At 70.7% G+C, this 55091-nt stretch carries 55 protein-coding genes and 1 tRNA gene (2 of these 56 only partly in view); 27 read left to right on the forward strand and 29 right to left on the reverse strand.

Annotated features, from left to right (window positions below; genetic code table 11):
• The 4 genes in view from OF850_RS07300 to OF850_RS07315 are tightly spaced (at most 22 nt apart) and all read left to right on the forward strand, a layout consistent with a single transcriptional unit that may run on beyond the window.
• Positions 1–258, forward strand: partial view of a polysaccharide deacetylase family protein gene (locus OF850_RS07300; RefSeq protein ID WP_301589318.1) — the 3' end only. It extends 633 nt beyond the left edge of the window; 258 of the gene's 891 nt are visible here — the last part of the coding sequence; the start codon falls outside the window, past its left edge; its stop codon occupies positions 256–258.
• A complete protein-coding gene (locus OF850_RS07305; protein ID WP_301589320.1) occupies positions 255–788 on the forward strand; it encodes a lipocalin family protein in 534 nt (177 codons plus the stop codon). Before OF850_RS07300 ends, OF850_RS07305 begins: the two co-directional genes overlap by 4 nt.
• Complete coding sequence (locus OF850_RS07310; RefSeq protein ID WP_301589321.1) at positions 785–1237, forward strand: acyl-CoA thioesterase; 453 nt, start codon at positions 785–787, stop codon at positions 1235–1237. The genes OF850_RS07305 and OF850_RS07310 overlap by 4 nt, the downstream gene beginning before the upstream one ends.
• A gap of 22 nt (positions 1238–1259) precedes the next feature.
• On the forward strand, positions 1260–2447 hold the full coding sequence (locus OF850_RS07315; RefSeq protein ID WP_301589322.1) for a potassium channel family protein: 1188 nt from the start codon (positions 1260–1262) through the stop codon (positions 2445–2447).
• Here OF850_RS07315 and OF850_RS07320 read toward each other — a convergent pair.
• The 10 genes from OF850_RS07320 to OF850_RS07365 all read right to left on the reverse strand — a co-directional run bounded on the left by OF850_RS07320 (position 2444) and on the right by OF850_RS07365 (position 15666).
• A complete protein-coding gene (locus OF850_RS07320; protein ID WP_301589323.1) occupies positions 2444–3418 on the reverse strand; it encodes an ABC transporter ATP-binding protein in 975 nt (324 codons plus the stop codon). The genes OF850_RS07315 and OF850_RS07320 overlap by 4 nt on opposite strands.
• Positions 3415–4404, reverse strand: coding sequence for an ABC transporter ATP-binding protein (locus tag OF850_RS07325; protein WP_456313842.1), 990 nt, complete (start codon positions 4402–4404; stop codon positions 3415–3417). The genes OF850_RS07320 and OF850_RS07325 overlap by 4 nt, the downstream gene beginning before the upstream one ends.
• Positions 4401–5273 (reverse strand): ABC transporter permease, encoded by an 873-nt coding sequence (locus OF850_RS07330; protein ID WP_301589324.1) that lies wholly within the window; start codon positions 5271–5273, stop codon positions 4401–4403. Before OF850_RS07330 ends, OF850_RS07325 begins: the two co-directional genes overlap by 4 nt.
• A 22-nt stretch (positions 5274–5295) precedes the next feature.
• Positions 5296–6255, reverse strand: a complete 960-nt coding sequence (locus OF850_RS23650) for an ABC transporter permease (protein ID WP_301589325.1) — start codon at positions 6253–6255, stop codon at positions 5296–5298.
• 19 nt (positions 6256–6274) lie between these two features.
• On the reverse strand, positions 6275–8071 hold the full coding sequence (locus tag OF850_RS07340) for a peptide ABC transporter substrate-binding protein (protein WP_301589326.1): 1797 nt from the start codon (positions 8069–8071) through the stop codon (positions 6275–6277).
• A gap of 76 nt (positions 8072–8147) precedes the next feature.
• A complete protein-coding gene (locus OF850_RS07345; RefSeq protein ID WP_301589327.1) occupies positions 8148–9338 on the reverse strand; it encodes a M20 aminoacylase family protein in 1191 nt (396 codons plus the stop codon).
• 61 nt (positions 9339–9399) lie between these two features.
• Positions 9400–10350, reverse strand: coding sequence for a crotonase/enoyl-CoA hydratase family protein (locus OF850_RS07350; protein WP_301589328.1), 951 nt, complete (start codon positions 10348–10350; stop codon positions 9400–9402).
• Between the two features lie 212 nt (positions 10351–10562).
• Positions 10563–13106 carry an ATP-binding protein gene (locus tag OF850_RS07355; RefSeq protein ID WP_301589329.1) on the reverse strand — a complete coding sequence of 848 codons (2544 nt, stop codon included), beginning with the start codon at positions 13104–13106 and terminating at the stop codon, positions 10563–10565.
• 13 nt (positions 13107–13119) lie between these two features.
• Positions 13120–15258: a GGDEF/EAL domain-containing response regulator gene (locus OF850_RS07360; RefSeq protein ID WP_301589330.1), complete on the reverse strand. Its 2139-nt coding sequence runs from the start codon at positions 15256–15258 to the stop codon at positions 13120–13122.
• 156 nt (positions 15259–15414) lie between these two features.
• On the reverse strand, positions 15415–15666 hold the full coding sequence (locus OF850_RS07365) for a hypothetical protein (RefSeq protein ID WP_301589331.1): 252 nt from the start codon (positions 15664–15666) through the stop codon (positions 15415–15417).
• 85 nt (positions 15667–15751) lie between these two features.
• Here OF850_RS07365 and OF850_RS07370 point away from each other — a divergent pair, with 85 nt between their 5' ends.
• The 5 genes from OF850_RS07370 to OF850_RS07390 all read left to right on the forward strand — a co-directional run bounded on the left by OF850_RS07370 (position 15752) and on the right by OF850_RS07390 (position 20993).
• Positions 15752–17449, forward strand: coding sequence for an acyl-CoA dehydrogenase family protein (locus tag OF850_RS07370; protein WP_301589332.1), 1698 nt, complete (start codon positions 15752–15754; stop codon positions 17447–17449).
• A 150-nt stretch (positions 17450–17599) separates the two neighbouring features.
• A complete protein-coding gene (locus OF850_RS07375) occupies positions 17600–18343 on the forward strand; it encodes an endonuclease/exonuclease/phosphatase family protein (RefSeq protein WP_301589333.1) in 744 nt (247 codons plus the stop codon).
• Position 18344: 1 nt separating this feature from the next.
• Complete coding sequence (locus OF850_RS07380) at positions 18345–19793, forward strand: phospholipase D family protein (RefSeq protein WP_301589334.1); 1449 nt, start codon at positions 18345–18347, stop codon at positions 19791–19793.
• Positions 19794–20047: 254 nt separating this feature from the next.
• Positions 20048–20332 (forward strand): hypothetical protein, encoded by a 285-nt coding sequence (locus OF850_RS07385; RefSeq protein WP_301589335.1) that lies wholly within the window; start codon positions 20048–20050, stop codon positions 20330–20332.
• Between the two features lie 52 nt (positions 20333–20384).
• A complete protein-coding gene (locus OF850_RS07390; RefSeq protein WP_301589336.1) occupies positions 20385–20993 on the forward strand; it encodes a cysteine hydrolase family protein in 609 nt (202 codons plus the stop codon).
• A gap of 6 nt (positions 20994–20999) precedes the next feature.
• Here OF850_RS07390 and OF850_RS07395 read toward each other — a convergent pair whose 3' ends face one another.
• Positions 21000–21986, reverse strand: coding sequence for a Bug family tripartite tricarboxylate transporter substrate binding protein (locus OF850_RS07395; RefSeq protein WP_301589337.1), 987 nt, complete (start codon positions 21984–21986; stop codon positions 21000–21002).
• 123 nt (positions 21987–22109) lie between these two features.
• Between OF850_RS07395 and OF850_RS07400 the strand changes: the two genes are divergently transcribed.
• The 3 genes from OF850_RS07400 to OF850_RS07410 are packed head-to-tail and all read left to right on the forward strand — an operon-like array spanning position 22110 to position 25237.
• Positions 22110–23321, forward strand: a complete 1212-nt coding sequence (locus tag OF850_RS07400) for a CaiB/BaiF CoA transferase family protein (RefSeq protein ID WP_301589338.1) — start codon at positions 22110–22112, stop codon at positions 23319–23321.
• 3 nt (positions 23322–23324) lie between these two features.
• A complete protein-coding gene (locus tag OF850_RS07405) occupies positions 23325–24491 on the forward strand; it encodes an acyl-CoA dehydrogenase family protein (RefSeq protein ID WP_301589339.1) in 1167 nt (388 codons plus the stop codon).
• 14 nt (positions 24492–24505) lie between these two features.
• Complete coding sequence (locus tag OF850_RS07410) at positions 24506–25237, forward strand: IclR family transcriptional regulator (protein WP_301589340.1); 732 nt, start codon at positions 24506–24508, stop codon at positions 25235–25237.
• Here the strand turns inward: OF850_RS07410 and OF850_RS07415 are convergent, their stop codons facing one another.
• Complete coding sequence (locus tag OF850_RS07415) at positions 25238–26092, reverse strand: HpcH/HpaI aldolase/citrate lyase family protein (RefSeq protein WP_301589341.1); 855 nt, start codon at positions 26090–26092, stop codon at positions 25238–25240. It abuts the gene before it with no gap.
• Positions 26092–26550, reverse strand: a complete 459-nt coding sequence (locus OF850_RS07420; protein WP_301589342.1) for a MaoC family dehydratase — start codon at positions 26548–26550, stop codon at positions 26092–26094. Before OF850_RS07420 ends, OF850_RS07415 begins: the two co-directional genes overlap by 1 nt.
• Positions 26551–26678: 128 nt before the next feature.
• Here OF850_RS07420 and OF850_RS07425 point away from each other — a divergent pair, with 128 nt between their 5' ends.
• The 4 genes from OF850_RS07425 to OF850_RS07440 all read left to right on the forward strand — a co-directional run bounded on the left by OF850_RS07425 (position 26679) and on the right by OF850_RS07440 (position 31215).
• The gene (locus tag OF850_RS07425) at positions 26679–28235 is read left to right on the forward strand and encodes a class I adenylate-forming enzyme family protein (protein ID WP_301589343.1); all 1557 of its coding nucleotides are present in this window, start codon (positions 26679–26681) and stop codon (positions 28233–28235) included.
• An 83-nt stretch (positions 28236–28318) separates the two neighbouring features.
• A complete protein-coding gene (locus OF850_RS07430) occupies positions 28319–29296 on the forward strand; it encodes a tripartite tricarboxylate transporter substrate binding protein (protein WP_301589344.1) in 978 nt (325 codons plus the stop codon).
• 10 nt (positions 29297–29306) lie between these two features.
• Positions 29307–30278: a tripartite tricarboxylate transporter substrate binding protein gene (locus OF850_RS07435; RefSeq protein ID WP_301589345.1), complete on the forward strand. Its 972-nt coding sequence runs from the start codon at positions 29307–29309 to the stop codon at positions 30276–30278.
• Between the two features lie 4 nt (positions 30279–30282).
• Positions 30283–31215, forward strand: coding sequence for an amidohydrolase family protein (locus tag OF850_RS07440; RefSeq protein WP_301589346.1), 933 nt, complete (start codon positions 30283–30285; stop codon positions 31213–31215).
• A 4-nt stretch (positions 31216–31219) separates the two neighbouring features.
• On the opposite strand, the gene OF850_RS07445 is transcribed toward OF850_RS07440, so the two are convergent.
• From OF850_RS07445 to OF850_RS07470, 6 genes are read right to left on the reverse strand one after another with little or no spacing between them, the layout of a single operon-like run.
• Positions 31220–32077, reverse strand: coding sequence for an isocitrate lyase/PEP mutase family protein (locus OF850_RS07445; RefSeq protein WP_301589347.1), 858 nt, complete (start codon positions 32075–32077; stop codon positions 31220–31222).
• Complete coding sequence (locus tag OF850_RS07450; protein ID WP_301589348.1) at positions 32074–32916, reverse strand: alpha/beta fold hydrolase; 843 nt, start codon at positions 32914–32916, stop codon at positions 32074–32076. Before OF850_RS07450 ends, OF850_RS07445 begins: the two co-directional genes overlap by 4 nt.
• Positions 32917–32950: 34 nt before the next feature.
• Entirely contained in the window at positions 32951–33913 is a 963-nt protein-coding gene (locus tag OF850_RS07455) for a Bug family tripartite tricarboxylate transporter substrate binding protein (protein WP_301589350.1), read from the reverse strand.
• A 13-nt stretch (positions 33914–33926) separates the two neighbouring features.
• Positions 33927–34883 (reverse strand): tripartite tricarboxylate transporter substrate binding protein, encoded by a 957-nt coding sequence (locus tag OF850_RS07460; protein ID WP_301589351.1) that lies wholly within the window; start codon positions 34881–34883, stop codon positions 33927–33929.
• A gap of 2 nt (positions 34884–34885) precedes the next feature.
• Positions 34886–36076, reverse strand: coding sequence for a CaiB/BaiF CoA transferase family protein (locus OF850_RS07465; protein ID WP_301589352.1), 1191 nt, complete (start codon positions 36074–36076; stop codon positions 34886–34888).
• Positions 36069–37040, reverse strand: coding sequence for an amidohydrolase family protein (locus OF850_RS07470; RefSeq protein ID WP_301589353.1), 972 nt, complete (start codon positions 37038–37040; stop codon positions 36069–36071). Before OF850_RS07470 ends, OF850_RS07465 begins: the two co-directional genes overlap by 8 nt.
• 139 nt (positions 37041–37179) lie before the next feature.
• Between OF850_RS07470 and OF850_RS07475 the strand changes: the two genes are divergently transcribed.
• The 4 genes from OF850_RS07475 (at position 37180) to OF850_RS07490 (ending at position 41659) form a co-directional block, all read left to right on the forward strand.
• On the forward strand, positions 37180–37857 hold the full coding sequence (locus OF850_RS07475) for an FCD domain-containing protein (protein ID WP_301589354.1): 678 nt from the start codon (positions 37180–37182) through the stop codon (positions 37855–37857).
• Between the two features lie 14 nt (positions 37858–37871).
• Positions 37872–38687 (forward strand): enoyl-CoA hydratase/isomerase family protein, encoded by an 816-nt coding sequence (locus tag OF850_RS07480; protein ID WP_301589355.1) that lies wholly within the window; start codon positions 37872–37874, stop codon positions 38685–38687.
• 564 nt (positions 38688–39251) lie between these two features.
• Positions 39252–40250 (forward strand): Bug family tripartite tricarboxylate transporter substrate binding protein, encoded by a 999-nt coding sequence (locus OF850_RS07485; RefSeq protein ID WP_301589356.1) that lies wholly within the window; start codon positions 39252–39254, stop codon positions 40248–40250.
• Positions 40251–40402: 152 nt separating this feature from the next.
• Positions 40403–41659: a hypothetical protein gene (locus tag OF850_RS07490; protein WP_301589357.1), complete on the forward strand. Its 1257-nt coding sequence runs from the start codon at positions 40403–40405 to the stop codon at positions 41657–41659.
• Between the two features lie 67 nt (positions 41660–41726).
• On the opposite strand, the gene OF850_RS07495 is transcribed toward OF850_RS07490, so the two are convergent.
• The 8 genes from OF850_RS07495 to OF850_RS07530 form a co-directional block, all read right to left on the reverse strand.
• Positions 41727–42314: a 3'-5' exonuclease gene (locus OF850_RS07495; RefSeq protein WP_301589442.1), complete on the reverse strand. Its 588-nt coding sequence runs from the start codon at positions 42312–42314 to the stop codon at positions 41727–41729.
• Between the two features lie 207 nt (positions 42315–42521).
• Positions 42522–42598 (reverse strand) — tRNA-Met (locus tag OF850_RS07500).
• Positions 42599–42612: 14 nt separating this feature from the next.
• Positions 42613–43701 carry a tRNA 2-thiouridine(34) synthase MnmA gene (mnmA, locus tag OF850_RS07505; RefSeq protein ID WP_301589358.1) on the reverse strand — a complete coding sequence of 363 codons (1089 nt, stop codon included), beginning with the start codon at positions 43699–43701 and terminating at the stop codon, positions 42613–42615.
• Entirely contained in the window at positions 43698–44393 is a 696-nt protein-coding gene (locus OF850_RS07510; protein WP_301589359.1) for a TenA family protein, read from the reverse strand. Before OF850_RS07510 ends, mnmA begins: the two co-directional genes overlap by 4 nt.
• Positions 44380–44709, reverse strand: a complete 330-nt coding sequence (locus tag OF850_RS07515) for a ferredoxin family 2Fe-2S iron-sulfur cluster binding protein (protein WP_301589361.1) — start codon at positions 44707–44709, stop codon at positions 44380–44382. The genes OF850_RS07510 and OF850_RS07515 overlap by 14 nt, the downstream gene beginning before the upstream one ends.
• Before the next feature lie 8 nt (positions 44710–44717).
• Positions 44718–45890, reverse strand: a complete 1173-nt coding sequence (locus tag OF850_RS07520) for a cysteine desulfurase family protein (protein WP_301589362.1) — start codon at positions 45888–45890, stop codon at positions 44718–44720.
• 8 nt (positions 45891–45898) lie between these two features.
• The gene (locus OF850_RS07525; RefSeq protein ID WP_301589363.1) at positions 45899–46978 is read right to left on the reverse strand and encodes a cysteine desulfurase family protein; all 1080 of its coding nucleotides are present in this window, start codon (positions 46976–46978) and stop codon (positions 45899–45901) included.
• A gap of 22 nt (positions 46979–47000) precedes the next feature.
• Positions 47001–47495, reverse strand: coding sequence for an Rrf2 family transcriptional regulator (locus OF850_RS07530; RefSeq protein ID WP_301589364.1), 495 nt, complete (start codon positions 47493–47495; stop codon positions 47001–47003).
• Positions 47496–47880: 385 nt separating this feature from the next.
• On the opposite strand from OF850_RS07530, the gene OF850_RS07535 reads away from it, so the two are divergent.
• From OF850_RS07535 to mmsB, 6 genes are all read left to right on the forward strand, one after another.
• Positions 47881–48549, forward strand: a complete 669-nt coding sequence (locus OF850_RS07535; protein WP_301589365.1) for an alpha/beta hydrolase — start codon at positions 47881–47883, stop codon at positions 48547–48549.
• A 107-nt stretch (positions 48550–48656) separates the two neighbouring features.
• Positions 48657–49607: a Bug family tripartite tricarboxylate transporter substrate binding protein gene (locus tag OF850_RS07540; protein WP_301589366.1), complete on the forward strand. Its 951-nt coding sequence runs from the start codon at positions 48657–48659 to the stop codon at positions 49605–49607.
• 38 nt (positions 49608–49645) lie between these two features.
• A complete protein-coding gene (locus OF850_RS07545; protein ID WP_301589367.1) occupies positions 49646–49876 on the forward strand; it encodes a DUF3072 domain-containing protein in 231 nt (76 codons plus the stop codon).
• 43 nt (positions 49877–49919) lie between these two features.
• Positions 49920–50234, forward strand: a complete 315-nt coding sequence (locus tag OF850_RS07550) for a hypothetical protein (RefSeq protein ID WP_301589369.1) — start codon at positions 49920–49922, stop codon at positions 50232–50234.
• A 53-nt stretch (positions 50235–50287) separates the two neighbouring features.
• Positions 50288–51796, forward strand: a complete 1509-nt coding sequence (locus OF850_RS07555; RefSeq protein ID WP_301589370.1) for an alkaline phosphatase D family protein — start codon at positions 50288–50290, stop codon at positions 51794–51796.
• 38 nt (positions 51797–51834) lie between these two features.
• Complete coding sequence (gene mmsB / locus OF850_RS07560) at positions 51835–52707, forward strand: 3-hydroxyisobutyrate dehydrogenase (protein WP_301589371.1); 873 nt, start codon at positions 51835–51837, stop codon at positions 52705–52707.
• Here mmsB and OF850_RS07565 read toward each other — a convergent pair whose 3' ends face one another.
• The gene (locus OF850_RS07565) at positions 52708–53256 is read right to left on the reverse strand and encodes a carboxymuconolactone decarboxylase family protein (RefSeq protein WP_301589372.1); all 549 of its coding nucleotides are present in this window, start codon (positions 53254–53256) and stop codon (positions 52708–52710) included.
• Positions 53257–53318: 62 nt separating this feature from the next.
• Between OF850_RS07565 and OF850_RS07570 the strand changes: the two genes are divergently transcribed.
• Entirely contained in the window at positions 53319–54866 is a 1548-nt protein-coding gene (locus tag OF850_RS07570; protein WP_301589373.1) for a sulfatase-like hydrolase/transferase, read from the forward strand.
• A gap of 7 nt (positions 54867–54873) precedes the next feature.
• On the opposite strand, the gene OF850_RS07575 is transcribed toward OF850_RS07570, so the two are convergent.
• A protein-coding gene (locus tag OF850_RS07575; RefSeq protein WP_301589375.1) for a flavin reductase crosses the window boundary here: on the reverse strand, positions 54874–55091 show its 3' portion. 277 nt of this gene lie beyond the right edge of the window; the window shows 218 of its 495 coding nt (coding positions 278–495); the start codon falls outside the window, past its right edge — the gene reads right to left on this strand; the stop codon is at positions 54874–54876.

Genomic DNA, 55091 nt, shown 5'->3' on the forward strand with positions numbered 1-55091 from the left:
CGAAAGGACGGGGCGCGGCACTTCGCGGAATTGGTCTCGCAGGATTTCCGGGAAAGGCTGCGCCAGGTGGCGGACGGCATCCCGCAGGTCATGGGCATCGCCCTGCACCCCTACATCATCGGCCAGCCCTACCGACTTCGGGCGCTGCGCCGCGTTCTGGCGGAGATCGCTTCCCGGCGGGACGAGGTGTGGATCACCACGGCGGGCGGCATCCATGACCACGTGACCACCCATTGGCCGGAGGACGCCATCCCGTGAAGACGCTCCCTCTCCTCGCCCTGCTGGCGCTCGCGGCTTGCGCCGTGCCGCAGCCCGACGCCTCCACGCCGCGCCCGGTCGCGGGGGTGGACCTCCCGCGCTACGCCGGCACCTGGCACGAGGCGGCGCGCTTCCCGCAGCGCTTCCAGGACAGCGCCAGCCTCCGCTGCGAGGAGACCACCGCCACCTACACGCCCCGCCCCGACGGCAAGCTGGAGGTGCTGAACGCATGCGTGAACGCCCTGGCCGAAGGCCGCCCCCGGCGTGAGGCGCGCGGGGTCGCCTATGCGGTGGAAGGGTCGAACAACGCCCGGCTGCGCGTTTCCTTCTTCGGCCCCTTCTACGGCGATTACTGGGTGATCGGGCTGGACCCGGATTACCGCTGGGCGGTGGTCGGCACGCCGGACCGCGACTCCCTCTGGTTCCTGTCGCGCGAGCCGCGCATGCCGCCTGCCGATTTCGCGGCGGCCCAGGCGGTCGCGCGGCGCGAGGGCTTCGACCTCTCGCGCCTCCAGGTCGCCGCGCGATGAGCGGAGCACGCCCCGCTCCGCTGCGCGACGGCGACTTCCCGGTGCTGGTGCCCATCACCACGCGCTGGGCGGACAACGATGCCTTCAGCCACATCAACAACGTCGCGTATTACAGCTTCTTCGACACGGCGGTGAACATGTGGCTGGTCGAGAACGGCATCCTCGACATCGCGAGCAGCCCGCTGGTCGGGCTGGTGGTGGAGACGGGGTGCCGCTACCGCCGCCCCCTCGCCTATCCGATGACCGTGCGGATCGGGCTGCGCGTCGCGCGGCTCGGCACCTCCTCCGTCCGCTACGACGTCGCGGCCTTCGACACGGCGGAGGAGGCGGCGGCGGAAGGGAACTTCACGCACGTCTACGTCGACCGCGCCTCCGGCCGCCCCGCGTCCATCCCGGAGGATTGGCGCGAGAAGTTCCGGCGGATCGCCGTGCCGGCAACCCCCTCCTGAACGGAAACGTTCCAGGACCCGGATGCCCCGACCGATGGAGGCGCTGGTGTCTTGGCTCAGCGCCCTCGCGGCGACCTTGGCTGGTTGCGTCCTGCTGCTCGCGGCGGCTTACGAAGTCTATGCCACCGTCCTCCATGCGAGGGCACGCGCCGGCCCCGTCGCCGAGGGGTTGAGCCGCACGGCGTGGCGCCTCGCGATGGCATACTCGTCACGTTTGCCGCGGGAAGGCCGGCATCGGGCCTTGAGCCGCGTCGGCCCGCTGATGCTGCCCCTGCTGCTGACGACCCTGGTCGGACTGCTCACGATCGGCTTCGGGCTGATCTACTGGCCCTGGATGCCGGGCGGGTTCCGCGTGGACGAGGGCGCGGAGGAGGCGCCCGCCTTTCTCCAGGCCGTGTACTTCAGCGGCATCACCCTGACGACGCTCGGCTATGGCGACATCGTGCCCCGCGCCACGCCGATGCGGCTCGTCGCGCTGCTGCAGGCGGTCACCGGCTTCGTCGCCATCCCGCTCACCGTCGCCTATTTCCTGAACGTGAACGGCGTGCTGGAGCGTCGGCGCGCCGCGGCCCGCGCCCTGTTCCAGGAGGCGGCGCGAGGTCCGGATGCGGCCGCGGCCCTGCTCGCACGGCACCACCTGGAGGGGCGCTTCGTCGGCCTGGACGAGGTGCTGCGCAAGGCCGCGTACAACCTCCAGGCGGTGCTGGAAAGCCATGTCGAGCATCCGGTCACGCGCTATTTCCACCCGCCCGAGGTGCATGACGGGCTGCCGCGCATGCTGTTCCTGGCCCTCGAGACCGACGCGGTGCTGCGCGCCTTCCCCGACCCGGAGCACTATCCCGAGGCATGCGGCCATCCGGCCCTGACAGCGCTGGAGGATACAGCCTCCCAGGCCATCCGGGAGTTGTCCGCCACGCTGCATGTGCCCCGCACAGAAGCTGCGGAATGGACACCGCGCGACCGGAGACGCCTCGCCCAACGCATTGCACGGACCCGCGCGCGGCTGGCCGAAGCAGGCATCGCCGAGCGTCCGGACCTGGAGGAAGCCACGCGCGTCTATCTGGACCGCCGCGCGCAGTGGGAGGGCCCACTGCGCGAGGTGGCCGGGCGCCTGGGTTACGACTGGGACGAGTTGACCGGAGACAATGATCCAGGCGCCGCCGCGGAGGCAGACAGCCTCGTGGACGAGGAAACGCCCGCCTCCACCTAGCTGCGCAGGTGGCAGGCGGCCCAGTGTCCGGGCCGCTTTTCCTCCAGCGGCGGCACCACGGTGCGGCAGGTGGTGGCATTGGCGATGGGGCAGCGCGTGTGGAAGACGCAGCCCGACGGCGGGTTGAGCGGGCTGGGCACGTCGCCCTTCAGCCGGATCCGCTGCCGCCGCACCTTGGGGTCCGGGATGGGCACGGCGGATAGCAGCGCCTCCGTATAGGGGTGGATCGGCGAGGCATAAAGCTCGCGCGAGGAGGCGATCTCCACGATGCGGCCGAGATACATCACAGCCACGCGGTCGCTGATGTGCTCCACCACCGACAGATCATGCGCGATGAACAGGAAGGTGAGGCCGAACTTCTCCTGCAGATCCTCCAGCAGATTCACAACCTGGGCCTGGATCGACACGTCGAGCGCGGAAACCGGCTCGTCGCAGATCACCAGCTTGGGCGAGACGGCCAGGGCGCGGGCGATGCCGATGCGCTGGCGTTGCCCCCCGGAGAATTCGTGCGGGAAGCGGCGCATCTGGTCGGCGTTGAGCCCGACCGTTTCCAGAAGCTCGACGACGCGGTCCTCGCGTTCGCGCGCGGTCTTCGCCAGGCCGTGGATGATCAGCGCCTCGGCGATGATATCGCGCACCGTCATGCGCGGGTTGAGCGAGGCGAAGGGGTCCTGGAAGATGATCTGCATGTCGCGCCGCAGCGCGGTCATCTGCGCGTGGTCGAGCGCCGTGACCTCCTGGCCGTCGAACCAGACTTGGCCAGAGGTGGGCTCGATCAGCCGGAGGATCAGCCGCCCGGTGGTGGACTTGCCGCAGCCGGACTCGCCGACCAGGCCCAGCGTCTCGCCGGGCGCGAGGTCGAAGGACACGCCGCTGACCGCATGCACCTCCCCCACCGTGCGTCGCAGGATGCCACCCTTCACCGCGAAGCGCTTCACCAGATTGTCCACGCGCAGGAGGGGCTGGGTCACAGGAACTCCTCCGCACGGATGCAGCGGGCCGTGTGCCCTGGCTGGATCTCGCGCAGGGCCGGTTCCCCGGCGGTGCATTCGGGGATGGCGTGGCGGCAGCGCGCGGCGAAGCGGCAGCCCGTGGGCGGGTTCAGGAGGCTCGGCACCGTGCCGGGGATCGCCTCCAGCCGCCGGTGCTCCGTCGCCGCCAGGTCGAGGCGCGGGATGGAGCGGATCAGGCCCTGGGTGTAGGGGTGCAGCGGACGCTCGAACAGCGCCTCCACCGGCGCCTCCTCCACCACCACCCCGGCATACATCACGACCACGCGCTGCGCGGTTTCCGCCACCACCCCCATGGCGTGGGTAATGAGCAGCACCGCCATCCCCAGCCTTTCCTTCATTTCGTTCAGCAGGTCGAGGATCTGCGCCTGGATGGTGACGTCGAGCGCGGTGGTCGGCTCGTCCGCGATCAGGAGCTTCGGGTTGCAGGACAAGGCCATGGCGATCATCACGCGCTGCCGCATCCCGCCCGAGAACTGGTGCGGGTAGTCATGGACGCGGCGCGACGGGTTCGGGATCTGCACGAGGCCCAGCATCTCCGCCGCACGGTCCAGCGCCGCCTTGCGGGAGACGCCCTCGTGCTGGCGCACCGTCTCGGCGATCTGCTGGCCGACCGTGTAGACCGGGTTCAAGGAGGTCATCGGCTCCTGGAACACGAAGCCGATCTCCTTGGAGCGGATGGCGCGCATCTGCTCCGGGTCCATGGGGACGATGTCCCGTCCCTGCCAAAGGATGCGCCCTTCCGCGATGCGGCCCGGCGGCATGGCGATCAGCTTCAGCACCGTCATCGCCGTGACGGTCTTGCCGCAGCCGGACTCGCCCACCACCGAGACGGTCTCGCCGCGATCCACGCCGATGCTCACCCCGTCCACGGCGCGGACCGTGCCGTCATCGGTCTGAAAATGGACCTTGAGCCCCTCGATCTCCAGCAGGCGCGGCAACGTCACTTCACACGCCTCGGGTCGAGCGCGTCGCGCAGCCCGTCGCCGACGAAGTTGATGGACAGCACGGTGAGGAAGATAGCGAGACCCGGGAAGATCGCCCAATGTGGCGCGAAGTCGAGATTGTCCTTCGCGTCGAACAGGATGCGTCCCCAGGTCGGGATGTCGGGCGGGAAGCCGAGGCCGAGGAAGGACAGGGTGGACTCCGCAATGATCGCGGCCGCAACGTCGATCGTCGCCGCCACGATCACCGGCCCGAGCGCGTTGGGCAGGATGTGCCGGAGCACGAGGCGCGGGCGCGAGGCTCCCAGCGCGCGCGCCGCTTCCACGAATTCCTTTTCCCGCAGCGAGAAGAATTGCGCGCGCACGAGGCGCGCCACCGGCATCCATCGGAACCCGCCGATCACCGTGACGATCAGGATGAACACCCCCATCTCCGGCCCCACGATTCCCGTCAGCGCGTCGCGGAACAGGTAGATGATGAGCAGCAGCAGCGGCAGTTCGGGCAGGGAAAGGAACAGGTCAGTCAGCCACATCAGCGCGGCATCGAGCCGACCGCCCGCCATGCCCGCCACCGCGCCGACAAAGGTGCCGACGACAACCGCCACCGCCATCGCCGCGAAGCCGACGGCGAGCGAGATGCGCCCGCCATAAAGCACCCGCGCCAGGATGTCCTGGCCCAGATCGTCCGTGCCCAGCGGATGCTCCCAGGACGGCCCCTGGAGCCGCGCCGTGAAATCGATCTCGTCGATCGGCACGGCCCAGATGAGCGGACCGATCAGTACGGCGAGGATGAGCAGTGCCAGGATCACCGCGCTGACTACGGCGAGCCGGTGCTTGCGGAAGCGGCGCCACGCCTCCTGCCATGGCGTCACCCGCTTGCGCGGCGCGGCGGGGCTAGCGGTAGCTGATGCGGGGATCGAGCCAGCCATAGAGAATGTCCGCGAGGAGGTTGAAGAAGATGACAAGGCCGGCGAAGACGAAGGTGACGGCCATGATCACCGGCGTGTCGTTGGCCAGGATGGCGCTGATCAGCAGCGAGCCGACGCCGGGCACGCGGAAGATCTGCTCCGTCACGATGGCGCCGCCGAAGACGATGGGCATCTGCAGTGCCACCAGCGTCACCACCGGGATGAGCGCGTTGCGGACCACGTGGCGCAGGGTGACGCGGCTTTCGGGCAGGCCCTTGGCGCGCGCGGTCGTGACGTGGTCCAGCCGGATCACGTCCAGCACGGCGGAGCGGACGAAGCGTGTCCAGGCCGCACCCTGGAAGAGGCCCAGCACCATCACCGGCATGATGGATTGGCGAAGCTGCTCCCACCACCATCGCCAGCCGGTTTCGGACAGCTCCGTCCGGTACACGAAGGGCAGCCAGTCCAGGTAGATGGAGAAGAGGAGGATGAAGAGCAGCCCGGTGAAAAAGGTGGGCAGCGAGAAGCCGACGAAGGCCAGGGTGTTGGCGATCTGGTCGAAGACTGAATAGGGCCGCGTGGCCGCATAGACGCCCACCGGCAAGGCGATGGCGAGCGCGACGACCTGCGAGGCGCCGATCACCACCAGCGTGACGGGCAGGCGCTGAAGGATCAGCTGGTCAACATTGATGCGCGACACGAAGGAATAGCCCCATTCGCCGCGCAACATGGCGAAGAGCCAGCTGAAGTAGCGCTGCCAGATGGGGTCATCGATCCCGAGGCTGGCGCGCAGATTGGCGCGCACCTCGGGCGGGATCGCCGGGTTGGTCGCCAACTCCTCGAACGGGTCGCCCGGCGCAAGGGCGAGCACGGTGAACAGGACCACGCTGATCCCGAGCAGGCTCGGGATCGCGATCAGCAGGCGCCGGATGAGATACTGGGTCACGCGCGACGAAACGCCTTCATCAGGTCTCGCGGTACCAGTCGCCGAGCAGCCACGTTGTGTTGTCCCAGGCGCTGAGCACGTGGCGCAGGTTGTTCAGGCTCGCGCTGGTCAAGGGACGGCTGATCAGCGGGATGACGTGGTTGCTGCCGACGATCAGGTCGTTCATGCGGATGAACAGCGCCGCGCGCTTCACCGGGTCCAGCTCCGCCTCAGACTGGCGGAAGGCAGCGTCGTACTCATCGTTGCGCCAGCGGACGATGTTGCGGCCCTGCCAGGAATTCTCCCGCGTCGCCACCTCCCAGGAGGTGTACTGATTCATGAAGAGCTGCGGGTCCGCCTGCGGCATCGTCGTCGTGTACATCTGCATGTCGGCGTAGAACTTCGTGTAGGTGTCCGGATTGGCCACGTCCGAAGAGAAGAAGACCGACCCCGTCACCGATTTCAGCTCCAGGTCGATGCCGGCGCGCTGCGCCGCCTGCTTGATGATGGCCTGGGTGCGCTGGCGCGGCGCGTTGACCGAGGTCTGGAACACGAAGCGCAGCCGCACGCCGTTCTTGGCACGGATGCCGTCGCGCGCCCTCGCCCAGCCAGCCTGGTCGAGGATCTCGTTGGCCTTCTGGATGCTGAACTCCGACCGCGTGTTGGGCGAGCGGAACCGGGGCGGGTTGTTCAGGAAGTTGGAGGTCGCCGGTCCGCCACGGCCATAGATAAATTGCTGGATGGAGTTCTTGTCCACCAGCATCGCCATGGCCTGCCGGACCGCGGGGTCGGAGAAGGCAGGGTGCGTCGTCTTGATGGAGGAACGCTCTCCGTCCACCTCCTCGTGCGGGTTGGTGACGTTGAGTTGGATGAACTCGATGTTGCCGCCTTCGACGATGTTCACGCGGCCCCGGTTGGCGGCTTCGAGCCGCTTCAGGATCTCGTCCTCCACCTGGAGGTTCCAGGCATAGTCGAAATCGCCGGTCTGCAGCACAGCCCGCGCCGCCGACACGGCGTCGCCGCCGCCCTTGATCTCGAAACTGTCGAAATACGGGCGGTTGTCCCGGTGGTAGTTGGGGTTCAGCTCGCCGCGCAGCGTGTCGCCCGGGGCGAAGCTGACGAAACGGTAGGGCCCCGTGCCCACGGGGCGCAGGTTGGTGGGCGCGTCGCGGGAATTGGCGCCGGCATAGTCGCGGAACAGGTGGCGGGGAATGATCGTCCCGCGCGAGGCGACGAAGGCATCCGCCCAGAAGGGCGTGGGCTTCTCGAACTCCACCCGCACCGTGTGGTCATCCAGCTTCACGACGTTGATGTCGCGATAGGAGCCGGAGCTGACGGTCGCGACGGCCGGGTTGCGGTTGTACTCCCAGTTGAACACCACGTCGTCGGCGCTGAAATCCTGCCCGTCGTGCCACTTCACGCCGCGCTTGAGCTTCCAGGTGACGGAGCGCCCGTCCTCGGCGAGGCCGCCATTCTCCACCGAGGGAATCTCAGCCGCGAGGATGGGGTGCAGCGTGCCATCTGAGGCCCATCCGGCCAGCGGCTCATAGAAGGTGCGGCTGGCATCCTGGTTGGTCGTGCCGACGGCGAAATGCGGGTTCAGCAGCGTGGAAGCCTGCCAGTACAGCAGTTTCAGCTGGCCGCCGCCGCCGCGCCGCGCCGGCCGGTACTCCGGTACGCCCTGCGCCGCGGCCGGGGCCGCGCCAGCGATCGCCAGGAGTTGCGTCGCCATCGGCGCCGTGAGGCCGAAGGCGGCAAGGCGCCGCACGAAGCCACGCCGCGACAGGCTGCCGCGCTTCACGCGGCCGATCATCTGCCGGAGGTCGTCTTCCGTCATCCCCAATCTCCCGTAGCCTCGTTGTCACGAAGGCTACATGAAGCCGCCGTCATACCGCACGAATTTTTTCAGGCTCCTACGCTCCGCCAAGCTCCTGCTGCACCACGCTCGCCCACCAGGCGACGCCGAGCGGGATGATCTCGTCGTTGAAGTCGAAATGCGGCGTGTGAAGGTTGGGCGAGGTGCCGTCCGGCCCGCTGCCGCCGCCGATGAACATGAAGGCGCCGGGCCGCGCTTCCAGCATCAGCGCGAAATCCTCCGCGCCCGTCACCGGGGCGTGGGTGCCCACCCCTTCCGCACCCACCAGCGCCCTTGCCGCGGCGCGCGCGACGTCGGTCTGCTCCTCGTGGTTCACCGTGGCGGGGACGCCGCGGATGTAGCGCGCGTCGGCCGTGCAGCCATGCGCGGTGGCAAGGCCGTTCGCAAGTTCGCCGATCCGCCGCTCCAGCAGGTCGCGCACCCCGGGCGTGTAGGACCGCGCCGTGCCTGTGACGACAAGTTCCGCGGGCATGACGTTGGGCGAGATGGGCGAGCCGCCCTGGATCGAACCGACGCTCAACACCGCCGCCTCCACCGCCGGAACATTGCGGCCGATGATCGTCTGCAGCGCCAGCACGAAATGCGCCTGCACCACCGTGACATCGGTCGCGAGATGCGGCGTCGAGCCGCCATGCCCGCCGGTGCCACGGAAGGTGACCTCGAAACGGTCCGCCGCCGCGAGGGCCGGGCCCGACCGGATGGCGAAGCGCCCCGCCGGCATGGTGGGCTTGTTGTGCAGCCCATAGACCGCGTCGCAGGGGAAGCGCTCGAACAACCCATCCGCCAGCATCGCGCGTGCGCCTCCGCGCCCTTCCTCGGCGGGCTGGAAGATCAGGTGCACCGTCCCCGCGAAGTCCCGGTTCTCTGCCAGCCAACGTGCTGCGCCGAGCAGCATGGTGGTGTGCCCGTCATGGCCGCAGGCATGCATCACACCGGTGTTCTGCGAGGCATGGGGCAGCCCCGTCTGCTCCGTGATCTGCAGCGCGTCCATGTCCGCCCGCAGCCCGATCACGCGCTGCCCCGGCCGCGTGCCCCGGATGGTGCCGACCACCCCCAGCTTGCCGACGCCTTCCGTCACCTCGATGCCGAGGGCCCGCAGCTCGCGCGCCACCAGTTCGGCGGTCCGCTGCTCCTCCATGCCCAGCTCGGGATGGGCGTGGATGTCGCGGCGGATGGCCGTCAGCTCCGACTGCCAACGCTTCGCGCCCTCGATCGCGGGGTGGTTCACGGGTCGTCTCCTCTTGTCGCGCGGGAAGCATGGCCCCTCGCGCGCATCAGCGCGAGTGGCATCAGGCGATGGCATGGACGGGGGCGGGGGCGGGCTGGCTGACGGCGTTGAGGCGCTTCTCCTGGGCCTGGGTCAGGCGGACCATCTTGCGCAGGTCCATCTCGGTGACGCCCATCGCCGTCTCGGCCCAGATGTCGACCACGTCCTTCAGCTCTTCCAGCGTCACCGGGTTCACGCGGCGGCGCACCCGCATCATGGCCTGCTGCGCGTTGTGCTTGCGGCTGTGCTGGTCGATGTAGCGGCGCACCGCCGCCTCGCCCTCGCCATCCTCCGCGAGCACGTCCACCACGCCCATCGCGTGCAGCTCTTCGGCCGTGTAGAGCTTGCCGGACATGATCATCTTCTCCGCCTCGACCGGGCCGATGCGGCGCGACAGGAAGGAATAGGCGCCCATGCCGGGGAAGAGGTTGAACAGGATCTCGGGCAGGCCGAACTTGGCGCTGCGCTCGGCGATGATCACGTCGAAGGCCAGCGCGCACTCGAAGCCGCCACCCAGCGCGTCGCCCTGCACCATGGCGATGGTGACGACGGGGGAGCGGAATGCCTCGGCATTGCCGTGGATCGCCTCGACGCAGAGATGGCCGTAGCGGCGCAGCGAGGCGAGGTCGCGGCCACGAATCCGGTCCGCGAAATGGCCGAGGTCGCCGCCCAGGTTGAAGATGCCCGGCAGGCTGCTGCCCATGACATAGTAGCGAAGCGAGGAAGCAAGCCCGGCCTCGCGCTCCGCACGCAGCGTGTCACGCAGCATGGCCTGCTGCGCGAGGATATCGCGGAGCAACTCACGAGTGAAGGACGGCTTCGGGCCGGGGTTCATGTAGGCCCAGAAGCTCGCCGTGTCGGCTTCCAGTCGGGTCTCGAGCGTCTCGAAACGCAGCGAGGAAAGGGAAACGGGGGCCGGGGTGGAACCCTGAGCGACTTCGAGGAGGGCGGGGGTCGAGGAAACAAAGGTCATGACGTGCTCCGTGTCGAGAAGGCGTCGGACCAGGGGCGGCCCGATCAGCCTTGCCGTTAATAGAACACGAAAAGCGTTCCTCGCATGGGCAACTTTGCGCAAGTGTCTGCGCACGGAGGACTTGCCGCCGCTTTGCCTTATTTTCTATGAGTTGCACGATTTCTGGAAAGGTTGCAGCGAACGGAAAGAGAATCTTTTTGCGCTGCAGAACCTTAATGCATGCCTTTGCCTGTTTCTTCACGCCCCGAGGGCCGCAACAACAGCGGGCGCACGCGCATCAACTCGCCCGCGACGCGTTCAACCAGCCTTTCTCCTTGCTCCCGCAATTCCTGCGGGCTGATGTCCTTGGCCGTGCGGCATAGCTCGCACAGCGCGATGGCGCCCACATTGGCCGCGGCACTGTGCATCGCATGGGCCCGTGCCCGATACTGCGACGCATCCGCCTCGAGCGCGGCCAGCCGCAATTCCTCCAGGATCTCGTCGGCGTCGTGGAGGAAGTCCTCGACCACGCTCTGCACGAATTCCGGGCCGCCCAGCGCCTCCAGATTGTCCAGTGCGCGCTGATCCACCAGCATCTGGTTGCTGGAGCGGAAGCGCGGGTGGCTGACGATGGGCTCCACCGCTGGCTGCGGCGTCGCGCTCGGCAAGGCAAGGCGCTCCACCACCGCCAGAAGCGCATCGGGGGTGAGCGGCTTCACGAGGCGCTCCATGAAACCCGCCTCCTGGCAGCGGCGCAGCGCCTCGTCCGTGGCGTCGGCGGTGAGCGCGGCCCAGGGCACCTGGCGGCGCCCCATGGCCTGCATCCGGTACAGCCGCGCCGCCTCGATGCCGTCCATGTCCGGCATGTTGAGGTCCATGAGGACGAGGTCGAACTCGTCCTCCTCCAGCGCGTCCAGGGCCATCTCGCCGCCCTCCACCAGCGTTGCGCGGTGGCCGCCGCTTTCCAGGATCTTGCCTGCGACGCGGAGGTTGGTGCGGTTGTCGTCAGCCACCAGCACGCGCAGCCCCCGCCGGGGCGCGGGGGCTGCGCCCACAGGCACGGGACCCTGCGGGGCGGCGGCCTGCGATGCCGGCACATGCGGGAGGATGACGGGCGCGGGCACATGATCCGCCTCGGAAATCCCGCACACCTCCAGCGCCCCAGCGACGGCGGAGGCGGAGGCAGGCGGCGGGACGATCGAGAAGAACCCGCGCCGCATCGATTCGGCCGGAAGTCCGCCCTCGCCCGCCGCATCGCCCAACAGCACCACGCGCCACACGCCGAGCGGATTGAGGACGGCGAGGGCCGCGGCCAGCGCCTCCGCGGTCATGCCCAGGCTGGCCGCGTCCACGAGCAGGATGCGCGGCCGGCCGGATGGGAGGGCCTCCAGCAGCGTCACCGCCGAGGAAAGCCCCGCCGTCGGATGCAGGGTGACATCCTCGAGGCGGGGCTCGCCTGCCGTCCAGGGCGTGGGGTCGGCGGCGAGCAGCACGGCCTCCCCGGCGAGGACGGGCCGCGCTTCGGAGTCGTTCTCGGGGTGGCTGGCCGGGAACTCGCACCAGAAGGTGCTCCCTTGCCCTTGGGTGCTGCGCACGCCGATGCGCCCGCCCAGCATCTCCACCATGCGGCGGCAGATGGCGAGGCCGAGGCCCGTGCCGCCGAAGCGGTTGATGATGCTGCTGTCGGCCTGGGTGAAGGCCTCGAAGATGCGGCCCTGCGCCTCGGGGGCGATGCCGATGCCGGTATCCGTCACCTCGAAGCGCAGCAGGGAGCGCTCACCGGGCAGCGCGTCCACCGCCAGGGTGACGCCGCCGCGATCAGTGAATTTCAGCGCATTGCTGCCGAGGTTCAGCAGGATGTCGCGCGTCAGGTTGCGGTCGGCCTCCACGATGCGGGGGGTGCGCGCCGTGACATGGAGCGCGAGGCCAAGCCCCTTGTCCTGCGCCGCCCCGGCCAGCATGCGTCGCACCTCGTCCAACAGGGCGGCGACCTCGAACGCCTCGCGGCGCACGGTCATCTGCCCCGCCTCGATGCGGGAGAAGTCGAGGATGCCGTCGATGAGGCCGAGCAGGTGGCGCCCCGCATCGCTCACCGTCCGCGCCATTTCCCGCTCCTCGCCGGGCAGCGCGGAGGAGCGCTCGAGCAGCCCGCCCGTGCCGATGATGGCGTTCAACGGCGTGCGGAGCTCGTGGCTCACGCTGGCGAGGAACATGGTCTTCGCCTGGTTCGCCCCTTCCGCCTGGGCCTTGGCGTCCGACAGCTTGCGGATCAGCGTCGCAGAATAGGCCGGGATCGCGACGAGGCCGAGCAGGAATCCGGCGGAAAGGTGGATCTGGGCGTTCCAGAACGGCGTCGCCGCCACGGCAGCCGTGAAGCCGACCAGCGCGATCGCCTGGGCGCAGAGCAGCCACCCCACCCCGAAGCGGAAGCCGTTGCCCAGGATCACCCAGAGGTAGATGGGCGCGAGCACGGAGGTGACCTCGCCCCCCGCGTATAGCTCGTAGGAAAGGAAGCCGATGTCGAGCAAAAGCGCCGTCGCCCGGCGCGGGTTGTTGGTGGCGGGCCGCGCCAGGATGTGGACGAACAGCGCCAGCGCCACCACCCAATAGGCGGCGACCACCTCCACCGCGTGGCGCGGTGCGTCCTCCAGCAGCAGGTAGACGGTGATCAGGAGCGCGAAGGCGAGCCGGTTGAAGCTCATCTCGTGCTCGGTGTCCGGCCGGCCGCGCAGGGCGCGTAGCCGGGCACGGAGGCCGCGCGGCGCCTCGGCGGTCACCGGTCGGGTTTCCTCAGGCGGGCAACCGGCATGCTCGCGCCTCTGCCGCGCCGGGGTCCAGGCGGTCCGCCGGGACGGGACGCCCGATGAAGAAGCCCTGAACCTCGTCGCAGCCCAGCGTCCGCAGCGCTTCGAGCTGCGCCGGGTTTTCCACGCCCTCGGCGACGACCTCCATGCCCAGCTCATGCCCCAGGCTGATCACGGAGCCGACGATCGCGGCGTCCGAGCGGTCGCCGGGAAACAGGGCGATGAAGGATTGGTCGATCTTCAGCCGGTGGACCGGGAGGCGCCGGGCATAAAGCAGCGAGGAGTAGCCGATGCCGAAATCGTCGATGGCGAGGCGCACGCCCAGGGTGCGCAGCTCGCCCAGCGTCTTCAGCACCGCCGCTTCGTCCTCGAACCGGTCGCGCTCGGTCAGCTCGATCTCCAGCAGGTCGGGCGCGAGCCCGGCACCGGCCAGGGATTGCTCGACCAGCTCGAGCACCCCGCCGCCGCGGAACAGCGAAGGCGAGAGGTTGACCCCCACGCGGATGGGACCGCCCGCCCGGCGCGACCATTCGGCGCCCTGGCGGCAGGCCGCGTCCAGCACCCAGCGGGTGATCGGCGCCATCAGCCCGGTTTCCTCGGCGGTGGCGAGGAAGGAGCCTGGGTTCAGCAGGCCCCGCTCCGGGTGCTGCCAGCGCAGCAGCGCCTCTGCCCCGGTCATGCGCCCGGTGCGCAGGTGGCATTGCGGCTGCCAATGCAGCTCGAATTCCCCGCGCGCGAGGGCGAGGCGCAGATCGCCCTCGACCTGCAGCGCCTCGCGCGCCGCGCGGTCCATGGGGGGCTCGAAGAAGCGGAAGCCGCTCCGTCCTTCGGCCTTGGCGCGGTACATGGCGAGGTCGGCGTTGCGCAGCAGCCCATCCGCCCGGTCGCCATCATCCGGAAACAGGGTGATGCCGATGGAAGCCGAGGTGGAAACGGTGCGCCCGGGCAGGGCAAAGGGCTCCTCCAGCGCCGCCAGCAGCCGCCGCGCAAGGCCTTCCGCCTCGCGGGGGGTGCGCATGCCGGGGCGGAGCAGCGCGAACTCGTCGCCGCCGAGGCGGCAGATCATCGCCTCGTCGCCCACCGCCTCGGACAGGCGCATCGCGACCTCGGTGAGGAGCCGGTCGCCGGCCTGATGGCCCAGCACGTCGTTGACGCCCTTGAACCGGTCGAGGTCGAGAAAGAGCAGGGCGAAGTGGTGCTCGGGGCGGGCGCAGCTTTCCTCCAGCCGCTCCGCCAGGACGCTGCGGTTGGCGAGGCCGGTCAGCGGGTCGTGGCGCGACAGGAAAAGCAGCCGCTCCTCCGCCCGCTTCCGCTCCGTGATATCGACCGAGGTGGTCAGGACGGCCGTCACATGGTCCTCCGCATCCAGCAGAGGAGACTTGGTGGTGAGCAGGGTGCGGCGCGACCCGGTCGCGTCCAGCACGTCCTCCTCGAAGGACGGGACGGGGCGGCCCGTGGCGAAGACGCGCGCATCGGCAGCGAGGCTCTGCGCCGCACGCGCCTCGCCCACCATCCGCGCGAGGCAGTGCCCCACAAGTTCGGGGGCGGTGGCGTTGGCCTGCGTGGCCTGCCGCGCATTGACGAGGACGAGGCGCCCGGTCCGGTCGGTGGCGCTGATCAGCGCCGGGACGGTGTCGATCACCTGCCCGAGGGATTTCCGGCTTTCGCGGATCAGGGCGAGACGGGACCGCTCGGAGGACTCCAATTCCCGCGCCAGGTCCTGGGCTTCGTCGCGCAGGCGGACCTGATGGCGGCGCAGCGCGAGGAGGTTGCGGATCCGGCTCCGAAACTCGAAATGGTCGACCGGGGTGATCAGGAAGTCGGTGGCGCCGGAATCGAGGGCGCGCAGCCGCGGCTCCGGGTCGTCATAGGCAGTGACCACCACGACGGGCACGTCGGCGCCATTGGGCTTCGCCCGGATGCGGGCCGCCACCTCCGCCCCGTCCATCTGCGGCATGCGGTAGTCGGTGATGACGAGATCGGGCCGGTTCTCGTCCATCCATTCCAGCATCTCGACCGGATTGGAGAAGGGCATGACCTCGGCGCCCGCCTCGACCGAGGCGGCAAGCCGGGCGAGGATCCGGCGGTTGGTGCCTCGGTCGTCGAGGATAACAATCAGGGACATGGTCGAGCGACGGCTCTCCAGCGAGACGGATCCGGGAATGGCAGACCACCTTTGGTGCGCTCGTGCCCCAAGTCAAATGCTGTTTCTACGGATATGGGGGTGTTCGCGCCACATGGGCGGACGGAGTCCTGGAAATGAGACTCGGCGCCCTTCTTCTCAATATTGACGAGGCTCGCGCGGTTCGTTCCAGGAGGGGCGCTCGCGCCACACCCCGGCGGCGGGGGTGTCGGCCGGCGGGGAGATCCCCAGCCGCTCCCCGGTCCGCGCCCCGGCGGAATAGGCCGCGTCGTTGAGCCGGCTCGCAGCGTCCGTCACCGAGAGCGGCCTGCCGCGGAAGGACATGCTGCCCGGATCGGCGCACCCGCCGAGCAAGGGCAGGAGGACGGCAAGGGCAAGGGTCGGGCGCATGGCTGGACAATGCCGGGCGGGCGCGGCGGTTGAGGGGAAAGGCCGGCTGGCGCAGGATACGGTCCTTGCCAGGGAGGATGTCCCGATGAACGTCGCCGCGCGGTCCGGGGAGATCCGGGCCATTCCCTCCGGCCCCTCGGCCGTGCCCGATGCCGCGGGCACCAATCTGTGGAGCGCCGACCCGGCCCTCGCCCGCCTGCTGCCCCTCTACCTACCCGCCGACCTGCTGGCGGTGCTGCGCCCGCAGCTGGAGCGGCTGGGCGCCCTGGCCGGCGGGCGGCTGGACGCCCTGGCCGGGGTGGCCGACCGCAACCCGCCGGAGCTGCGCCACCGCACGCGGCGCGGCGAGGACAGCCAATCCGTCGAGTACCACCCGGCCTACCGGGAAATGGAGGCCCTGGCCTTCGGCGAGCTGGGCCTCGCGGCGATGAGCCACCGCGCGGGGGTGTTCGGCTGGCCCGCCCCCCTGCCCCCAGCCGCGAAATACGCCTTCACCTTCCTGTTCGCCCAGGCCGAGTTCGGCCTGCTCTGCCCGGTCAGCATGACGGACAGCCTGACCCGCACCCTGCGGAAATTCGGCGACCCGGCCCTGGTGGAGCGCTACCTGCCCGTCCTCGCCTCGCAGGACATGGACGCGCTGCACCAGGGGGCGATGTTCATGACCGAGCAGGGCGCGGGCTCGGACATCGCCGCCACCGCCGTCACGGCCGAGCCGCAGGCGGATGGGAGCTGGGCGCTGCACGGCGACAAGTGGTTCTGCTCCAACCCCGACGCGGCGCTGGCGATGGTGCTGGCGCGCCGGGTGGACGGGGGGCCAGGGATGCGCGGCGTCTCGCTCTTCCTCCTGCCCCGGACGCTGCCGGACGGCACGCCCAACCGGCACCGCATCGTCCGGCTGAAGGACAAGCTCGGCACGCGCTCCATGGCCTCGGGCGAGGTGACGCTGAACGGCGCCACCGCTTGGCTGGTCGGCGAGAAGGAGGCGGGGTTCCGGCAGATGGCCGATATGGTCAATTCCTCGCGCCTGTCCAACGGCGTGCGCGCGGCCGGGATGATGCGCCGCGCGGTGACGGAGGCGCTGTTCGTCGCGCGGCACCGTGTCGCCTTCGGCCGCCGCCTCATCGAGATGCCGCTGATGCGGCGCCAGCTCGCCAAGATGCTCATGCGGGCGGAACAGGCCCGCGCCATGGTGTTCCAGACCGCCGAGGCGCTGCGCCGCTCCGATGCCGGGGAGGACGGCGCCTATGCGCTGCTGCGCATCCTCACCCCGCTGGTGAAATTCCGCGCCTGCCGCGACGCCCGCCAGGTCACGGGCGACGCGATGGAGGTGCGCGGCGGCTGCGGCTACATCGAGGAATGGCCGGAGGCGCGGCTGCTGCGCGACGCCCATCTCGGCTCGATCTGGGAGGGCACCAGCAACATCGTCGCGCTGGACGTGCTGCGCGCCGCCGCGCGGGAGAACTCGCTGCCGGCTCTGGAGGCGCATATCCGCGGATTGCTGGGCAACGGCGCCGCCCTGCCCGAGGCGCTGCCGGCGCTGGACCGCGCCCTGGCCCTGGCGGCGCGGGCCGGGGAGGACCCGGCCCTGGCACGTCAGGCGGCCTCGGCGCTCTACCACCTCGCCTCCGCTGCCGCGATGGCATGGGAGGCCGAGCGCACCGGGGACGCGCACCGCAACGCCCTGGCGCGCATGGTGCTGCGCCACCGCGTCCTGCCCCGCGACCCTCTGGGGGTGGAGGACCTGGATGCTGCCTGCCTCGGGGCGATGCTGGAAGCGGCCTGACGGACCAGGCAGGGAAACCTTGCCGTGTCTTGGCGGCTTGGGGAAAGGCGGGGATGCGCGGCAAGCGTCCCGTTCCCATCTTTCCGTTCCGCGTTGCTTCGTTTGAAAGCCGAGGACCCCGAGCCGCATGACACCGACCTGCGTTCGCCGATGAGCCTGCTGACCATCGCCTCCTACAACGTCCACAAATGCGTGGGCACGGATCGCCGGTTCAACCCGGGGCGCGTCACCGAGGTGATCGCGGAACTGGGCGCCGACCTCCTTGCGCTGCAGGAGGTGGACCGCCGCTTCGGACGCCGCATCGGCCTCCTGGACATGATGGAACTCGAGCGGCGGACCGGGCTGCGCCACATCCCGCTTTCCATGATTCCGCAAGGACAGGGTTGGCACGGCAACGCCCTGCTGTTCCGCGAGGGCGAGGTGACGAGCATCCGCCGCCTGTCCCTGCCGGGCGGCGAGCCGCGCGGGGCCGCTGCGGTCGACCTGCGCCTGCGCGGGGTGCGGCTGCGCGTGGTGGCGACGCATTTCGGCCTGCTGAAGCAGCATCGCCTCCAGCAATGCGGGGCGATCCTCGAATTGCTGGCGCAGGAGGATCTGCCGACCCTCATCCTGGGCGACCTGAACGAGTGGCGGGTCGGGCGGCGCTCCTCGCTGCTGCCGCTGCACCAGAGCTTCCAGTGCAGCCAGTTCAGCCCTGCGACCTTTCCCAGCCGCCTGCCCCTGCTGCCGCTGGACCGCATCCTCGGATGGCCGCGCGGGCTGGTGCGCGAGCTGGAGGCGCATGACAGCGCCCTTGCCCGGGTCGCCTCGGACCACCTGCCCCTGAAGGCGCAGCTGGATCTCGAAGCCGCGGCCGCGCATGGCGGCACCGGACTCGTCCCGCGGGCGGCCTGACATGGCGCGTCCGGCCCCCCTTCCCGATACCTGCACGGCGGAGCCGGTGCCGGGCCGCACCCATGTCTCGGTGCTGCGGACCGGTCTGATGGCCTTCGCCGCCCGGGTGAAGGCGGCGCGCGGCGCCGAGAAGCGGCTGGACCTCCTCTACTACATCTGGCGCAACGACCTCACCGGGCGCCTCCTGGCGCGCGAGGTGTTGCGCGTCGCCGAGCGCGGCGTGCGTGTCCGCATGCTGCTCGACGACATGTACGCCATCGGGCGGGAGCGCCACCTGGCCGCGCTGGACGCGCACCCGATGATCGAGGTGCGGCTGTTCAACGCGACGCGCTGGCGCCGCCTCGGCGTGCTGGGCCTCCTGCTGGAGATGCTGCTGGGCGGGTGGCACCTGAACCGGCGCATGCACAACAAGGCGTGGCTGGTGGATGGCTGCGTCGCCATCTGCGGCGGGCGCAACATCGGCGACGAGTATTTCGACGCGGGCGGGCAGTTCAACTTCAGCGACCTCGACCTCGCCATGGCGGGACCGGCCGCCGCGCAGGCCCAGCACGTGTTCGAGCGCTACTGGAACCACGAGCTTGCTCGCAAGGTGACTTCGGTGACGCAGGCACCGTTCCGCCTGCGCGGCGGGCTGCGCGGTCTCGCCGCACGGCTGGACGCCGCCTGCGCCCTGCCCGCCGCCAAGCCCTATTACGACGAGCTGGCCGCGGACCCGGAGGTCGCGCGCGTCCTGTCCGACGCGGAGGAACGCGTGGGCGCGCTGGTCGGCGGCAATGCGATCCAGGTCGTGGCCGACCCGCCGGAAAAGGCGCTGGGCCGGGCGGGCGAGGAGGAATGCGTTTCCCACGGAATCCTTGACCTGCTGCGCGGCGCACGGAAGGAGGCGCTGCTGATCTCCCCCTATTTCGTCCCGGGCGAGGAAGGGGCGCTGGTGCTGGAAGGCCTGGCGCGTCAGGGCGTGCGCATCTCCGTCATCACCAACTCCCTCGCCGCGACGGACGTAGTGGCGGTGCATGGCGGCTATTCCCGCTACCGCGCCCGCCTGCTGCGCGCGGGCATCGCGCTGCACGAGCTGAAGGCCTCCGGCGCGGCGGGGGTGAGCGTCTTCGGATCGCGCGGGGCGAGCCTGCACACCAAGGCCGTGCTGGTGGATGGGGAACGGGCCTTTGTCGGCTCCTTCAACCTCGATCCGCGCTCCATCGCCCTCAACACCGAGATGGGCGTGATGATCCGCCATCCCGACGTGGCGCGGGAACTCCACGCGGAGCATGGGCGCTTGGCGGGACCAGCCTGGAGCTGGACCGTGACGCTGGACGAGGCCGAGCACCTCGTCTGGTCCTCCGAGCAGGACGATGCGCCGGTGCATCTGCGCAAGGAACCGGGCGCTTCCCTGCGGCGCCGCTTCCTTGCCGGGCTGGTGCGCCTGCTTCCGGTGGAATCGCAGCTGTAGCGCCCGCTGCGCGCCCTTTCGTGATGGGTGCGGAAAGGCGTCCCGCGCCTGCCGATTGGAGGCAACCTGCCTCCCGCCGGGGAATTGCTCCTGCATCAGTGGAAGGAGCACGATCATGCTGAAAGGTGGCCTGCTTTGGCTTATCGGCATTCCCTTGCCGATCATCCTCATCCTTTGGCTCGTGGGCGTGTTCTGACAGCAGCGCCGCCGCGTCCCGGCGCGGGCGGCACTGCCAGAACACGGAAGGAATCCACATGCCCGAGAAGCATCCGAACACCAAGCGTTGGGGCGGACCGGGCGCGAGCCACGAGGACGCGTCCAAGCCCATGCCCGAGCCGGGCCCGGCCCATCCGGAAGGGGCAGTGAGCACCAACCCGCGCGTCAGCCAGCGCTCCGGCGGCGGCGGCGAGCGGGACGAGAAGCACACGCATGTGGATGCGATGCGCTCCTCGAAGTCGCACGCGACCGACAGCCCCAGCCCGACCACGACGCGCGAGTGGCGCGAGAATACGCCGCGCAAGTCCAACGAGTCCGAATGAGACTTGGGGCGGCCCCGGTTCGCCGGGGCCGCCCCGCCCGCTGGGAGGAGACGTGAGCAAGGACGGATTGCGGCACGGCGCGCTGGGCGCAAGCTGCGCGCATCTCTGCGTGGACATGCAGAACCTTTTCACCGGCGGCACGGACTGGGACACGCCCTGGATGAAGCGCGTCCTGCCCGTGGTGGAGCGCATCACCGCCGCCTTCCCCGAGCGCACGGTGTTCACCCGCTTCATCCCCGCCTCGCGCCCCGAGGAGGGTGAGGGAACCTGGGCGCGGTACTGGGAACGCTGGGCCTCCATGACGCTGGGTCAACTGTCCGAAGAGGCGACCGAGCTGCTTCCTTCCCTCGCCCGCTTCGTCCCGCCGGCCGAGGTGGTGGACAAGCGCTTCTACTCCCCCTGGTACGAGACGGACCTTCATGCCCGGCTGAAGCGGCGCGGCGTGGATACGTTGATCATCACCGGGGCGGAAACGGATGTCTGCGTCCTGGCCGCCGTGCTGGGGGCGGTGGATCGCGGCTACCGCATCATCGTGCCGACGGACGCGCTCTGCTCCTCCTCCGACCTCACCCATGACGCGCTGCTGACCCTGTACCGCGAGCGCTATGGCCAGCAGGTCGAGACGGCGCTGTCCGAGGAGGTGGTGGCGGCGTGGCGCTAGGGTCGCTCAGTCCACGCTGATGTTGGCGGCGCGGACCAGCGCCGCGTGGCGCTCGATCTCGCTGGCCAGGAAGCGCTCCAGGTTCTCAGGCGGGCCGCCCGCCGCGCCGTCCGCGATCTCCAGCCCCTGCCCGAGGAGCCACTCGCGGCCCGGGCCGGCCAGGATCTCGTTCGCCGCCGCGTTGACGACCTGGATCACCGGGCGCGGCGTACCCTTGGGCGCCAGCCAGCCGAACCAGGTGCCCATCACCACGGCGGGATAGCCCTGCTCGGCCGCCGTCGGCACGTCGGGCAGCACGGCGCTGCGCGTCTCCGACAGTACGGCCAGCACCCGGATCTCGCCGGAGCGGCTGAGCGGGACCGAGCCGGGTGCGCCGAGGAACATGGCGCTGAGCCGCCCGCCGATCACGTCCGCCACCGCCGCCGCCGGGGAGGTGTAGGGAACATGGGTCAACTGCGTGCCCGTCGCCGATGCGAGCATGGCCCCGGCGAGGTGCATGGAGCTGCCGCTGCCAGTGGAGCCGTAGCTGGCCTCGCCCGGCTTGGCGCGCGCCAAGGCCACGAACTCCGCGAGGTTTCGCACCGGCGAGTTGCGCCCCACCACCAACGCATTGGGGATGGCGCCGAAGCGAGCGATGGGGTCGAAATCGCGCTGCGAATGGAAGGACAGGTCGCGGTACAGGGCGAGGTTGGTGGCCAGCGGCCCCGCCCAGGAGAACAGCAGCGTGTGCCCGTCGGCCGGGGCGCGGGCCGCCGCCGCCATGCCGACGTTGCCCGAAGCGCCGGGCCGGTTCTCGATCACGAAGGGCTGGCCGAAGCGACGGGCGAATTCCTGGCCGCAGAACCGCGCGATCGGGTCCGAGGAGCCGCCGCCCGCCGCGGGGACGATGATCCGCACGGCTTGGCGCGGCCATGCGGGCTGCGCCAGCGCCGGCGCCGCCAAACCGCTCGCCACTGCTGCGAGCAGGCCTCGCCGATCCATCCGATAGGTCATGGCTCGTTTCCTCCCCCAGCCCTGCCGGCCGCGTTTGCGGCGTCGATCTTTCCCATATATGACTTGTTTGTCCACACCGATGAACAAGGGCGGATGCCGACGCGCCGCCAGGGGAGTCTGCCGATGGCTGGTCCGCTCGCGGGCATCCGCGTCCTCGACCTCACGACCACGCTGATGGGACCCTACGCCACCCAAACCCTGGCCGAGATGGGCGCGGAGGTGGTGAAGGTGGAGCCGCCAGAGGGCGACATCGTCCGGCGGATCGGACCGGCGCGGAACCCGGGCATGGGGCCGATCTTCCTCAACACCAATCGCGGCAAGCGCAGCCTCGTCCTCGACCTGAAGAACCCCGAGGGACGCGAGGCGGCGCTGCGCCTCGCCGCGCGTTCGGACGTGCTGGTCTACAGCCTGCGGCCGCATTCGATGGAGCGCCTCGGCCTCGGCTACGAGACCGTCGCGCAGGTGAATCCGCGCCTGGTCTATGCGGGGGTCTATGGCTACGCGCAGGACGGCCCCTACGCTGCCCGCCCCGCCTATGACGACCTGCTGCAGGGCGCGACGGGCGTCGCAGCGCTGAACGCGCGCATCGGCGACGGGACGCCGCGCTACGTGCCGCTCGGCCTCGTGGATCGCATCGTCGGGCTTGCGGCCTCGGGCGCCATCAGCGCCGCGCTGCTGCACCGCGAGCACACGGGAATGGGCCAGCGCGTGGACGTGCCGATGTTCGAAACGATGCTGCCCTTCGTGCTGGGCGACCACATGGGCGGGCTGGCCTTCGACCCGCCGCTCGATGCCGGCGGCTATGCGCGCATGCTTTCCCCAGGCCGCCGCCCCTACCGCACGCGCGACGGCTGGATCTGCGCCGTGGTCTACACCGACAAGCACTGGCGCAGCTTCTGCGCCGGGCTCGGCATGGCGGACCTCGTCTCCATCGACAAGCGCTTCGCTGACCACGGCGCGCGCATCGCCCACATTAACGAGATCCTCGCCATGGTGTCGGAGATCATGGCGCAGCGCGACACGGCGGAGTGGATGGAGTTCTTCGAGAAGGCCGACATCCCCGCCATGCCGGTGAACGACCTCGCGGACCTGCTCGACGACCCGCACCTGCGCGAGACCGGCTTCTTCGAGATGGAGGAACACCCGACCGAAGGCAGGCTGCGCCGCGCGGGGATCGGCCCGCGCTGGTCCGCCAGCCCCGCTGGGGAGCGGCGTCCCGCGCCGGTCCTCGGCGCCGACGGGGCGGAAGTGCTGCGGGAGGCGGGGTATGAGGAGTCGGAGATCAGGCGCCTCGCGGAACTGGGCGCGACGCGCCTGCCCGGGACAGGGGAGTAAGGGATGGATTTCGAACTTTCAGCCGACCAGCGCGCGATCCGCGACGCCGTCGCGGCCATCTGCGACCGCTTCGACGATTCCTACTGGCTGGAGAAGGACCGCCACGGCGGCTTCCCGCATGATTTCCACGCCGCCATCGCGGAGGCGGGCTTCCTCGGCATTTGCATTCCCGAGTCCCATGGCGGCTCCGGCCTCGGCATCACCGAGGCGGCGATCATGATGGAGGCCATCGCTTCGTCCGGCGGTGGCATGTCCGCCGCGACGGCGGTGCACATCAACATCTTTGGGCTGAACCCCGTGGTGGTGTTCGGCAGCGAGGCGCAGAAGAAGCGCTTCCTGCCGCCGCTCGCCGCGGGCCAGGAGAAGGCCTGCTTCGGCGTAACGGAGCCGACCACTGGCCTCGACACCACGCGGCTCAAGACGCGCGCCGTCCGCAAGGGCGACCGCTACGTGGTGGACGGGCAGAAGGTCTGGATCAGCACGGCGCAGGTGGCGGACCGCATCCTGCTCCTCGCCCGCACGACGCCGATCGAGGAAACGCGCTCCCCGGCCGATGGGCTCTCGCTCTTCTACACCACGCTGGACCGCAGCCGCGCCAGCGTGCGCGAGATCGAGAAGATGGGCCGCAAGGCCGTGGATTCGAACGAGATCTTCTTCGAAAACTACGAGATCCCGGCCGAGGACCTGATCGGCGAGGAAGGCAAGGGTTTCCGCTACATCCTGCACGGGCTGAACCCGGAGCGTGTGCTGCTGGCCGCCGAGGCGGTCGGGCTGGGCCGCGCCGCACTGAACAAGGCCGCCGCCTATGCGAAGGAACGCGTGGTGTTCGGCCGGCCCATCGGCAAGAACCAGTCCGTGCAGCATCCGCTGGCGCAGGACTGGATGGCGCTGGAGGCGGCCTGGATGATGACGCTCAACGCCGGCTGGCGCTATGACCAGGGGCTGGAATGCGGCGCGCAGGCGAACGCGGCCAAGTACCTGTCCGGCGAGGCCGGCATCAAGGCGTGCCAGAACGCCATCATGACGCATGGCGGCTTCGGCTATGCGCGCGAGTACCACGTGGAGCGCTACCTGCGCGAAGCCATGATCCCCTGGATCGCCCCGGTCAGCCCCAACATGATCTGCTCCTACATCGCCGAGCGGGTGCTCGGCCTGCCCAAGAGCTACTAGGGCGGCGCCCGCGCATGATCGTCCGGCAGGCGGCGCATGTCCTGGAGTTGCTGGAGTATTTCGCCAACCGTCGCCGCCCCGCGACCCTGTCCGAGGTCGCGCAGGACCTGGGCTGGCCGCGCTCCAGCACCTTCAACCTGCTCGGCACGCTGGCGGAGCGCGGCTACCTGTACGAGCCGCGCGCTCGGGAGGGGTTTTACCCCACACCGCGCCTCTTCCTCCTGGCGCGGGAGATCAGCGAGGCGGAGCCGCTGCCGGAGGCGGTGACGACCCTGCTGCGCGACCTCGTGGAGGAAACCGGGGAAACGGCGGGCATCGCCGCCGCCTCGGGCACGGAGGTGGTGTTCATCGAGGTCTGTGAGTCCCCACGCCCCATCCGGTATTTCGCGCGGGTGGGGCTGCGCATGCCCATCCACATCACCTCCTGCGGCCGCGCCATCCTATCGCAGATGGGCGCGGCGGAGCGGGCCACCATCCTCCGCAAGGTCGGCTTCGAGCGGCATGGCCCCGCGACGCCGATGAGCGTGGCGGAGGTGGAGGCGGAGATCCGCCGCTCCGTCGAGCGGGGCTGGTTCCAGAACCTCGCCGAGTTCAGCCAGGATCTATGCGGCGTGTCCCTTCCGCTGCCGCTGGGTGGGCGGCAGCTGGCGCTGGTGGTGGCGGGGCCGTTGAACCGGATGCAGGAGCGCATCCCCGCCTTGGCGGCGCGGATGCGGCGTGGGCTGGACCTGGCGCTGGCCGCCTGATCAGCCTCCGGCCGCGGCAAGCAGCCGTTCCGCCAGCCGCAGATGCGGGCGGTCCAGCATCTTGCCATCCATGCGCAGCGCCCCTGCTCCCGGTGCAGCGAAGGCCGCGACGACGCGCCGCGCCCAGTCGAGTTCCGCCGCATCGGGGGTGAAGGCCGCGTTCACCACCGGGACGTGCTTCGGGTGGATGACCGCCTTGGCGCCGAACCCGTCGCGCCGCGCCTCGCGCGCATCCGCCTCCAGCCCCGCGAGGTCTTCGATGTCGGCGTGGATCGTGTCGATCGCCACCACCCCGGCCGCGGCGGCACCGGCGAGGCAAAGGTTGCGCGCCATGCGGAACGGGTCGGTCCAGCGCCCCTCTGCCCGCGAGGCGAGGGCACCGATCGAGGCGGACAGGTCCTCCGCCCCCCACATCATCCCCCAGAGACGCGGCCCCACCCCCGCATAGGAGCCGAGGTTGAAGAGCGAGCCCGCCGTTTCCGTAGCAATGGCGATGATGCGTGTCGCCCCCGCCTCGATGCCATGCGCCGCCTCGAAGGCGTCGAGCCAGAAGGAGAGCTGCCGCAGCTGCTTTGCATCGGCGCATTTCGGCAGGGCGATGCCGTCCGGCCGCCCGGGCACCGTGGCGGCGAGGTCGCCGAGCGTGAGGCCGGTGTCCAGCGCGTTGACGCGCACCCAGCGGCGTTGGGCACCGCGCGGAGCCGCCAGCATCGCGGCCGTTTCGCGCCGCGCTTTCTCCTTGCGGTCGACGGCGACGGCATCCTCCAGGTCGAGGATCAGCGCGTCCGCCTCGCCTGCCGACGCCTTCTCGAACTTGCGCGGGCTGTCGCCCGGGACGAAGAGGAAGGAGCGCATCAAGCCGTGCCCGCGCGGCGGCGCATCAGTCCGGTGCGGCGGCAGGTCGCCACCACCTCGCCGCGCTGGTTGGATGCCTCGTGCTCGAACTCGACGAGGCCGGCATCGGGGCGGGAGCGGCTTTCGCGCTTGCTGACGACGCGGGTGCGGGCGCGCAGCGTGTCGCCGTGAAAGACCGGCTTGGGGAAGCGCACCTCCGACATGCCGAGATTGCCGATGGTGGTGCCGAGCGTGGTGTCCTGCACGCTCATCCCAATCATGATCGCCAGCGTGGCGAGGCTGTTGAAGAGCGGCTTGCCCCACTCGGTGCCCGCCGCGAAATGCGCGTCGATGTGCAGGGGCTGCGGATTCATGGTCATCAGGCTGAACATCATGTTGTCCGCCTCGGTGACGGTGCGGGACAATTCGTGCTCGAACACCGCGCCCACCTCGAAATCCTCGAAATGCAGCCCTGCCATTGGCGGCTCCTCCCAGTGACGCGGCGTGCATGGTGGCCGCTGTTCATGTGCATGGATGAGTTTTACAAGCACTTGAAACCTACGAATGCTGGCGCGGCCCGGCAAGCGGCCGGCGGGAGGGATGGGCGATGAACCTGGCGAGGCTGCTCGATCGCGCGGGGCGCGTGGCCGGCGGACGCGTGGCGGTCTGGCGCGGCACGAGTCCGGTCGCCACCCATGCCGAACTGGCGGCGCAGGCGGCCTCGCTGGCGGGCGGCCTTCGCACGCGGCTCGGCCTCGCCCCCGGAGAGCGCGTGGCGCTGCTGATGACCAACGGGCCGGAGACACTGACGGCGCTCTTCGCCTGCTGGCAGGCGGGGCTGGTCGCCGTGCCGGTCAACGCCAAGCTGCATCCGCGCGAGGTGGCCTTCATCCTGGAGAATTCGGGTGCGCGCCTCCTCGTCACGACGCATGACCTGGCCGGCACGGCGCAGGACGCGGCGTGCGGCTGCGCGCCACAGCCCGAGGTGGTCGAGGCGGGCAGCCCCGCATGGCGCGCCCTGCTGGGTGCCACGCCGGTCCCGCCGCACCCTTCGAAGGCGTCCGATCCGGCCTGGATCTTCTACACCAGTGGCACGACGGGGCGGCCCAAGGGCGCCGTGCTCAGCCACCGCAACCTCCTTGCCATGATCCAGGGCTATTTCACCGAGGTGGATTCGATCGCACCCGGCGACGCGGTGCTGCACGCGGCGCCCATGTCGCATGGATCGGGGCTTTATGCCCTGCCGCATGTCGCGGCCATGGCGGGGCAGATCCTGCCCGAAAGCGGCGGCTTCGACCCGGATGAGATCCTGCGCCTGCTGGCGCACCACCGCGGCGTGACGATCTTCGCCGCCCCCACCATGGTCGGGCGGCTGGTGCGCTGGCCGGGCAAGGCGGGGGCCGACCTGTCGGGGCTCAAGACGATCGTCTACGGAGGCGGCCCCATGTACCTCGCGGATTGCCAGGCGGCGCTGCGGGTGCTCGGCCCGCGCCTCGTGCAGATCTACGGCCAGGGCGAGAGCCCGATGACCATTTCCGTCCTGCCGCGCCATTGCCACGCGGATACGGGGCATCCGCGCCACCTCGAACGCCTCGCCTCCGTCGGCTTCGCCCAGGCCGGGATCGACCTGCGCGTCGCAGGGCCGGATGGAAGCCCCCTTCCTGTCGGCGAGACGGGCGAGGTGATCCTGCGCGGCCCCACGGTCATGGAAGGCTACTGGCGCAACCCCGAGGCCACCGCCGCGTCCCTGCGCGACGGCTGGCTTTGGACCGGCGACATGGGCAGCCTGGACGAGGACGGGTTCCTGACGCTGAAGGACCGCTCCAAGGACCTCATCATCAGCGGGGGCAGCAACATCTACCCGCGCGAGGTGGAGGAGGTGCTGCTGCTCCATCCCGAGGTCGCGGAAGTGTCGGTGGTGGGCCGTGCCCACCCCGATTGGGGCGAGGAGGTGGTGGCCTTCGTGGTTCCCGCCGCGGGCGCGTCTCCTCCGCATGAGGCGCTGGATGCGCTTTGCCTTGAGCGCATCGCCCGCTTCAAGCGCCCGAAGGAGTATCTCGTGGTGCCCGCCCTGCCGAAGAACAACTACGGCAAGGTGCTGAAGACGGAGCTGCGCCGGTGGCTGGAAGCGGAAGCACGGGACAACAACAGCAAGCCGGCGTAAATTGTTGACAATCCCCCAGCGGAGGATGACGCTTCCCACCATAGCTGGACCCACACCGAAAGCTGGGCCGCGGAGGACGTCAGATGGACAGGAACCAGCTGGGCCGCCGCGCCCTGCTCACCGCCGCCAGCGCAGCTCTCTCCGGTTCCGCACACGCGCAAGGCCAGGATTTCCCGCAGCGTCCGGTCCGCCTCGTCGTGCCCTCGCCGGCCGGCGGCCCGACCGACGCGATTGCCCGGCTGGTCGCGCCCGCCCTGGCCGAGGGTTGGGTTCACCCAGCGGTCGTTGACAATCGGGTCGGCGGCACCGGGGTCGTCGGTTCCCAGGCGGTGGCGCGCGCGGCGCCGGATGGCCACACCCTCCTCGTGAACGCCAGCATGCACGCCATCATCCCGAGCGTGATGCCGAACCTGCCGTTTCGCGTGGTGGAGGATTTCACGGCCGTGGCCCTGCTCGCGACCGGGCCCTACGTGCTGGTGGCGCATCCGTCCTTTCGGGCGTGTACCCTTCCCGAACTCATCGCACTCGCGAAATCCCGACCCGGGCAGATCGACTACGCCTCACCCGGCAACGGCACCGGGAATCACCTTGCGTCCGAGTTGTTCAAGGCGCGCGCCGGGATCGACCTCGTCCACGTGCCCTATGCGGGGGCGGCGCCGGCGACGACGGATGTGGTCGGCGGCACGGTGCCGCTGATGCTGAACAACATGATCTCCGCCATCCCGCATATCGAGGCGGGACGCCTGCGCGCCCTCGCCGTGACGGGACCGGGCCGTTCCCCCGCCCTGCCCGACACCCCCACCTTCGCCGAGACCCTCCCTGGCTTCGAGGCGATCACCTGGTACGGCATGTTCGGGCCCGCGGGCCTTCCGCCACCCCTCTTGGCCGAGTTGAACCGCCGCGCCAACGCCGCCGGCCAGGGCGAGGCGGTCAAGGCGCGACTGGCCGCGCTGGGCGTCGAGCCCGTGGCCGAGACGCCCGAGGCGTTTCGCCGCTTCGTGGAGGCGGAGGTGCTGAAATGGGCCGAGGTGGCGCGTCTGTCCAACGCGCGGCTCGACTGAGGCCATGGCCATGTTTCCCGCCCCGACCCGCCGCGCCCTGCTGGCCGCCGCCACGCTGACCACCGGCCCCGTCGCCGCACAGGAGCGCTGGCCCACGCGCCCGGTCCGCCTCGTGGTGCCCTTTGCGCCGGGCGGCCCGGCCGATCTCTGCGCCCGGCTGCTAGCGGACCGCCTGACCTCCGCCTGGGGACAGTCGGTGGTGGTGGAGAACCGTGCCGGCGCGGGTGGCAACATCGGCGCGGACCTCGTCGCCCGCGCCGCGCCGGATGGGCACACGCTGCTGGTGCCAGCTTCCTCCATCGTGGTGGCGCCCTTCCTGGTGCCGAACCTCGCCTTCGATCCGCTCCGCGACTTCGCGACGGTGACCGTGGCGCTGGAATACCCGATGGTCGTGCAGGCCCATCCCAGCCTGCCGGCGCGCGACATGCGCGAATTGGTGGAGCACGCGCGCCGCAACCCCGGCAGGGTGACCTTCAGCACGGCCGGCGTCGGCAATACGAGCCACCTCGCGCCCGCGCTGTTCGGGCACATCGCGGGGGTGGAGCTGACGCATGTCCCCTTCGGCGGCGCCGCGCCATCCCAGGCCGCGGTGATCGGCGGCCAGGTCTCGATGAGCTTCAACAACCCGCTGCAATCCGTCGCCGCCATCCGCGCCGGCCAGGTGCGCGGCCTGGGCGTCACCGGCCGCACGCGCTGGCGCGACCTGCCCGAGGTGCCGACCATCGCCGAGCAGGGCTTCCCGGATTACGAGGCCATCGGCTGGGTCGGCCTCCTCGCCCCCGCCCGGACGCCCGAGCCGGTGCTGGCACAGCTTGAGCGCGACATGGTCGCGGTGCTCCAGGAGGGCGAGGTGCAGGCGCGGCTGCGCACCGCCGGCTTCGACCCCAAGGCCGAAGGGCGCGCGTCCTTCCGCGCGCTGATGGAGGCCGACACGCGGCTCTGGGGCGGGTTCATCCGCCAGGCGAATATCCGGCAGGACTGACCCCTTGAACGAAGCAGATCTCGACGCCTTCCTGCGGGACCTCCCCATCGTGGACCCGCACCAGCATTTCTGGGACCTGAAGGCGCATGGGCCACGCTATCCGCATTGGGCGGTGAAGCCCGCGCCGTTCCGCTACGGCAGCACCGCGCCGCTTTTCGGCCGCGACTACCTGCCCGCCGATTACCGGCGTGACACCGCAGGGCACAACGTCGTCGCCACCGTGCACGTGCAGGCTGGCTGGGCGGGCGACCCGCTGGGCGAGGCGCGCTGGCTTGCCACGCTGCGGAAGGCGGAAGGCCTGCCTAGCGTCGCGCTCGGTGGGGCCGTGCTTCACGCGCCGGATGCGGAAGCGGTGCTGGATGGCTTGGCCGCCTTCCCCTTCCTGCGCGGCATCCGCACCAAGCCCACGGCGGACGAGGCGCGGCCGGGCCAGCCACGCGACCTGCCCGGCTCCATGGACGATCCGGCTTGGCGGCGCGGCTTCGCGGCGCTGGGACGGCGCGGGATGATCTGCGAGGTGCAGGTGCCCTGGTGGGACCTGCCCGCCATGGCCGACGCGGCACGCGACCATCCGGCCGTGCCCTTCGTCCTCAACCACACCGGCCTGCCCGCGGATCGCTCGCCCGAAGGCCTGGCCGGGTGGTGCCGCGCCCTGGCGCTGCTGGAGCCCTTCCCGCAGGTGCGGTTGAAGCTGTCGGGGCTGGGCCTACCGCCGGGTCTCTGGCCCGGCGAGGAGAATGCGCGGATCGTGCGCGAGGCCATCGCCGTCATCGGCTGGCGACGCTGCATGTTCGCCAGCAACTTCCCGGTGGACTCGCTGGTCGCCTCCTTCGACGCCATCTACACCGGCTTCAAGCAGGCGGTGCGTGATATGCCGCGCGAGGCGATCCGCGCGCTGTTCCACGACAACGCGCGGGAATTCTACCGCATCCCCTGAGGGATCACCGCTCGACGGTGCGGCGCTCCACCTCCAGCAGCCGCTCCAGCCCCACGCTGTGCTTCAGCGCCTTGTTCTCCGCCGCGATGGCGCCGCCCACCAGCGGGTCCGGCGCGCCCTCGCGCAGCGCCGCGTAGCAGTCCCGCAGGGCGCGGTGCATGGCGAGGAGCGGCGTCTGCGCATCCACCACGAGGCGGATGCGCAGCGCCTCCAGATCCGCCGTGCCGAGGCCGGCTTCGGCAAGGCCGCCCGCCGGCGGCATGTACATCAGCGGCAGGTCGAAGCGCTCCGCCACGGCCCGCAACTCCTCCGGCTCGCGCGTGAGCAGGAAAAGCAGGTCGGCCCCAGCCTCCGCCATCAGCTCCGCCCGACGCAGCGCATCGTCGAGGCCGTGCATGCGCGCCGCGTTGGTGCGGGCGATGACGAGGAAGTCGGGGCTCCGGCGCACCGCCACCGCCTCGCGCACCTTCGCCGCCATCTCCTCCGGCGCGATGACGTGCTCGATGCCGATGTGGTGATGCGCCCGCTTGGGCAGGATCTGGTCCTCGATTTCGATGGCCTGGAAACCGGCGCGCTCGGCCAGGGCGATGCTGCGATGCAGGTGCATCGGGTCGCCCCAGCCGCAGGCGCCGTCGAGGATCAGCGGCAGTCGCGACGCCGAGCCGATCTCGAGCCCGGCCTGGCACATCTCGGTCAGGGAAAGGTTCGCCTCGGTGAAGGTGTTGCAGTAGCCCGAGGCGCCGCCGCCCAGGTAGATGGCGCGGAACCCCGCCTCCTCCGCCATGCGCGCCATCAGCCCGTTCAGCACCAGCGGCGCGAAGACGGGCGGCCCCTCCCGCAGCATCGCGCGCAGCGTCGTCATGCGTCGAGGCTCCAGCGGCCGCGCTCCACCGTCGAGAAGAAATCCTGCACGGCGCGGTTGAAAGCCGCCGGTTCCTCCAGGTTGATCGCGTGGCCGGTTCGCGGATGCATCCACAGGCCGCAATGGGGGATGACGCGCTTGAGGAACACGTTCGGCTCGATGCAGGGCCAGTCCTCGTCGCCCACGGCCAGCAGTGTGGGCACCTTCATGCGCCGCAGCTCCTCCTCCCAGGCATAGACCGGGTCGCGCATTCCCTGGTAGCGCGCCTGGGTGTGCGCCGAGCCGACAGGCGAGTGCTCGCGCAGGTGCCCGACGAATTCCTCCCAGCCGCGCGGGTTCTTCTTCTTCAGCTGGACCCGGGTGGGGCTATGGCCGGATTCCAGCGCCAGCTCCCCCCAGCCCTCGGTGCGGATGCGTTCCGCCCGTTCCGCCTGGGCGACGCGCCACGCTTCCAGCTCCTTGAGGTCGGAGCCGGTTCCCACGCCCGCCACCACCAGCGCCGTCGCCATCTCGGGATGGCGGATACCGAAGAGCAGCGTGGCGAAGGCACCCATGGACAGGCCGACCACATGGGCGCGCGGGATGCAGAGTCCGCGCATCACCGCCGCGATGTCGGCTACCGCGAAATCCTGGCCATACAGCGCCGGGTCGTCCGGCACGTCGGAAGGGTGGTAGCCGCGCGCGGCAAAGGTGATGCAGCGATACTCGCGCGAGAAGAAACGGACCTGCGTTTCCCATTCGCGATGGTCGGATCCGTATTCGTGCACGAAGACGATCGGGTGGCCCTTGCCCGTCTCCTCGTAGTACAGGCGCGCGCCTTCGGCATGGACGTGTGGCATGTCCCGCTGGTTCCTCTCCCGTTGGTGCGTTGGTTCAGTTCAGCGTGATGTTGGCGGCCTGGATGATTTCCGCATAGCGAGCCCCCTCCTCCGCCACCATCTGCGCGAAGCGCTGCGCGGTGCTAGCGACGACGAAGATCCCCGCCTCGCGTAGCCGCGCCGTCGTGGCCGGATCGCGCACGGAGGCGCGGAAGGCCTCGGACAGACGTTCGCGCTGTGCAGCCGGCACCTCCGCCCCAGTGGCCACGCCGAAATCCGAGGCGGCGGGCACGTCGCCCAGCCCGACCTCCGCCATGGTCGGCACGTCGGGCAGGGTGTCGAGCCGCTCGCCGTAGCCGACGGCCAGGGCGCGCAGCCGTCCATCCGCCAGGAAGGGCGTCACCTCGGCGATGGTGGGGAACATGGTCTGCAGCCGCCCCGCCAGCAGGTCGGCCATGGCCGGCGCGTTGCCGCGATACGGCACGTGGACGAGGTCGATGCCCGCGCGCCGCTTCAGCATCTCCGTGCCCAGGTGCAGCGTGGTGCCGATGCCGCTCGTGCCATAGGACCATTCGCCGGGGCGGCGCTTCGCCTCCGCCACGAACTCGGCGACGCTGCGCACCGGCAGGTTGCCGGGCACGGCGAAGACATGCGGCGCCAGGGTGAGGCGGGTGAGCGGTGCGAAATCCGTCATGCGGAAGGACAGGTTGGGATTCAGCAGCATCACCACCGGCCAGCTTGAGCCGGTCATCATCAGCGTGGTTCCGTCCGGCCGCGCCCGCGCCACCTCCGCCATGCCGACGGCGCCCGTGCCGCCGGTGCGATTCTCCACCACCACGGTCTGCCCGAGATGCGCGCCGGCACCGGGCGCGACCAGGCGCGCCACCATGTCCATCGGCCCGCCCGCGGCGAAGGGCACGATCAGCCGGATCGGCGGGGCGGACTGGGCGCGCAGCGGCACCGGCGCGGTCAGCACGGCCGAGGCCAGGAGAGCACGGCGGCCCGGTAGGATGCTCATGGCGGTTCCTCCCTCAATCCAGGCTGGTCATGCCCGTTCGCCGGATGATGTCGGAGAAGGCGCGGATGTCGCGGTCGATCAGCGCCGCGAACTCCGCGCCGCTGCTGCCCACCGGCACCATGCCCATCCCATCCAGCCGCTCGCGCAGCGGCGCGCTGGCCAGGGCACGGCGCGCGGCATCGCCCAGGCGAAGCTGGATCGCCTCGGGCGTGCCGGCGCGGAGCAGGAGGCCGAAGGCGCTTTCCGACACGACATCCGGGAAGCCCTGCTCGGCCAGGGTCGGCACGTCGGGAAGCCAGCGCAGCCTTTCGGTGTGGATGGCGGCCAGTGGCTTGAGCTGCCCCTCCCGCAGAAAGGGAAGCGCATCGGGCAGCGTGCTGAACATGTACGCGACGCGCCCCGCCAGCAGATCGGTGATCGCCGCTGCCCCGCCGCGATACGGCACGTGGGTGAGGTCGATCCCGGCGCGGATGTTCATCAACTCGCCGGCAAAGTGGTTGGAGGTGGTGACGCCGAAGGACGCGAAGGACAGGCGGCCGGGGCGCGCCTTCGCATAGGCGACGAACTCCGCCACCGTGGACACGGGCAGGGACGCCGGCACGACCATGACATGCGGGATCACGGCCAGCCGGGAGAGCGGCGCGAGATCCTCCATCCGGAAGGCCGGGTTGCGGCTGAGCAGCGGGATGACCGGCAGGTTCACGCCCGCCATCAGCGCGGTGTATCCATCGGGGGCGGAGCGCGCCACCTCCGCGCTGCCGATGGCACCGCCCGCGCCGGTGCGGTTCTCCACCACGACGGGCTGGCCGAGATCCTCGCTCATCAAGGGCGCCAGCAGCCGCGCCAGCGTGTCGAGCGGCCCGCCCGCGCCGAAGGGCACGACGAGTCGGATGCCGCGCTCCGGCCAGGCGGCAAAGGCCGGGGCCGCCAACGCGGCGCCTGCGGCGGCGAGAAGGGTGCGGCGCCGCATGGTCAGATCACCCTCCGCTCGCGCAGCGCGGCGATGGATTCCGTGTCGTAGCCCAGCTCGCCCAGGATGGCGGCGCTGTCCTCGCCCTTGTCGCGCGCAGCGGTGCGGAGGCGGCTCGGCGTGCGGGACAGGCGCACGGCCTGCCCCACCAGCTCGATCGGTCCCAGCGACGGATGCTCGACCGGCGTGGCGATGCCCAGGTGCTGCACCTGCTCATCCGCGAAGACCTCGTCGATCTTGTTGATCGGCCCGGCTGGCACGCCCGCCTCGTTCAGCACCCTGATCCACTCGGCGGTGGTGCGCGTGGCCAGCACCTCGCCGATCTCCCGGTTCAGCGCGGCGCGGTTCTTCGAGCGGAGCGGCGCGGTGGAATAGTCGGGATTGTCCAGGATGTGCCGCGCACCCGCCGTCTCGCAGAAGCGGGTGAAGATGGCCTTTCCGGTAGCGGCGAGGTTCATCAGCCCGTCCTTCGTGCGGAACACGCCGGTCGGGATGCCGGTGGGGTGATCGTTCCCCGCCTGCCCCGGGACCTCCTTCGCGACCAGCCAGCGCGCCGCCTGGAAGTCGAGCATGGCGATCTGCGCCTCGAGCAAGGAGGACTGGACCCACTGGCCCTTGCCGCTTTCCTCCCGCTCCAGCAGCGCGATCAGGATGCCCATGGCGCAGAAAAGGCCGGCAGTGAGGTCCGCCACCGGGATGCCAACGCGCACCGGCCCCTGCCCCGGCAGGCCGGTGATGGACATCAGCCCGCCCATGCCCTGCGCGATCTGGTCGAAGCCCGGTCGCTTCGCATAGGGCCCGTCCTGGCCGAAGCCGGAAATGGAGCCATAGACGAGGCGCGGGTTGAGGGCGGAAAGCGCCTCGTAGTCGATGCCGAGGCGCTTCTTCACGTCGGGGCGGAAGTTCTCCACCACCACGTCGGCCTGCTCGACCAGGCGCTTCAGGATGGCGATGCCGTCGGGCGACTTCAGGTCGAGGGTGAGGCTGCGCTTGTTGCGGTGCAGGTTCTGGAAGTCCGGCCCATGCCGCGCGCCGCCGAAGCCGCCATCGGCGCCGTCCACCCCCTCGGGCGCCTCGATCTGGATCACGTCGGCGCCCCAGTCGGCGAGTTGCCGCACGCAGGTCGGACCGGACCGCACCCGTGTCAGGTCGATCACGCGGAAGCGGGACAGCGGGCCTTGCCGTTCAAACATCGAGGGCGATCCGGTAGAAGCGGGCGGCGTTTCGGTGGAAGAACTTCTCCAGCGTCTCGCGCGGGGCGTCCTTCAGCCCTTCCAGCATCACCGACACGATGCCCCCGAAATCCGTGCTCAGGCTGGCGACCGGCAGGTTGCTGGCGAAGATGATGCGGTCGGGGCCGAAGATCGCCGCCGCCTCGCGCACCACGCGCGCATTGGAGGGGATGTCCCACTTGCCGTGCGGCAGGCCGAGCTCCGAGATCTTTATGACGACGTTGGGGCAATCCGCCAGCGCCTCGAGGCCCCGGCGCCAGATCGCCAGCCCTTCCTCCGACCGGTCGAGCGGCAAGCCGGTGTGGTTCACCACCATCGGGATGCCGGGAAAGGCGCGCGCCACCTCGGCGCCCTCGGCGAGGTGCCAGTACGGGATGCGCATGTCCCAGGACATGCCGTGCTTCTCCAGCAGCGCGAAGTTCCGCAGCCAGCGATGGTCCTGCATCGTGCCCAGCTGCCCGGCGGCCGATTGCCCCGGCCCCGGCGAAGTGACGGGGCGTGAGCGGATGCCGCGCATCAGCGGGAAGCGCGCATGGCCTTCCAGGACCTCGGCGCAATCGGGCTGGATGAAGATGACGTGGCCCACCACCGCGGAAGGCAGGCCGAAACGCGCATGGACCTCGTGCAGCCATTGCGTTTCCTGCACCTGCTCGTTCTGCGCCCGCGCCGCCTGGATGTGGACCGTGCCGCGGATGTCGAAGCCCGCGAGGTCGGCCGCGTAGTCCGTGGCGAGGTAGTCGCGGCAGATCTTGCGGTAGTCGCCGAGGAAGAACTTGGTGTCGTACTGGTCCTGCTTGGTGGGATAGTGCCCGGCCTTGAGGTCCCACAGGTGGTGGTGCGCGTCCACGATCGGGATGTCGAGGATGGAGCGGTCGCGCAGCCCCTCCAGGATCGGGCGCGCATCCGCCGCCATGGCTCCGCTCATTCTCGCTTCCTCCGTTTCCCAAAGCGTGGCACCGCCTCAGGAAATTGCCAACACATTTTCCTTGTGGCGACGCACCAATTCCGCCGCTATGCAGGAGACGGTCTTGCGAGAGCTACGAATGTCCAAGGGATTGTCGGCAATGATCGTTGCAGCGTCAGCGGAGGAGGCCGGGGCGTCGCCCCTCGCCGCGACGGTCGAGGCCGAGCTGGAAGCCATGATCCTCCGAGGCGAGCTGGCGCCGGGGCAGCACATCAACGAACTGGCCCTTGCCCGCCGCCTGGGCGTGAGTCGCGGCCCGGTGCGCGAGGCGGCACGCGCGCTGGAGCGGCAGGGCCTCGTCACCGTGATCCTCAACCGCGGCGCCTTCGTGCGTGAGTTGCCGCTGGAAGAGGCGATGGCGATCTACGAGCTGAACGCGCTCCTGCTCGGCTATGCCGCGGGTCGCCTGGCCACGGACATCAGCGCCGCCCAGGCGCTGGAATTGCAGGCCATGGTGCGGGAGATGGAGGAAGCGGCGCGCGACGGCCGGCGCGACGCCTTCTTCGACCTGAACGTGCGATTCCACATGCGGCAGATGGCCTTTGCCGGCAACGCCCCGGCCGAGGCCGTCTATCTGGCGCACACGCGCAAGCTGCTCCTGCTGCGCCGCCGCTCCTTCGAGACGGGGGCGCATATGGGCGATGCGAATGCGGAGCATCGGCAGATCCTCGACGCCATCCTGGCGGGGGACGTGGAGCAGGCCCGCGCGCTCGGCGAGCGGCACGGGCGGGCGGGACGCGCGCGGCTGCTTTCCGCGATCACGGCATCGGAACGCTGAAGGAGGAGACTGGCATGGCGGTGGTGGAGACCGAGACGCGCGGGCAGGTGCTCGTGGTGCGGCTGAACCGGCCCGAGCGGCTGAACGCGCTGAACCACGAGATGCGCGAGGAACTCGCGCGCATCTGGAGCGGCTTCCGGCGCGATGCAGGGCTGGAGGTGGCGATCCTGACCGGAACCGGCCGCGGCTTCTGCGCCGGCGAGGACATGAAGGAATCCCTGGCCGAGCGGAATCCCGGCGGCCGCCGCTCGGTCACGGAGGACCCGTTCAATGCCGGCACGCTGGAGAAGCCGGTGATCGCGGCGGTGAACGGCTTCGCCATGGGCGGCGGCTTCATGCTGGTGGAACGGACGGACCTCCGCGTCGCGGCGCGCACGGCGATCTTCGAGGTGTCGGAGGCGAAGCGCTGGCTGCTGGGCGGCTGGAATCACGGGCACCTCGCCAACCTCGCCTTTCCCGTGGCGATGGAGATGGCGCTGGGCTTCCGCTTCACCGCCGAGCGCTTCTTCCAGCTCGGCTTCGTCAACCGCCTCGTCGAGCCGGGCGAGGAGGTGGAGGCGGCAATGGAGATGGCCTCACACATCCTGACCCTGCCGCCCGCGGCGCGCGTCAACACGGTGCACATGATGCGCCGCATGCGCCCTGCCCCGAACCCGGCGCAGCGCGACCTCGCCGCGCGCCTGCACGAGCATGGGGCGAAGGACGACCTGCTGGAAAGCCGCGCCGCCTTCGCCGAAAAGCGCGCGCCCCGCTTCAAGGGCTGGAACGACCCGGAGGACCGCTACCGCCTGCCGGACCTGGAAGCGGTCACCCCGCCCGACGCGCGATGAAGTTCAGCGTCGCCTCGGCGCAGGTCTCCAAATCGGGGGCGGCGACGGGATAGGAAGCCCCGGGCAGGATCATCAGCTTCGACCCGGGGATGTGCCCTGGTCTGCACCACGATCCGGACGGGGCAGGAAGGCCAGGGCTGGGCGCTGGCCGGAAGCGCCGGCAGCGGGACCAGCGCCGCAAGACCGCGTTCGTGATCTGCGGAAACGCCTCTCTGGGCTTTGCGGAGGCCGTGATGCGTCACGCGCCGGAGCACGGCGCGCCCACATCCGCTTCCTCCAAAGGCGCCCTGGCAAACCCGCGCTGCCGCGTCCACGCCATGCATGGATTGTTGGCCAGTCAAGCATTGGCTCCAACAGACAACGTGCGGGAGTAGGCTCCACTTCGGAGCCGCTGGTAATGGCCGCCTTACGTGAGGCGATGCTGGAACCGTGTCGAAACGAGCGCCGATGCACCCCCCAAATGCATGCTTTCCATTGGAAGTAGGACGGCGCTGCGCAAAGATGCCCGCGAGTGGCGATGCGGAGCCAATGCCGACACGCCACCGCTCTCGCAGGGAGGAAAGAATGATTGAGAAGAACCGGGGGCGCCGTGCCCTCCTGGCCGCGGCAGGCGCGGCGACAGGAGCGCTCGCGGCTCCTTCGCTGGGTCTGGCCCAGGGCGGCGGCTACCCCTCGCGCCCGATCACGATCATCGTCCCCTCCCCAGCGGGTGGCGGCACGGATTTCAGCGCGCGTCTCATCTCCGAGCCGTTTGGCCGCGCGCTCGGCACGTCGGTCGTGGTGGAGAACCGGCCCGGCGGCAACGACGTGGTGGGGCTGAACGCGGTGCTGCAAGCCCGTCCCGACGGCCACACGCTGCTGATGGGGTATTGCGGCACCATGACGGGGCGCGCCGCGCTCGGCTCGCTGGGACAGATCGACACGATCCGGGATTTCCTCCCCATCGGCCAGGTGAGCGACACCCCGCAGCTCTTCGTGACGCATCCGACGGTGCCCGTCTCGACCATGCGGGAGTTCGTCGCCTACGCGAGGCAGCGCCCCGGGGAACTGACCTACGCCTCGGCCGGGAATGGCTCCATGCACCACCTCAGCGTCGAATTGCTGAAGCTCCGCACCGGCATCGACCTGCTGCACGTTCCCTATCGGGGCACGGGCGAGACCATCCGCGACCTCGTCGCGGGGCGGGTGCATTTCTACCTGAACTCGCCGCCGCCGCTGGTGCCGCTCGTGCGCGACGGGCGGCTGCGACCCCTCGCCGTCAGCTCGAACGAGCGGCATCCGGGGCTTTCCGACATCCCCTCGGCCGCGGAGGAGGGGATGCCCGACCTGAACATGAATGTCTGGTTCGCCCTCTACGCCCCGCGCGGGACTCCCGAAGAGATCACGCAGCTTCTTTCCGCGAAGTTGAACGAGGTCCTGGCGGATCCCGGCTTGCGGCAGCGCGCCTTCGACGCCGGCGCCCTCGTCACCCCGCTTCCGCCGGAGGGCGTCGCGGCCCGCATGCGAAGCGAGATCGCAAATTGGTCCGAGGTGGTGCGCGCGGCGGGGATCACGGCCGGGTAAGCGCCCGGCGGGTGAGCGGGCCGCACAGCTGAGGCCTGCCGGATGGCGACGCCGCATCCGGCGGACCGCCCGAGGGAGGCGGGCAGCAATCCCTGGCTCCATGGACCTTCCCATGTCAGGCTGCTCCTGCCGATTGCCTGCGAGGAATCCGCATGCCCTGGCTTCTGACCTTCTTCTCGGGCCTCCTCATCGGCCTAGGCGCCGCGACCTATTCCGGCGTGATGGCCTCCTTCGCGGTGGACTGGCTCAACGTGCCGAGCCGGGAGGGAGGCGCGGGTTACTTCGTCCTGTTTTGGATCCTCGCCGGCTTTGTCCTGGGAACGGTCACGGGATGGATCGTGTGCCGTGTCGCCGGCCGCCACGGCGTGTTGCGCGGCTTCGCGATGGCGCTCCTCGCCGTTGCCGCGCCGATCACCATCACCGGCGGCCTCGCTTGGGCACAGAGGGATGTGGCGCCACTGGTGGCCGGCCGTCTTGTCGGTCTCGCGGTCGAGGTGCGGCTGCCACTCGGCGTCACCCCGCCAGCAGAGCCGAGCTTGAACAGCTATGTGCTCCTCGCCTCCGGCCGGCAGCAGAACACCGCGATGGGCGAGATCCTCCTGGAGGAGGCGCGCGAGGAGGACGGCCATTGGATCTTGCCGGGCCAGGTGCTGATCCACGTCACGGCCGAGCCACGCACCCTTGGCGTCAAGGTGGGCGGTGGGAGGGCGCAGTACTTCGAGACGGGCGTGCCCGCGCGCCCCCGAACCCTCGACGCCGATTGGGGGCCGTGGCGCACTCCCTTCCACAGCATTGCGGAAGGCGAGGCGCCGCTCGAGGCTCGCCTCCGCCTCGTCCGTCACAGGCCGCCGCCACGCCCGGAACCTCCACCGCCACCTCCGACGCCCCTGGAGCAGACCCGCCCCGACCCGGATGCCCCGACCGAGGAGTGGTTCCTCCGCACCTCCTACGCGAGCCCGGCCCCGCTCAAGGCAGAGGCGCTCCAGCTGGTGCGTGCGCGGCCAGACTTCGTGCCCGTGCTGCTCGCCCAGATCGCCTCCACCGACCACGAGGCGGCGCGGCGCGCCATGTATCTGGTCGGCGAACTCGATCCGCCCCCGGCCGAGGCCGGGGACCCCATCCGCGCCCGCGCCGCCGAGGTGGTGCGCCTCGCGGAGGCGGTCGATGCCGAGGCGGAGGACAGCCGCGACCGCCTCTACGAAGCCGCGCACGTGCTCGCGACCGGGGTGCAGGCCGCCTCCTTCGGGCTGTGGCGCGCGGGGGTGGACTTGCGGCCGGAGTTGCGCGCGATGGCGGAGGCAGTACACGCGCGCGAGAAGGGCCCGCCACGGGACATCGCCGACCGGTCCATCTGCATCGCCAGCTATTTCGATGGGCTGGAGCGCGGCGTGACCGAGCCGTGCCGCTAGCCAGCCCCCCGCGTCGCGGCGATGGTCGCCGCGTGGGCGAGGCGGTGCCGGGAGCTAGCCTCCTCCCTCACCGCTCGTTGCTGGGTGGGATGAGGTGGACCGGCCCGAAACATGGCCGGTCATGCAGGTGGCGCAACACCTGCGCCGCCAGCACCGCATCCTCATAGGCGCCATGGATCTGCCCGTCGCGGCAAAGCCCGATCTCGGCCAGAACCAGGTCGAGCTTGCCCCGCTTGCCCGGATGCCGCGCCTTCCAGCCCCGCACGGTGCAGAAGCGGCGGGCCGCCGTGTCGAAGCCGCCTGCGCCGAGGCGCCCGAATTCCTGCCCCATCATCCGCCAGTCGAAGGACAGGTTGTGGGCCACCAGCGCCGCGCCGCGGCTGAAGGACAGGATGTTTTCGGCGTGCCGCTCGAACGGGTCCTGGCGCCGGAGATACGCATCGCTCAGCCCATGGACCGCCTGCGCCATGGTGTGGCTGGGCCGCCCGGGATTGAAGACCAGATGCAGGCTGTCGATCAGCTCCAGATCGGAGGAAAGGCGGACCATGCCGAGGGACACCACCCGGTCCTCGCGCGAGGTGCCGGTGGTTTCGGTGTCGAACACCACGACCTCATCCCGCCCGTCCAGGCGGCCCGCCACCATGCCCTCGTCCATCCAGACCAACCTGCCTATCCTTGTTGCTTCGGGAAAGCGCCTGGCGCCAGTCAAGTGCCGCCGCCCGTGGTTCCTGCCGAAGCAGGATTGTCCGAGGTCGCCGCCGCGATAAGAAAAGGATATGGCCATGGGGCTCGCCATACGCCAGCGTCCGGTCGCGGGCTTCCGGAGCCTGACCTGAAGCGGCAGATCTTGTTCGCGAAGTGTTGGTAGCGGCGAGCGGACTTGAACCGCTGACCCCGGCATTATGAGTGCCGTGCTCTAACCAGCTGAGCTACGCCGCCCCTGGGCGCGCGATTTACGCGGCGCGGCCCGCCCGGTCAACTGCGCGCCGCCGGATGAAGCCGCCGGCCAGCACCCGGCTGCCGTCATACAGCACCGCCGCCTGCCCCGGCGCCGCGACGGCGGGGCTGTCGGGCCGCAGATGGAGCGTCGTGCCGTCCCAGGTGGCGGTGGCAGGCTGGGGCTGTTCGCGCCCGCGCAGCTTGGCCTCGCAGCGGAACGCGCCCTCGGGCGGGGCGATCAGCCAGTTCACCTCGCCGAGTGCGACCTCCTCCACCGGCAGGTCGGCGCGGTGGCCGACCACCACGCGGCGGCGCGCCGGGTCCAGCGCGGTGACGAAAAGGCGCTCGGCTGCCGAGACGCCGAGGCCCCTCCCCTGCCCCACCGTGTAGCGCGCGATGCCGCGATGCGTGCCGAGCACGGCGCCGCTCTCGTCCACGATCTCGCCGGGCTCCAGCGCCTCCGGGCGCAGCTTGCCGACCAGCGCGTCGTAGCGACCCTCGGGGACGAAGCAGATATCCTGGCTGTCGGGCTTCTCCGCCACGGGCACGCCCAGCCGCGCGGCATGGGCGCGCACCTCCGCCTTGCTGGTCAGGCCGCCCAGCGGGAACAGGACGCGCGAAAGCTGGTCGCGCGTGGTGTGGGCCAGGAAGTAGCTCTGGTCGCGCACCGGGTCGGCGGCGCGGTGCAGCTCGGGCGATCCGTCCGGCCCGTCCAGCCGCTGGGCATAGTGGCCTGTGGCCAGGGCCTCGCAGCCCAAATCTTCGGCCAGGGCGGTCAGGTCCTGAAACTTCACCGTCTGGTTGCAGCGGATGCAGGGGATGGGCGTCTCGCCGCGGGCGTAGCTGTCGGCGAAATCCTCGATCACCGCCTGGCGGAAGCGCGTCTCGCGGTCCAGCACGTAGTGCGGGATGCCCAGGCCGTCGGCCACGTCGCGCGCGTCGCGGATGTCCTGCCCGGCGCAGCACGCGCCCTTCTTCTGGATCGCCGCGCCGTGATCGTAAAGCTGCAGCGTGGCGCCGATCACCTCGTGCCCCTGCTCGGTCAGTAGCGCGGCGACGACGGAGGAATCCACGCCGCCCGACATGGCGACCAGCACCCTCATGCGGCCGCGAGCCCTTGCTGCCAGAAGCGCTGCTCTAGCCGCGCCGCCTCGGCGAAATCCGCCGACAGGCGGGTGAAGCGCGCGTCGCCGCCATGGGTCACGCCCAGGAAGTCGATCCGCGCCGCCGCCGACTGGGCCAGGGCCTGGTAGTCATCGGCCGCATAGGCCTCGATCCAGGACCGGTAGGGATTGGAGCCGAGGTCGCAGGCCGGATCGGCCATGATGCGCCGCGCCACCTCGCCATACCCGACCGTGCAAGGCGCCAGGGCGATCTCCAGGTCCAGGATGTCGCCGGCGAGGCCGCGATCCATCACCCAGCGCGTGTAGGACACGGTCTCCGCCGTCTCGGGCACGCGCGTCACCTCGGATTCGGACAAGCCCCATTCGGCGCAGAAGCGCAGGTGCAGCTTGGTCTCGTCCAGGATGGCGAGGACGCCGGCGGCCTTGGAGCGCATCGCCTCGAGGCTTTCGCCCTTCACCACCGCCAGGGCCTTGGCGCGGGCGAAGTGGATCAGGAACAGGTAGTCCTGGATCAGGTAGTGCTGGAACGCCTTCAGCGGCAGCGTGCCGTCCGACAGGCGCTGGACGAAGGGATGCCAGGTGTAGCCCGTCCAGTCCGCGGCCGCCGCGTCGCGCAGGCGGCGGAACAGCCCGCCTTCCGCCCCGAAGGCGAGGGGGTCAGCCGCCGGCATTCCGGCTGCCCGCCGGCAGCTTCACCACCAGCCCGTCCAATGCCTCGGTCATGATGATCTGGCAGCCCAGGCGCGAGGTTTCCTGCAGGTCGAAGGCAAGGTCCAGCATGTCCTCCTCATCCTCGGTCGGCTCGGCCAGCTTGGTGAACCAGTTCCCGTCCACGACGACGTGGCAGGTGGAGCAGGCGAGCGAGCCCTCGCAGGCGCCCTCGATGTCCACGCCGTGGCGGTGCGCGATCTCCAGCACGGAAAGCCCCAGCGGGGCCTCGACTTCGCGGCGGGTGCCGTCGCGCTCGATGAAGGTCATCTTCGGCATGCTGCCCGTTACTCCGCGGCCTGCTGGGTGGAGGCAAGGGCGGCCCAGGCCTCGCAGAGCATCCGCGCCGCCCGGTCCACCTCGGCCGGCGAGGTAAAGCGCCCCAGCCCAATCCGCAAGGTGGCGGCGGCTTCCTCCGGTGGCAGCCCCATGGCCGAAAGCACGTAGGAGGGCGTGATCTCGGCCGAGGAGCAGGCGGAGCCGGTGGACAGGCAGAGTTCGGGCACCGCCGCCATCAGCGCCTGGGCGGAGACGCCGGGAAAGGTAAGGTTCAGGTTGCCGGAGACGCGGGCTTCGGCGCTGCCGTTGATCCGCAGCCCCGGCACGCCTTCGCGCAGCACGGACAGGAACAGGTCGCGCTGCCCGGCGATGCGCCCGGCATCCAGCAGCCCCTCGGCCGCGGCGATGCGCGCCGCCTCGCCAAAGCCCACCACCAGCGGCGCGGGCAGCGTGCCGGAGCGCAGCCCCCTTTCCTGCCCGCCGCCGCTGAACAGCGGGACGAGGCGCACGCGCGGCCGGCGACGGACATACAGCGCACCGATGCCGCGCGGCCCGTAGATCTTGTGCGCGGAGAGCGACAGGAGGTCGGCGCGGATCTCCTCCACGTCCAGCTTGATGCGGCCGGCGGCCTGGGCGGCGTCCGTGTGGAACAGCGCCCCCGCCTCCTTCGCGATGGCGCCGATGCTGGCGAGGTCCTGCACCACTCCCGTCTCGTTGTTCACGCCCATGACGGAAACGAGCAGGGTCGGCACCGCCAGCGCCTCGCGCAGCACGCCGAGGTCGAGCAGCCCGTCCGGACGAACCGGCAGCAGGACCGGCTCGAAGCCCTCGGCCTCGAGGTCCCGCACGCATTCCAGCACGCATTTGTGCTCGGTGGAGAGGGAAACGATCCGCCGCCGCTCTCCGTCGCGGGCGAAGCGCGCCGCGCCCTTGATGGCGAGGTTGTTGGCCTCGGTGGCGCCCGAGGTGAAGACGATCTCCCGCCGGTCGGCGCCGATGAGGTCGGCGACGTGGCCGCGCGCCTCCTCCACCGCTTCCTCCGCCGCACGGCCCATGGCGTGCTCGGCGCTGTGGGGATTGGCGAAGTTGTCCTCCCACCAGGGGCGCATCGCCGCCAGTACCCGCGGGTCGAGCGGCGTGGTGGCATGGTGGTCGAGGTAGATGGGTCGGTCCGGGCGCATCGCCCCTCCTATGTGGCAAGCGCAGGGCGCCGTGACGAGAGGCGGGCGCGCACCCCCTCCCATGCGCGGCGGAAGCGCTCGGGCGCGTCGTCGGGCGCGTTCCAGGGCAGGGAAAGGCGGATGCCGCTGCCGGCATCCTCGCCGAACCCCATCGCCTCCAGCACGTGCGAGCGGGCGACCTTGCCGGAGGAACATGCCGCCCCGGCCGAAACCCGCACCCCGGCGAGGTCGAGCGCGATCACCACGGTTTCCGCCGCGACGCCCGGCAACACCGCCAGCACCGTGTTGGGCAGGCGCGGCGCGTCTTTCCCCGCGATCACCACCCCCTCGCCCAGCGCCGCCTCCACCGCGTCGCGCAGCGAGGCGAGGCGTGGGGCGTCGTAGGGGGCGAGGAGCGCGGCGGCGAGGCCGGCAATGGCGGGCAGCGCCTCGGTGCCGCCCCGCCGTCCCTGCTCCTGGCCGCCACCGGGGATCAGCGGGGTCAGGGCGAGGCCGCCGCGCAGCACCAGCGCCCCGGCCCCAGGCGGGCCGCCCAGCTTGTGGCCGGACAGGGCCAGGGTGTTGCCGGGCAGTTCGGCGGAAAGGCGTGCGGCCTGCACCGCGTCCACGTGCAGCAGGGCCCCGTGCGACCGGCACAGCGCGGCGACCTCCGCCAGCGGGTGCAGCACGCCCGTCTCGTTGTTGGCGGCCATGGCACAGACCAGGGCGGGCGGGCCGCCGCGCAACGCCGCTTCCAGCGCCGCGAGGTCCAGCGTTCCGTCGCCGTGGACCGGCAGGGCGGAAGCGCCTTGTGGCGCGGCGGCGCGCACGGCAGCGTGTTCCGTCGCGCCCAGCAGGACCCGGCGCCCCGGCGACAGGGCATGGAGGGCCAGCGCATTCGCCTCCGTCCCGCCGGAGGTGAAGACCACCTCGCCGCCGAAGCGCCCAGCGACGGCACGGCGCGCCTCCTCCAGGATGCGGCGCGCGGCCCGGCCCCCGCCGTGGACGGAGGATGGGTTGCCGCCGGTTGCCAAGGCGCGCAACAGGGCGTCCCGCGCCTCCGGGCGCAGGGGCTCGGTCGCGTTGGCGTCGAGGTCGAGGGGCGTCATCGCCCCGGCAGGTGGCGCGCGATCAGGCGCGGGTCAACTGAACCGGCGCCGCGCCCTGGGAAGGCAAGGCGGCGCGGCCCTGGACTCGGCCCTGCACCACGTCCTCCAGCGAGATGCCCTCCAGGAAGACGCGGATCTGCTCGCCCAACTCGGTCCAGAGGTCGTGCGTGAGGCAGCGCCTTCCCTGCAGGCAGCCCGGCGAGCCCTCCTCGCAGCGCGTCGCACGGATCGGCTCGTCCACCGCCTCCACGATGGCGGCGATGGGGATTTCGCGGGCCGGACGGGCCAAGCGATAGCCGCCCCCCGGGCCGCGCGCCGAACTGACAAGCCCGGCGCGGCGCAGCGGTCCGAAGAGCTGCTCCAGATAGGCCAGGGAAAGCATCTGGGCCGCCGCGATCTCGGCCAGGGAGACGGGCGGGCGGGGGCGACCGGGCGCCGGGGGCACGGCAGCCGCTTCGCGCGCCGCGAGGTCCACCATCGCCATCACCGCGTAGCGTCCCCTCGTGGACAACCGCATACGCCTGACCCTCCCACTCACCGCCATGCGCTGTACTGCCATCAGCCATGCGGCCCTTGAGGCGATTCCATTAGAAAACCAGTTACGGGGCGATTATGCTGCGAAAGCCCCGCGGCATCCTGCTCCGGGGCACCCCGGTGATTGCGCCGTGCCGATCCCCAAGGCACTTCCTTGGACATGAGGCTAGGCGTTCGCTGTTTGCCGCGTCAACCGCTCGGTCGGGCGGACGGGAACGGTTGGACAGGAACGCTGAAGGGTTCCATCGGTTTCATGGCTGCGCCCCGGCGCAGCGCCAACGGCCCGGCGGAGCCGGTCTGGATCGGGTCCACCCCGTCCAGGCCCGCTCCGCCAGGCCCCAGAACGAGAGACGGACGCAAAGGACACCATGCCTGAAGTCATGTTCGCCGGGCCCGATGGCCGCCTCGAGGGTCGCTACCATCACGCGAAGCGTCCCAACGCCCCCGTAGCGCTCCTGCTGCACCCACACCCGCTGCATGGCGGGACGATGAACAACCGCGTCGTCCACAGCCTGTATGGCCGGTTCGAGGCGATGGGCTTCTCCGTCCTGCGCTTCAACTTCCGTGGGGTCGGCAAGTCCCAGGGCCGCTACGACGGCGGCATCGGCGAGATCGGGGACGCCGCGGCGGCGCTCGACTTTCTGCAGATGGTGAACCCCAACGCCTCCATGCTCTGGGTCGCGGGCTATTCCTTCGGTGCCTATGTCGGCATGCAGCTGCTGATGCGGCGGCCGGAGATGGGCGGCTTCGTGTCCATCTCGGCGCCCGCCTCGCACTACGATTTCGGCTTCCTCGCGCCCTGCCCCTGCTCCGGCATGATCGTGCATGGCGAGACGGACGAGCTGGTTCCGGTGTCGAGCGTCGGCAAGCTGGTGGACAAGCTGAACACCCAGAAGGGCGTCACCATCGACTACCGCACCATCCCCGATGCGGGCCACGTCTTCACCCCCACCCAGGTGGACACGCTGGCGGACATGACGGAGGACCACGTACTCTCCGTCCTCAACCGCTCCCGCATGGCGCTGGCCGCCGACTGAGGCGCCCCGCATCCAGCGGCGAAGGGCCGGCCCGCGAAAGCGGCGCCGGCCTTTTTCACGGGCGCGGGACGCGGTATGGAATCCGCCTGAACGAGGCTTAAACGTCCATGCCCACGCGCCGCGCCCTCCTTGCCCTCCCGCTGGCCACGCCCGCCCTCGCTCAGGGCGGCTGGCGTCCCGATCGTGCCCTTTCCATGGTGGTCGCCTTCGCCGCGGGCGGGGGCACGGACCTCGCGGCGCGCACCATCGCGCGCTTCATGGAGAAGGATCTGGGCCAGCCCGTCGTGGTGATGAACCGCCCCGGCGCGGGCGGCGAGATCGGCTTCACCGAACTGGCCCGCGCGCGGCCGGACGGGCTGACCATAGGGTTCATCAACACGCCGCACATCGTCACCCTTTCGATCGAGCGGCGCACCCGATTCCGGCTGGAGGATTTCTCCCTGCTCGGCAACATCGTGGACGATCCGGGCGGGCTGTGGGTGCGCGCCGACAGCGAGATCCGCGACTTCGCCGGGCTGCTCGACGCGGCGCGGGCGCGGCCGGGGACGATCGGCTATGGCACCACGGGCGTCGGCTCGGACGACCACCTCGCCATGCTGGCGCTGGAGCGGAGATCGGGCGCCTCCTTCCTGCACGTGCCCTTCGGCGGCTCCGCGCAGGTCAAGCAGAACCTCCTGTCCCGCGCGATCCCCGTCGCGGTGATGAACGTGGCCGAGGGCGTCCCGGAGATGCGCCAGGGCGTGCTGCGGCCGCTGGCGCAGATGGGCACGTCGCGCTGGGCGCCGCTGGCCGAGGTGCCAACGCTGCGCGAGCTGGGCTTCGACGTGGTCGAGGGCTCGATGCGCGGCATGGCCGCCCCCGCCGGCCTGCCGCCCGAGGTGCTGGAGCGCCTCGCCCTGTCCGTCCGCCGCACGGTGGAGGACCCCGAGTTCCAGGCCAGCGCCACGCAGCAGAACCTGCCGCTGCGCTACCTGGGCCCGACGGAATACGCCGCCGAGCTCCAGGCCCTGCGCGCCAGCTACCAGGCGCTGTGGAACGAGCATCCCTGGCGCGACTGACCGGGCAACCGCGGATCATGTTCACGCATTGTTCGCGCATGAGCCAGGAAGAACCCAACCCCAAGACCCAGCCGCAGCCCGGCAGCAACACGGTCAAGGACCCCGAGGACTGGACCACGGGCGACGAGCCGATGACCGGCGCCCAGGCTTCCTATCTTAAGACCCTGTCGGAGGAATCCGGCGAGGCCTTCGAGAAGGACCTGACCAAGGCGCAGGCCAGCATCAAGATCGACGAGCTGCGCGAGAAGACGGGCAAGGACGAGAAGTAGTCCTTCCCAGGCAACCCCCGGCCGTGCGAGGGGCTGTGGCGGCATGCGCCGCCGCGTCCTCCTGCTTGGCCTCCTCGTCCTGCCCGGCCCTGCCGACGCGCAGCGCCGCGGGCGTTCGGCCGAGGCGCTGGAGGCGGCGCGCCGCTTCCTGTGCCCGAATGGCGGCACGCCGCAGGGCCGCGGCCGCTGCGCCCCCTCTGCCCGGGGCGGCGGCCTGTCCTCCGACGTGGACCCGGCGGTGCGCGGCTGGGATCGCGGCATCGCCCCCGCCACCCGCGCCCAGCGCCCCTGCCCCGAAGGCACCCGCGCCGACACGGCCGTCGCCAATCCCGGCGTGACGCGCTGCGTCCCAGTGTGACGCGAGGCCGACGGACCGACGCCCCCGGGCGGAAACCGGTCTAGCCTGCCGCGATGCTCCCACGCCGATTCGTCCTTGCCCTGCCCGCCCTGGTGCTGGGCACGCCGCGTTCCGCGCCCGCTTCCGGACCAATCTTCACCCTGGGCGTCGCCTCCGGGGAGCCACGGCCGGATTCGCTGGTGCTGTGGACGCGCCTCGCCCCCCTGCCGCTCGAGCCCGATGGCGGCATGGGCGCCGCCCCGGCCGAGCTGGGCTGGGAATTGGCGGAGGATGAGGGATTCCAACGCATCCACCGCAGCGGCCGCGTCACCGCGACCGCCGATGAGGCGCATTCCGTCCATCTGGAGTTGGACGGGCTCCCGCCCGGCCGCTCCTTCTTTTTCCGCTTCCACGCGCGCGGCGAAGCGAGCCCGGTGGGGCGCACCCGCACCGCGCCCGCGCCGGAGCATGACGGGCCGGTCCGCTTCCTCGCGGGTGGCTGCCAGAACTGGGAGCACGGGGTCTTCACCGCCTGGGCCCATGCGGCGCGGGAGCCGGACATCGCCTTCGTTTTCCACTACGGAGACTCGATCTACGAGCGCGCGGGCCGCCTGCCCGGCGCGAGCGGCGTGCCGGTGGTGCGAAGCCACCAGGGCGGCGATTGCCTGACCCTCGCGGATTATCGCATCCGCCATGCCCAGTACCGCACCGACCCAGACCTGCAGTCGCTGCACGCCGCCCATCCGGTGATCGCCAGCTATGACGACCACGAGGTGGAGAACAACTGGGCCGGCGACCACTCGCAGCAGGACGGGTCCCGCCGCTTTCCCAGGCTGGTGACGCCGGAGGAGTTCGCGCCGCGCCGCGCGGCAGGGCAGCAGGCCTGGTGGGAGCACATGCCCGTCGCCCGCGCAGCGCGGGACGGCGCCTATCGCCGCTTCCGCTTCGGCCGCACCCTTGCGCTGCACGTGCTGGACACGCGCCGCTTCCGCGACGACCAGCCTTGCGGCGACGGGGGCCAAACCCCCTGCCCAGCCGCCTTCAACCCACAGGCGCAGATGCTCGGCGCAGCGCAGGAAGCCTGGCTGCGCGAGGGATTGTCGCACGCAAACGCGCGGTGGCAGGTGCTGGCGCAGCAGATCTTCCTTTCGCAGCGCATCCTCGCAGGCGACCGCCGCTCCATGGACTCCTGGGATGGCTACCCGGCGGCGCGCGAACGACTGCTGGCCATGCTGCGCGGGCGAGATTGCGCGGTGCTGACCGGCGACGTGCACCGCGCCTGGGCCGGCGACGTGGCGGCGGAGCCGGGCGGCGCGCCGGTCGCCGCGGAATTCGTCGCCACCTCGATCACCAGCGAGGGCGACGGCTCGGACATGCAGCGCGGCGCCGCCGAGATCCTGTCGCGCAATCCGTGGCTGCGCTTCCATTCCAACCATCGCGGCTACACGCGGCACGAAGCGTGCGGCGACGTTCTGGAAGCGCGCTTCATGGCGGTGCCTTTCGTGTCCCGCCCCGGCGCACCGCTGCTGGAAGCGGGGCGCCGCGTCGCACTGGCCGGTCGCCCCGGGGTGGTGCCGGGCTGAGGGCGCCGATAGGTTTTCGGCGAAAAGGGAGGAGCGGCATGGCACGCATCGGGTTCATCGGGCTGGGCAACATGGGCGCGCCGATGGCGCGCAACCTCGCGAAGGCGGGGCACGAGGTGCATGGCTTCGACCTGAGCGAGGCGGCTATGGCGGCAGCCGAGGCGGGCGGTGTCCGGCGCGCCGCCTCGGGGGCGGAGGCGGCGCGCGGCGCGGAATTCATCCTTACCATGCTGCCCGCCGGTCGCCACGTGCGCGACGCCTGGCTGGGCGCGGGCGAGCTGGCCGCGGCTTCGGGCGATGCCATCCGGATCGATTGTTCCACCATCGATGTCGCGACGGCGCGCGAAGTGGCCCAGGGCGCGCGAATGCTGGACGCCCCGGTCAGCGGCGGCACGATGGGCGCAGAGAACGCGACCCTCACCTTCATGGTCGGCGGCGCCGAGGCCGACTTCGCCGCCGCCCGCCCCATCCTGGAGGCGATGGGCAAGACGGTCGTGCATTGCGGTGGCCCGGGCGCCGGGCAGGCGGCGAAGCTGTGCAACAACATGCTGCTCGCCATCAGCATGATCGGCACTTGCGAGGCCTTCGCGCTGGCCGAGAAGCTGGGCCTGTCGCACGAGGCGCTGTTCGAGGTGTCCAGCAAGTCTTCCGGCCAGTGCTGGTCGCTGACCACCTACTGCCCAGTGCCCGGCCCGGTGCCGGGCAGCCCGGCCAATCGCGGCTACAAACCGGGCTTCGCCACCGCGCTGATGCTGAAGGACCTCGGCCTGTCGCAGGAGGCGGCGCGGTCCTCGGGGGCGGAGACGCCGCTCGGCGCCGCCGCCCTCTCCCTCTACGAGCGCTTCGCCGGGGAAGGCGGGGCGGAGCGCGACTTCTCCGGCATCATCGAGATGCTGCGCGGGCGGTCCTGATCAGGCGAAGGGATCCGGCTCGCCGGGCGGCAGCGGCACGCCGGCCACGTTCAGCGTGAAGCCGACGGCGGTGTAGTAGCCGCAGGTGGCGAGGAGTTCGGCACAGCCACGCTCGCCGAACAGGGACTTGGCGCGGGCGAAGGTGGCGTCGGACACGTTGCCCGTGTCGTTCAGCTCCCGCGCGAAGGCGTAGACCGCCGCCTCGTCCTCCGCGAGGTCCTTTGGCGTCTGGCCCACCCGGATCGCCTCGGCGATCTCGGGGCGCAGCCCGCCATCCATCGCGAACTTATGGTGCGCGTACCACTCATAGCGCGCCTTCCACCGCGCCGCGGTGACCAGGATGGCGAGTTCGGAGAGGCGCGCGGGGAAGGTGGTTTCCCAGCGGATGTAGCGCCCCACGGCCTGCATGCGGTCCGCCAGCTCGGGCGCGTGCAGCCAGGCCGGGAACGGCCCCTTCACCCCGGCGCGGGCGCCGCCGGCGATGCGGTCCGCCACTTCCTTCTGTTGGGCGGTCATGGTCTCGGGCGTCAGTTCGGTGAAGCGGGGCATGGCGTCGTCCTCGTGGATGATTGGCGCTAGGATCGCCGCATCCGGGGGAAGCGCCAATGGCCGTGCGGAACGTCCTTTTCATCATGTGCGACCAGCTGCGCTGGGACCATCTGGGCTGCGCGGGCCATCCCTTCCTGCGGACGCCCAACATCGACGCGCTGGCGGCGCGCGGCGTGCGCTTCGACCAAGCCTATGTGCAGTCCGGCATTTGCGGCCCGTCGCGGATGAGCTTCTACACCGGGCGCTACGTCGCCTCGCACGGGGCGACGCACAACCGCGTCCCGCTTTCGGTGGGCGAGGTGACGCTGGGCTGGCACCTGCGCGAATCGGGGCGCACCCTCGCGCTGGCCGGCAAGACGCACATGCTGCCCGACACGCACGGCATGAAGCGCCTGCTGCTGGACGGGCAGGACGAGCTGGCGGTGCTGCTGCGCGAGGGCTGGTTTTCGCTCGTGGACCGCCATGACGGCCACCATGCCGAGACGGACAGCGCCTACGCCCATTGGCTGCGCCGCCAGGGCTATGACGGCGCCGACCCCTGGACCGAACACGTCATCGCCGTCACCGCGCCGGATGGCAGCGTCCGCAACGGCTGGAAGATGCGCAACGCCCGCCTGCCCGCCCGCGTGGCGGAGGAGCACAGCGAGACCGCCTACACCACCGACATGGCGCTGCGCTTCATCGAGGAGCAGGGCGAGCAGCCCTGGGTGCTCCATCTTTCCTACGTGAAGCCGCACTGGCCCTACATCGCCCCCGCCCCCTATCACGCGATGTACGGGCCGGAAGAAACCCTGCCCGTCCAGCGCCATGAGGCGGAGCGCGGCCCCGACGCGCACCCGGTGCTGCGCGAGTTCCAGGCGGAGGAGGTGGCGCAGAGCTTCCAGCGCGACGAGTGCATCGCCGCCGTGCGCCCGACCTACCAGGGGCTGATCGCGCAGCTGGACGCGCATCTCGGCCGGGTTTGGGAGTTGCTGGAACGGATGGGTCGCTGGGAAGACACGCTGGTCGTCTTCACCTCCGACCATGGCGACTACCTGGGCGACCACTGGCTCGGCGAGAAGGAGTTGTTCCACGACTGCATCCAGCGCGTGCCGATGATCCTCGCCCTGCCCGGCGGCGTGGCCGGGCGCGTCGAGTCGCGCTTCGTCGAGGCGGTGGACATCGCGCCCACGATCTTGGACGCGCTCGGCCTGCCGGCGGCGGAGCATGTGATGGAAGGCCGTTCCCTCCTGCCACTGCTGCGCGGCGAGGAACGGGCGGAATGGCGCGGCTTCGCCATCAGCGAGCTGGACTGGACCTTTCGTGGGGCCCGGCGCCGCCTGGGCCTGCCCACCGGCCAGCACCGGGCCTTCATGATCCGCGACCGCGACTGGAAATACGTCCACTGGACGTCGGGCATGCCGCCGCAGCTCTTCGACCTGCGCGCGGACCCGGAGGAGTTCCACGACCTCGGCCGTGCGCCGGAGCAGGAGGCGGTTCGGGCGCGGATGCGCGAGGCGCTGTGGGACTGGGCCAGCCGGCTGAAATGCCGCACCACCCTCACCTGGGCGGAGGCGGAGTTCCGCACCGACCGCCACAAGGCGGTCGGCGTCTTTTATGGCGAGTGGTAGCGGGGCCTCAGCCCTGCGCGCCGACCGCGTGGTAGCTGCGGTCGAAATACATCAGGGCGGAACCCGGCACGCCCTGCCGGATCGCCTCGATCTCGGCGAAGAGGACGCTGTGCGTGCCCTTCACCAGCACCTCGCGGATGCGGCAGTCGAAATTCACCACCGCGCCCTCCAGCACCGGCGCCCCGGTGACGAGGCGCTCCCAGTTCCCCGACTCGAAGCGGGCCG

Source organism: Sabulicella glaciei (assembly GCF_026183895.1).
Classification (GTDB): domain Bacteria; phylum Pseudomonadota; class Alphaproteobacteria; order Acetobacterales; family Acetobacteraceae; genus Roseococcus; species Roseococcus glaciei.

Excerpts from the sequence above, each read along its gene's own strand:
- OF850_RS07405 (WP_301589339.1), top strand. The coding sequence starts at position 23,325 with ATGGATTTCGAACTTTCAGCCGACCAGCGCGCGATCCGCGACGCCGTC.
- OF850_RS07495 (WP_301589442.1), bottom strand. The coding sequence starts at position 42,314 with ATGGACGAGGGCATGGTGGCGGGCCGCCTGGACGGGCGGGATGAGGTC.
- OF850_RS07360 (WP_301589330.1), bottom strand. The coding sequence starts at position 15,258 with ATGTCCCTGATTGTTATCCTCGACGACCGAGGCACCAACCGCCGGATC.
- OF850_RS07520 (WP_301589362.1), bottom strand. The coding sequence starts at position 45,890 with ATGCGCCCGGACCGACCCATCTACCTCGACCACCATGCCACCACGCCG.
- OF850_RS07525 (WP_301589363.1), bottom strand. The coding sequence starts at position 46,978 with ATGACGCCCCTCGACCTCGACGCCAACGCGACCGAGCCCCTGCGCCCG.
- OF850_RS07365 (WP_301589331.1), bottom strand. The coding sequence starts at position 15,666 with ATGCGCCCGACCCTTGCCCTTGCCGTCCTCCTGCCCTTGCTCGGCGGG.
- OF850_RS07340 (WP_301589326.1), bottom strand. The coding sequence starts at position 8,071 with ATGACGGAAGACGACCTCCGGCAGATGATCGGCCGCGTGAAGCGCGGC.
- OF850_RS07510 (WP_301589359.1), bottom strand. The coding sequence starts at position 44,393 with ATGCCGGCGGCTGACCCCCTCGCCTTCGGGGCGGAAGGCGGGCTGTTC.
- OF850_RS07540 (WP_301589366.1), top strand. The coding sequence starts at position 48,657 with ATGCCCACGCGCCGCGCCCTCCTTGCCCTCCCGCTGGCCACGCCCGCC.
- OF850_RS07375 (WP_301589333.1), top strand. The coding sequence starts at position 17,600 with ATGAGCCTGCTGACCATCGCCTCCTACAACGTCCACAAATGCGTGGGC.
- OF850_RS07485 (WP_301589356.1), top strand. The coding sequence starts at position 39,252 with ATGATTGAGAAGAACCGGGGGCGCCGTGCCCTCCTGGCCGCGGCAGGC.
- OF850_RS07400 (WP_301589338.1), top strand. The coding sequence starts at position 22,110 with ATGGCTGGTCCGCTCGCGGGCATCCGCGTCCTCGACCTCACGACCACG.
- OF850_RS07455 (WP_301589350.1), bottom strand. The coding sequence starts at position 33,913 with ATGAGCATCCTACCGGGCCGCCGTGCTCTCCTGGCCTCGGCCGTGCTG.
- OF850_RS07465 (WP_301589352.1), bottom strand. The coding sequence starts at position 36,076 with ATGTTTGAACGGCAAGGCCCGCTGTCCCGCTTCCGCGTGATCGACCTG.
- OF850_RS07370 (WP_301589332.1), top strand. The coding sequence starts at position 15,752 with ATGAACGTCGCCGCGCGGTCCGGGGAGATCCGGGCCATTCCCTCCGGC.
- OF850_RS07530 (WP_301589364.1), bottom strand. The coding sequence starts at position 47,495 with ATGCGGTTGTCCACGAGGGGACGCTACGCGGTGATGGCGATGGTGGAC.
- OF850_RS07470 (WP_301589353.1), bottom strand. The coding sequence starts at position 37,040 with ATGAGCGGAGCCATGGCGGCGGATGCGCGCCCGATCCTGGAGGGGCTG.
- OF850_RS07385 (WP_301589335.1), top strand. The coding sequence starts at position 20,048 with ATGCCCGAGAAGCATCCGAACACCAAGCGTTGGGGCGGACCGGGCGCG.
- OF850_RS07310 (WP_301589321.1), top strand. The coding sequence starts at position 785 with ATGAGCGGAGCACGCCCCGCTCCGCTGCGCGACGGCGACTTCCCGGTG.
- OF850_RS07480 (WP_301589355.1), top strand. The coding sequence starts at position 37,872 with ATGGCGGTGGTGGAGACCGAGACGCGCGGGCAGGTGCTCGTGGTGCGG.
- OF850_RS07415 (WP_301589341.1), bottom strand. The coding sequence starts at position 26,092 with ATGCGCTCCTTCCTCTTCGTCCCGGGCGACAGCCCGCGCAAGTTCGAG.
- OF850_RS07460 (WP_301589351.1), bottom strand. The coding sequence starts at position 34,883 with ATGCGGCGCCGCACCCTTCTCGCCGCCGCAGGCGCCGCGTTGGCGGCC.
- OF850_RS07410 (WP_301589340.1), top strand. The coding sequence starts at position 24,506 with ATGATCGTCCGGCAGGCGGCGCATGTCCTGGAGTTGCTGGAGTATTTC.
- OF850_RS07315 (WP_301589322.1), top strand. The coding sequence starts at position 1,260 with ATGCCCCGACCGATGGAGGCGCTGGTGTCTTGGCTCAGCGCCCTCGCG.
- OF850_RS07545 (WP_301589367.1), top strand. The coding sequence starts at position 49,646 with ATGAGCCAGGAAGAACCCAACCCCAAGACCCAGCCGCAGCCCGGCAGC.
- OF850_RS07490 (WP_301589357.1), top strand. The coding sequence starts at position 40,403 with ATGCCCTGGCTTCTGACCTTCTTCTCGGGCCTCCTCATCGGCCTAGGC.
- OF850_RS07430 (WP_301589344.1), top strand. The coding sequence starts at position 28,319 with ATGGACAGGAACCAGCTGGGCCGCCGCGCCCTGCTCACCGCCGCCAGC.
- OF850_RS07425 (WP_301589343.1), top strand. The coding sequence starts at position 26,679 with ATGAACCTGGCGAGGCTGCTCGATCGCGCGGGGCGCGTGGCCGGCGGA.
- OF850_RS07565 (WP_301589372.1), bottom strand. The coding sequence starts at position 53,256 with ATGCCCCGCTTCACCGAACTGACGCCCGAGACCATGACCGCCCAACAG.
- mmsB (WP_301589371.1), top strand. The coding sequence starts at position 51,835 with ATGGCACGCATCGGGTTCATCGGGCTGGGCAACATGGGCGCGCCGATG.
- OF850_RS07555 (WP_301589370.1), top strand. The coding sequence starts at position 50,288 with ATGCTCCCACGCCGATTCGTCCTTGCCCTGCCCGCCCTGGTGCTGGGC.
- OF850_RS07350 (WP_301589328.1), bottom strand. The coding sequence starts at position 10,350 with ATGACCTTTGTTTCCTCGACCCCCGCCCTCCTCGAAGTCGCTCAGGGT.
- OF850_RS07435 (WP_301589345.1), top strand. The coding sequence starts at position 29,307 with ATGTTTCCCGCCCCGACCCGCCGCGCCCTGCTGGCCGCCGCCACGCTG.
- OF850_RS07535 (WP_301589365.1), top strand. The coding sequence starts at position 47,881 with ATGCCTGAAGTCATGTTCGCCGGGCCCGATGGCCGCCTCGAGGGTCGC.
- OF850_RS07445 (WP_301589347.1), bottom strand. The coding sequence starts at position 32,077 with ATGACGACGCTGCGCGCGATGCTGCGGGAGGGGCCGCCCGTCTTCGCG.
- OF850_RS07420 (WP_301589342.1), bottom strand. The coding sequence starts at position 26,550 with ATGGCAGGGCTGCATTTCGAGGATTTCGAGGTGGGCGCGGTGTTCGAG.
- OF850_RS07450 (WP_301589348.1), bottom strand. The coding sequence starts at position 32,916 with ATGCCACACGTCCATGCCGAAGGCGCGCGCCTGTACTACGAGGAGACG.
- mnmA (WP_301589358.1), bottom strand. The coding sequence starts at position 43,701 with ATGAGGGTGCTGGTCGCCATGTCGGGCGGCGTGGATTCCTCCGTCGTC.
- OF850_RS07395 (WP_301589337.1), bottom strand. The coding sequence starts at position 21,986 with ATGACCTATCGGATGGATCGGCGAGGCCTGCTCGCAGCAGTGGCGAGC.
- OF850_RS07550 (WP_301589369.1), top strand. The coding sequence starts at position 49,920 with ATGCGCCGCCGCGTCCTCCTGCTTGGCCTCCTCGTCCTGCCCGGCCCT.
- OF850_RS07475 (WP_301589354.1), top strand. The coding sequence starts at position 37,180 with ATGATCGTTGCAGCGTCAGCGGAGGAGGCCGGGGCGTCGCCCCTCGCC.
- OF850_RS07515 (WP_301589361.1), bottom strand. The coding sequence starts at position 44,709 with ATGCCGAAGATGACCTTCATCGAGCGCGACGGCACCCGCCGCGAAGTC.
- OF850_RS07380 (WP_301589334.1), top strand. The coding sequence starts at position 18,345 with ATGGCGCGTCCGGCCCCCCTTCCCGATACCTGCACGGCGGAGCCGGTG.